Here is a 47560-nt window from a genome sequence, read left to right as displayed (position 1 = left end):
CAATCATTGCCCTGGCTCGGCGTCGTTCTGATGTCCTGTTCGCGATGCTCCGCGACGGGACTCTCTACGAGGACCCGGCACCAAAGAACCTGCCATCAGCCGCTTGACCAAAACCATAGAGGCACCCCCCCGGGCTCGGCTTCCCAGTTTCGCGGTCGTTCCCGGACATCTCCATCCTTCCGTCATCACAACGCCGTCGTCACAACGCGTTTCGTTACACATATTGACTCTAACGTAAATATGCCGCTACTGTTCCAATCACCATTGTTTCGTTACAAGTAATGATTGTAACTGACGCCATGATTCTGATGAAAAGTAGGACCAATGACAACAACTCTCATAACCGGCGGAAACCGTGGACTCGGCTACGAGGTCGCCCGTCGGCTGATCGAAGCGGGCCACACCGTGCGGATCGGCGCCCGCGACGCATCCGGTGGGCAACAGTCGTCCGACCGCCTCGGAGCCCATTTCGTACAGCTGGACGTGACAGACGATGCGTCCGTCGAGGCTGCCGTCGCCATCATCCAGGCCCGGGTCGGCCACCTGGATGTTCTCATCAACAACGCGGGCATCCTCGGCGAGGTGGCAGCACCCGAAGACATGACTGCCGACCAGCTGCGCGATGTGTACGAGACCAACGTGTTTGGACTCGTTCGCGTCACGCGTGCTTTCCTTCCTCTGCTCCGGAAGGGCACCGATCCCTCGGTGATCAACGTCACCAGCGGCATGGGCTCGTTCACGTTGACTCACGATCCTGCACGCGTGGAATCGCAGTACATCCTCGCGGCGTACGGCTCTTCCAAGAGCGCAGTCACCATGCTCACCACCCAGTACGCCAAGACGATCCCGGACGTTCGATTCAACGCGGTCGATCCCGGTCAGACGGCGACCGACTTCACCGGCCACGTCGGGCAGAGCATCGCTGAAGGTGCCGAGGCGGCGGTGCGCCTCGCCACTCTCGGGCCGGCGACGCCGACCGGCACCGTCATCGACCGGGACGGTGTTCTGCCGTGGTGACTCTGGTCATCAACGCCGAGGCTGACGTGCTCCGCGCCGGCGTCGAGTCACCCAGGTCCGCTACGCGGGGATCATCCACGACTTCGTAATGGTCAACAGCATGCACGACACTGACGCCGCGAAACCGCGGTCGCACAGGCCGTCGCTCACTTGAAGGTCGTCCTTACGGCGTAACCGACACCCGCAGGTGTGGCCCGCAACGCAGAGCGCGGACCACGCCTGCACCTCAACACCCTCGCCGAATGGAGAAATGCGTGACCGACCAGCTCAGCCCTGAGGAACCGTCCGAGCTGCCAACGGCAGACGACGCCACTCGACCCCCGGCGATCGGAACCTGGACCGACCCGATCAGCGCTTGTCCCCGGTAGGTGGTGGAACTTTTCCTGGACCTCTCCGCTGCTGCCCGAGCCGGCTCAGGCCCTCCGCGGCAAGCAGCTCAGAGTTTGCGGGCTTCGCGGACGTTCCGCCGGCCCATGATGTACAAGAAAAGCGGAAGGAGCAGGAGAACCCCGGTCACCACGAGGGCAATTTTTACTTCCAGCGGGACATCCCGGAAAAGATCCCGCTCCCGGCTTTCATCAAAAAGCACGAAGCGACTGCCGTTCTGCGGGTCAACGTAGAGCTGCAGGGCTTCTCCTGTGGTCCATTCCGGTTCGGGAAATGAGTTTTTCTGGGTCCGGCTTTCCGTGATGGTTCCCTTGGCTACACCGTCGTCGGCCTCATAACTGATCTGCGCTGAGGTCCTGGTGACGTAATCCCAGCCGGCACTGCTGTTGCGGTAGTGGTAGCGGTCGGTTTCATGTTCAACCGTCACCTCGTTCACGGTAGCCCTGGTCTCGATGCCGTTGGCCTCGAGCCAGGCATACTCGTCCCGGGTCTCGTAGGCGTGGTGGATCCAGAACCCGCCGCCGGCCACAATCAGCACAGCCAGTACCAAAGCAACCTGCCGGAAGAATCCGGTTTTGCGTGCCAGCCTTTCCGCGGACCATCCCGGGGCAAAATAGCCAATACCCGAACCGTCATTGGTGTAATACCGGGTGGTGTTGCTCATTTCAAAGGCAAACCGGCTGGTACTGCGGTTCTCCGAACGCGTCCAACCCTCAGGCGGAACAAATTCACCCGTGTTCTCTTTGTCCGGGTCCGAATGTCGCGTCGGATCCGGGGTGGTGCCAGAGGGTTTGTGCTGCACGGCAGGCCTTTCGTATTGTGCTGGATCGCCACTACTCTGCCACTTCTTTTTCTGCCCGGTGGCATTTGCCGCTCCGGAGTCATTCTCCGCTCAGGGATAATCACCGCTCAGGGGAACGGAAGCAGCACGGCAGCACGATGGGCGTCAGCCCTGACCCTGGCGAACCTCACACTCTCGATAACCGGCTTTGTCCTCTTAATCGATGCGATCGGCGGAGCGCCTCACCTTCGATACCCCCACCGTATGGGTCGCCGCCCTGGCGTGATCCTACTGATGACGACACTCGGACACCGAAGCGCCACCTCAAACCAAGAAGAGAATGATTCCGCGCCGGCAACACCCCAGCTGCATAGGCCGTTAAGGAATCCTCCCCAATGACGATCCCTTTGCAGGACGCCTAGCTGCCCCGCCCGTCCATGGGCTTTGGCCACCGGCCACTGACCACAATCGGCGCCGACCCGGTTATGTCCGCGATGGCACGTCGGCACTCTGCAGTGGAGGCGTGGGATGTTTGTATCCGGCGGACATCTACGGCAACGTGAATTCCACCCATGTGGCCGGCACGGTCATGATGAACGGGACCGGCGGCTCGGGCGACTTTGCCCGCAACGGGTTCCGCTCCGCCTTTATGTCTCCCAATACGGCCAAGGGCGGCAAGATCTCCGGCATCTTGCCGATGGCAGCCCACGTGGACCACACCGAGCACGACACGATGCTCGTCATCACCGAACGCGGCCTGGCGAACCTGCGCGGGCTTTCACCCAAGCAGCGCGCCCGCACCACCATTGAGAAGTGCGCGCACCCGGACTTCCAGCCCCTGCTGCAGGACTACCTCGACCGCGCCAGCCGGGAGAGCTTCGGCAAGCACACCCCGCACCTGCTCAATGAATCCCTGTCCTTCCACCAGCGGTTCGTGGAAACAGGAACCAACCTCCCGGCGTCCGCGGACCGTTAACCGCAGGTGTAGGTGACGCCGTCCACGAAGTGCTCACCGGGACCCAAGTCCCCGCAGACCTCTACGATGTGAGACAGGACGGTGCCCATGAGGATGCCGCCCACGATCATGCCGATGATGGTCAGGATGCTCACCACAATGCCGACGACGGCGGGAACGTTGGACATGCCGGCGCGGCGGGAGCGGCGCAGCCCCAGGATGCTGAGGATGAGGCCGGCGATGTTGGCTATGGGGAAGAAGGCCAGGATCAGGCCGACGATGCCCATGGTCCGCCCGGGATTCTGCTGCGGGGCGCCCTGCTGGTAGCCCTGCTGCGGGTAGCCCTGCGGATAACCCTGCTGGACGGGAGCACCGGGCTGCGACGGGGAATCCTGCTGGGCGGGACTGCCGAAGCCGTACTGATCCGCGGACGGAGGCGGGGTGGATCCTCCGCCGTAATGCTGACCGCCGGGGTAACCGCTGTCGTTCTGCGCGTTCTGACTCACTGTGGTCTTCCTTGTTGCGACGCGAAGGAGGCGGGGCGCTGCTCCGGGGCGGTGCCGCACGGTGCCATGCCACATCGCCCACAGACCTCCGCGGCCCCACCCGCATCTGTTCTGTTCTGTTCTGTTCTGTTCTGTTCTGTAATCAACCTATCAGGTGGCGCGGGAACGGCGGTGACGGCGGCCGGTATGGAGCGGGAACTGTACAGGCCTGGCCCAAAAACGCGGCGCCTACGGCGGACGCAAAAAAATCCCTATCCTCAGAAAAAGCAGCTGAATTGGTGCGCCGCGCGACCGCCGGCATCCCTAAGTCAACTCTGGCCAAGGACTACGGCATCAGCCACGTGCCCAGAACGGCCTAATACCTAAAGTCGTCAAAAGCCCGGGCATCCCCGTGAAGTGGAGCTTTCCGCTGTTGGGTCAAGACGCGCTCGTATTGAATTTGGCATTAGCTCCCGGACCGGGCGACGGCTAAAGCGAGGAATACAACCAGGGCATTATTGGCAGCGTGGAGGAGTATCGATGCCCACAAATTCTGGTGGAAACGACGCATGAGTGCCAGTGCGATACCGAGCATGAAGAGGTAGGCGAAGCTCACAGGAATGACATGCACGGCGGCGAAAAGACCCGCGGAGAGGATAATCGCCACGGCAGGACCAAAGCGCGCCGAGAAGCCGTCAAGAAACGCACCCCTGAACAGCACTTCCTCCCATAGCGGTGTGAGGACGGCAACGACGAGTACTGCAATGACAGCTAAATACGTAGGTAGCCGGGCGATGTCATCGAAGGCACCGTCAGTGCTTCCAGCCGTTGTCGCGTCAGCCTCGGTGAGGGTAAGCAGGCTCAGAAACAGAGCTTGCGTGAGGGCGCAGACAATGACAGTGACTGGTATCTGCCACAGCAGGTGCAACAGTCGGGGAGTGAGCCGTCGAAATCCCAGGTCGGCTGCCGTAAGGCGGTTCCGACGGATGAGGTGGATATAGAGAGCCAGGATCGCAGCAGCCGTAACACTGGCGAGTAGGACAATAAGAAGAGATTCAAGGGTGAATTCGATGATGCCTGGTAGGCCAAGCGCGAGGATCGTACCAACAGCTACCGCGACGTAGATGACGACGAACATCAGCGCCCAGGCCGCCTGCCCGAGTCCTATAGGGGCTGTTCGGCTTGTGGAAGGCTGGGTTGCCCTGGTTGGTGCGGCTAACAAAAGATCCCGATCGGTCGAGTCGGCATACGGGCAGAATTAGCGAACAGCTATTGCGGATTTGATCCGATGTATGCGGTTTCGCTGCTATTGAGTGCTTGGACTGCACTGATGAGTATGTCCCATTAACTGCCGGTGATCTTCCCACCGTGAGGAAACGACGCACAACGCCCGAACATACACCAAGGTGGGAGCCGGGTCGTCGAGCATGCCGCTGACTGCTTGCCGATTTCCCTCGACCTTAACCACTGGTAGTCCAAAAACTCCCCGAGGTGCTTGTCAACGACTGGCCTGTTCATAAGCCTATCCCTCAGCGCACAGGATGTGAGGCTCAGGGTTTCTGACTGTAATGCTGTGCAAGTGAATGATTTTAGTGGTGTGGGGGCAGTCGCGCTTTTACTCGGCGTGAGTGTGCGGACGTTGCATCATTGGCACCAGTCTGGGGTAGCTGCTCCCTCCTGTCGCAGCGTGGCAGGGTATCGGGTGTATTCGCCAGCTGATGTCGCCCGTCTACGGCGGGTGCTTCTTTTTCGTGATCTCGGCGTGCCGTTGCAGAGTATCCCGGGACTATTGGAGGCCGGGGCCACCGCACGTAGGAACGAGTTGGAAGGCCGGCGGGCAGAGCTCGCGGCAAAGATCGTTCACCTCCAGGAGGTTGACCGGCAAGTTCAGCGTCTGCTAGCAGCTGATGAGCAGGGAGTTTTGTTGTCGGCGGCTGAGGAGGTACTGGCTTTCGGGGAGGGTTGGGACAAATCCTTGGTTGTTGCTGCGCGTGAGCGGTGGGCGGACTCTCCGCAGTGGGGCGAGTACACGGAACGTTCCGCCAGCCGGACCACCGAGGACTGGCGCCTCGTTTCTTCAGCCATGCAGTCCGTTACGGAACGCTTGGCCGAAGCGAAACGTGGCAGCGTTCTCCCCGGCGATGAGCGGGCGAACGCTCTGGCGGAAGAACACCGTGAAGTGATGAGCGAGTACTTCCACTGCACCCACTCGATGCATGTCGTCATTGCGAGACGGTACGTAGCCGAAGCCGGATTTCGGGAGTTTTACGAGCAGGTCGAGCCTGGTTTAGCGGTTTGGTTGAAGCAGGTCATTGACGCCAATGTGCGCTCTGTAGGGATAGATCCGGACACCGCTGCCTGGGAGTAGCGGATCAGCGAACTGCGCCAACAGCGACTTTGATGATTTCTTGGCTCGGAACATGTAGCGCTTGAGCGGCTGTTAACCCGGTGGTTTCCAGGTACGCGTCGACTAAGCGGTTTCCTGCCGCGTATCCGGCCCCTGTTGGCAATCCAACAGGTTCCCCGCCGAACCGCTTGGCGGATTCGTCGCCGTGCACCCAGGCAGTGAAATTATGCATTCCCTGAACCTGCAGGCCGGTAGCGACTTTCTCGAAGACTCTGTCATCGTGGAGGTGCGGGATTCCGATGGGTGTGTACCCGGCATGGCCGTAAGACTGCCGTGCGAAGGCATCGGCCAAGCCTTCGGAAATGATTTGCTCACCGACCTTGACCTGGGCGGGATCCCAGACAACCCCTCCAGGCGCGTAACGGAGGTTGTGATTGAGCTCGTGGACCGCTGCCGCTTCAATCCTGTTGAGATTCTCCTGAGTCGGCCACAGGGTCAGTGAGATGTATCCGGTTGAACTGCCGTTTCCGCTGAACCCGCGGAGCGGGCCCATGAAGTACTCATCGCGCGGGTTTCCCAGAATAATGAGGACGTTAATGTCTGGGACGTGGATGCCCGGGGTCGCGGCGAGTTGCTGGTCCAGCGCATCGGCCATTGCCCTTCCAACTCGGACCCACACGCCATTCTTGCGAAGCAGCTCGAGCGCCTGATGGATTTCGGTTCCAGGCTGGTTAGGGGGAAATCCGAAACTCATTTCGTGCATCGTCAACAGGTCGACCTTGCCGGGAAAATGCCGGAACATTCCCTCCATAGGAGCCAGCACACCGCGGAGCACGTCACTGCGATCTGTTTCGGAAGCTCGTAGTACGGCTTCCATCCCAGCTTTCGTATTCAAGGTAGTAATAGTCATGAGACCGAACGTAAAGCCTGACGCTGCGTCAGGGTCAACTTCCCTGTCCCCGGCCCGTATACCGATCGTCCAACGGACTCCCTAGGGGATAGTTAGACCCTGCTCGTGATTACGTCTAGGGACGGTCCAGTAATGGCGGACCCATCGAAAGTATTTTGATGCCCTGGCCGAGCGGGTCAGGTACGAAGGTGGGAGGCTCCGTTCACGTCAAGAACCGCACCAGAGGACCAGGCAGCCTCGGGTGACGCGAGCCAGAATACGGCGGAGGCGATTTCCTCCGGAGTGCCGACCCGGCCAAAGGGGCTCTGCGCCCGCAGAGCATTCCCCTCGACCCCGTCAAGTTTGGAAAGCTGACGGGCAGTAGCGACGACACCAGGCGCGACCGAGGTGACCGAAATTGAATGGGGGGCCAGAGCCACTGCGAGGGATTGCCCCAGAGCATGGAGTCCGGCCTTGCTGGCAGCATACGCAGGGTACTCAGGCTCACCGCGAAACGCACCGCGCGACCCTATATTGACTATGGCTCCCGGCGCGCTCCTTTCAATAAGGTGCTTAGCGAAGGCCCAGGCGAGATTGGCTGCACCCAGGAGATTGACTCCAACCATGTGCTGGAAAACGGCAGTCCACTTCGTATAAGAGGTCTCTCCAATGACGTGGCGGTTCAAAGCAGAAGGTGCGGCCGCGGCATTGCACACGAGCACGTCAAGCGAGCCAAGCTTCGCAATTGCTGCAGAGACGATCTGCTGTGCCTGATCCGGATTGCTGATATCACCGGTAACGAGGACGTGCCCACTGCCGGTAAGGGAACGAAGTGTCTCCTCGCCGCCAACCTGGTTAGAGGCGTAATGCACAGCAACCCGGTCACCCGCTTCGGCAAATCTGCGTGCCGCGGCGGCACCGATTCCATCTGAGGCACCCGTAACAAGAACGGTCCTCATTTCACGTCGGCCCTGACGTATGAAGCTGCCAATGACCCCAAAAGTTGGAGTTTGTCGGCACTGGGCGTTCCGGCCGGCGCTTGGTAGATAATGAGTTGGAGTCCTGGCGAGCTGCGTACATCAAAGGCGTTGTACGTGAGCAGGAGATCCCCCACGGCAGGGTGCCGGAAGGCCTTTGATTCGTGCGTCTTGCCCCTCACATTGTGCCTGTCCCAGAGTGCGCGGAATTCTGGGCTGGCGTCGTGAACATCGGCAACGATTTCGCGGACCCGTTCCTGGGAGCCGGAATGGCCGAGGGCCAGCCTCAGGTTCGCGACGCAGGCTTCCGTCGCACGTTCCCAATCGGTGAAGAATTCGCGTCCGAAAGGGTCCAGAAACGTCATCCTTGCAAGGTTGTCAATGCTGCTAAACCCTCCATAGAGAGCAGCGGCGAGGTCGTTGAAAGCGAGTACGTCCAATGACTGGTTAATAATCACCGCTGGGGTGTGGGACCAGGAGCCCACAAGTTCCATAAGGGATTCCTCAACCGTTTCGCTTTCCTGCTTTCTCGACATGGGTGCCAGGCCGGCGAGCCGGAATACGTGGGCACGCAGATCAGTATCGAGATTGAGCGCACCCGCCAGGGCGTTCAGGACAGAAGGTGAAGGGTTTTTCTCCCTACCCTGCTCCAGACGTGAGTAATAGTCGACACTTACCCCTGCCAACATCGCGACCTCCTCCCGTCGAAGACCAGGAACGCGCCGCACATTGTGGCTTCGAATGCCCGCCTCGGCAGGTTGGACCTGCCCACGGCGGGCTTTGAGGAAGATTCCGAGATCGCTTGTACCCATACAATGACCATATTGCCCACGCCGGGGCTCAGCCACGCCGTGCTGCACCCTGGCTGTCCCTCCGGGTTGCGACGACCAGAACAGAACCTGCCGCAGCGACCAAAATAACGAGCAGGACGGCGTTTCCCAGGTCCGCTCCCCGCACTGAGGCCGCCAGTACCGGTCCGATGCTGCCGCCCAGGAACATAAAAGTTCCATACCATGCGGTGGCACCGGCTGTTTCCTCGGGCGGGGCTACTTCGATGATCCGCGCCACCAGCGCGGGAGCCGTCAAGGCTATGGCTCCGGCAAAGACCAGAACACCCGCACCCAAAACGGCTGCATTCCCTCCGGCTGCAAGAACGGCCGCTGCACCGCATGCGGCCAGAATGAATCCTCCCGCGGCACGTTGCCAGCTTGAAAGCCGATGCATAATGCCGGCTGCACCAGTCACTGCCACAAGGGCGGGAAGGGTGGCAAGACGCAGCCCCTGAAGGCCGCCGGGGAAGTTATGTACGGCGGTGGAACTGCTCAACTGCAGTGCAGTGAAGAAAGCTATATAGCCGGCCAGCACTCCGGCGGTAGCAACATATAGAGCCAAGAGTCGCCCGCTGCGCAGAACCCGGGGCAGGCCCAGAAGCGCCTGCACGACGGGTACCGGATTGACCTGCTGGTATTGCAGAAGCATCCACAGACACATTGTGCATATAAGTAACAAAGCACCGCACGCGGTAAAGACCCCTCTCCAGCCAAGCACGGCTGCGGCAGATGCAGCGAGCAGCGGCATCACCACCGCCGAAGCCAGGAACGCTGTGGTCAGCGCCGTGGTGGCCAACGTGCGTAGACGAAGAGGGAAGTGCTGGGAAACGTAGACCAAGGCGCACGGGGCAAACACTGCGGTGCACAGGCCCTGCAATGCCCTCAGAACTAACTCGGAGTCCAGAGTGGTGGGAAAACTTACGGGCACGGCAGCCGCGGAGGCACAGCTCAGACCGGCAAGGAGGACGCGGCGTGCCCCAAACCGGGTCGCCAGCGGTCCCGCGGCAAGGAAACCTGCGGCGTAGGCGACACCGAAGACGCTGGAGGTGGTGGCGGCGGCGGCCTGGGTTGTATGTAGATCTGCTGCGATCTGCTCGAGCATCCCGAGGACCACATAGGTCTGGCCAACTGCGAGAATCCCGGTCACGGCCAGCACGGCCACGGTCAGAGTGCTGCGCAGGAATGAAAGTTCATGGGTGGTGATGATGATCCCTTTCGGTACGGCATGTAGGCACGATCCACCCTTCCCTGCCTGCCGTCTTCGAAACAGGCCGCCGCGCACCCCGGCACGGCCCGGTCTGGCGGGATTTCCGCACTGCCGAAAGACTGAAACCGCCGTGAGGCCCTCTCACCGGCATCTATTCAGAATCTTTTAGGACTGACCATGCATCTGCCTTTTACTCCCGATCTGCTAGCCCTCATCCGCGGTACCCGCAGCCAGGGACACCGTCCATTACTGTTCAGCAATGCCCATGTCATCACCGCCGATCCCCTGATCGGTGACTTCGAATCCGGCGACGTGCTGTTGGGCCGCTCACGCGTGGTCGGCATCGGTCCCGGGCTGCTCAGCGCAGCAGAGGACGATAACGCGATCGTGATCGATTGCACCGGGTTCGTTATTGTCCCCGGAGTCATCGACACGGCGCAGCTAACCGGGCTGCGTCCAGCCAGCTTCCGGCCCGCCGGCGCCATCGCACCGGGACACTCTGCCAACTTCGCGGTTCTGCCCGCCGTCGCCGGCGAAGCTGCCACCGATACCCTGCGCCGGTTCCTCAGCACCCCGGAGTCCGCGCCTACCGTAGTCGCCGACGGCGAAGTCCTCCTCTGGGACGGGTCCCCCATCGATCCTGAACCCGGGCAGGGGGAGGAAACAGTCTCCCCCACAGCGCCGCCGGCCGAGCGTCTGGGGACCTGGATCGACGAGAACGGTTTCGTCCACCAGCACCTAACCGCGGACGGGCGGTACGACGAGACCCGCGGCGGGCGCGAGCACGCCTATCAGGGCAACTTCTGGATCAACGGTGACCGCATCGACTACCGCGATGACCTGGGCTTCTGGGCCTTCGGAGAATTCACCGGCAATACCCTTCAGCACGCCGGCTACACCTTCCACCGCGCCTGAGCCGGCACCGGCACACAAACACACACTCAACTGAAAGCCACGATGAATACCCCTTCCCTGACCGATTTCACCCGCGCCCGTTCCAGTGAACGTCCCATTCTTCTCACCGGCGGCGCTGTCATCACCGTGGACCGGGACGTCCCGGACCTCCCCACAGGCGACGTCCTGCTCACAGGTTCCCGGATCACCGCGGTTGGACCCGATTTGCGTTCCGATCCCGTGCATGCAGCGGCCGCCGCATCAGCGCTGGTCCTGGATACCCGCGGGGCCATCGTTAGCCCCGGATTTGTGGACAGCCACCGCCATGCCTGGGAAACCCAGCTGCGCCGCAGCATCCCGGACGTCACCGACCTCGGTGAATACGTCATGTCCACTCTGTCCGGCATTGCCCCCGTTTACACACCGCAGGACATGCACACCGGAACCCGTCTGGCCGCACTGACCGCCCTGGACTCCGGCATCACCACGATGCTCGACTTCTCACACAATTCCCGCTCCAGCGCCCATTCAGACGCAGCCCTCCAAGCACTCGTCGACTCGGGTATCCGTGGCGTGCACGCCTCAATGGCTCCTCACTTCGGCACCTGGGATCAGCAGTGGCCGGCAGACATGGGCAGGCTGATGGATTCCTTCCACGGCGCCAACGATGGCCTGGTCAGCCTACGGCTTGCCGCTCTGTCGACCGATGAGATCGCAGGGCCGGGGGTCGCCTACGGACCCCGGCTCGCTGCTATCGCACGTGATCTGGGGGTCTGGACGAGCATTGACGCGGTCTTCGGGCAACCCTCGTCCCAAGCCATCCTGCGCTGGGCGGAACAGGGAATCCTCGACCCGACCCTGACCCTGATCCACTGCACCGGGCTGAGCCCACTGGCCTGGGCAGCAATGGGTGATGCGGGAGTGACAGTTTCCCTGGCTCCGACCTCAGATGCACAGATCGGCTTGGAAACCGCCGTCCCCGCCGTTGATGAGGCCTTATTGGCCGGAATCCGTCCCGGGCTGAGCATCGATGTCGAGGTGGCCCTAGCCAGCGACATGTTCACCCAAATGCGCGCGCTCCACGCAATACAGCGAATGCGGGCCACCAATGCAGCCTACGGAACCGAAGAAACCGCCCCGAACCGGATCAGCACCCGTGATGTCCTGGATTTCGCCACCTTGCAGGGAGCCAGGGCCAACGCCCTCGGTGACGTGACCGGGTCCCTGACACCGGGCAAGGACGCGGATCTGCTCATCGTCCGGGCAGACGACATCAACAACATGCCGCTCAACGACGCTGTCGGAACCCTCGTCCTGGGCAGCGACGCCAGGAACATCGAAACCGTACTTGTTGCCGGGCATGCCCGTAAATGGGATGGGCAGCTGGTAGGAGTAGACATCGATACCCTGCGCGACGAGGTCACCGGCTCCCGTGACGCCATCATCTCCCGGGTGGCCGGCCGATGAGCGCACCGGAGACTGCCAAACACCCCTTGGGGTTATGGGTCACTGCCGACGGCGTCATCCGCCAGCGCCTGCTGCCCAGCGGACGGTATGTTGAGGCACGCGGAAACCGGGAAAGTGCCTATACGGGTGCCTATTGGACTGAGGGCACGATGATTTACTACCGCGATGACACGGGCTTCTCCGCAGACGGCGAGTTCCGTGACGGCATTCTCTATCACGCAGGGATGGTGATGTACCCGCAGCCCGGGTAAGGGTTCCCTGCCCTGGCGGAAGGGTCCTTAAACCGGATGCGCGTCCGATCTGGCGGAGCTGGGCTGTCCCTTCGATTGGCTCTGCCCTGGTCCGCGGCCCCCACAGGGGGGCCGCGGACTCTCAAGCTCGAGAATCCTCGTTAGGCGAGGAAGAGCGCCATCCACACATCGTCCGCCCAACTGCCGTCCGGCTGCTGGAATTCCCGACGAAGCTGTCCCTCAATGACAAAGCCGTGCTGGCGGTAGAGGTTGACGGCCACTGTGTTGGTCGAGAGGGCCCGAAGTCCTAACTTCTGCGCTCCCCGCTGTCTTACCTCGTCAATGGCAGCGTCCACCAGCTGATGGCTGATCCCACGGCCCCGCTGATGCGGCGCAACTACTAAAGCATTCAGGTGCAGGACGTGCTTATTCTTCGGGATAGGAATATGCCGGGCAAGGTGAGCATATCCGGCGATGGAATGGTCTTCACAGGCGACGATTACGTCATGTGGAGGGCGGAAATCCGTGAAAAATGGTGTCGTCGGACTATTCGGTGGGACGACTTCAACTTCGGGGGACCAAGCGGACGCGTCCAACCGCGCGAGTTCAGCGTCGTCTGACAATGTGGCGGTTCTGATCCGTAAGCCTGTCTGTTGCATGGGCTATACATTACAGTCGGCAGCTTATGACTATGCGGCCTTTGAGACGATACGGCTTCCATTGATGCGCTAGCACCAAACTGGCTGCCCTCACCCGGGAGGGCCTCTTACTGCTGGTGATGAGTGGGTGCGCGTCGGTAGGTTGTGACATCGTGCAACGAACTCCCCAAGAACGTCAGCCTGCTGAAGTCAGCCGCGCCTAAGATTGTCTAGCACTGTGTAGTTATTTTTTTATACTGTTTTGTACTTTTGCTACATGCAGGGTGAACTCAACCCCTACGCTCCCGGGTCGGATCTCCGCCCGCCCGCCATGACAGGCCGCGCAGCCGAACTCGACGCCTTCGACCTGATCGCCGCCCGCAGCAAGCGGCAGTTACACAGCCGCGGCATGGTCCTCACCGGTCTAAGAGGTGTAGGTAAAACAGTTCTGTTGAACTCGCTGCGTGCTCACGCAGATCGAATGGGGTAGTTCACCATCGGCCTCGAAAGGAATGTCCGGAGAGACAGGTGCCACGGTCCTCCGTGAAAAACTCGCCCGTGAGCTCTTGATGGCATCCCGCAAACTCATACGGCGGTCGGCAACGTCGCGCATCAAAGAAGCCGTGAAAACCATCAGCTCCTTCTCTGCCACGGTCGGGGTTGCGGGAGTGGAATTCGGCCTCGAAACCACTCAGGGACGGGCCGATTCGGGAACAATCGAAATCGATCTTGAAGAGATGGCCGAGGACCTCCCCCTCGCGCTGAAGGAGGAACGAAGCGCCTTCGGCCTGTTCATAGACGAGATGCAGGACCTGGACCCGGAGCTGCTCGCCGCCCTGATTGCGGTCCAGCAGCAGGCCGGCCAGCGGGAATGGCCGTTCTACATCATCGGAGCCGACCTGCCGAACCTGCCCGCGGTTCTCAGTGAGGCATGGTCCTATGCCGAGCGGCTCTTCGATTACCGACGGATAGGGCCGCTGGATGAATCCGCTGCCCGCCAGGCACTGGAGGAACCGGCCGTAAAGTTCGGAGCTCGGTTTGAACCGAAAGCCGTCGAAGAACTGGCTCTGGCCGCCGGCGGCTATCCCTACTTTATTCAGGAGTATGGAAAGGCCATTTGGGATCTGGCGCCCGCAACTCCCTTCACACAGACGGACGCGGTTCTTGCCATTGAGGCCGGGCGCAGTCAGCTGGATTCCGGCTTTTTCCCGGCACGGTGGGAACGGGCCACCAGAAGTGAACGCAATTATCTTCGTGCCATGGCGCAGGACGGGGAGCAGGACTGCAGTACAAGAACTGTTGCAGAGCGCCTCAATCGAGCCACCAAAGCCTGGGGCCAGCCCGCGCGGGCCTCATTGCCAAAGGCCTCATTTACGCCCCGGAACATGGACTGGTGGCCTTCACCGTCCCCGGGATGGCCGAGATCATTCTCCTCCAGCACGACACGAACGAATAGATGATGCCCTTACACGTTCCATATCAGTTGTGTCTTCCCACCGGCAATATAGGTCACCGGTGTAGCGACATATGATGCATGGTGGCAAGACACTTCGACTTTCCGTCGCAGCGGTGATTCCGTTGTCTGGTCGCCCCGTCGCGCACCCCATAGGTTGTAAGACTTGCGACTCCGATCGAGGTGCCCCCGAAACGGAGCAAGGAATAGTTGGCGGACCCGGGTTAGTCATCTCTTGACAATATTGTTTGGAGGTGACTTAAACGAAACGGTGCACCACATCCGCACCAGAATCACTTACCCCCCCGAATTATTCGGGGGGGGTAAGTGATTCTGGTGCATGTCCAGGAGGCTCTTACTCTATGAACGCAGCCGCAGTTGCCGCAGTGTCCTCATAAAGGCGCATGCGAACGATCTTGCCCCCCGTTACGGTCAAACGCATTGCAACATCGGTGTGGAAAGGGCGACCAGTAGGAGCGGCGACATGATCGAACACGGCAAAGATCACCACATCACCGCCGTCAGCGACGATGGTCTCCAGAGAGACCACGCTCTTGCCTGGTTCGAGCGCTGCCCACAGGGCGCGGAAGTAGTCCGGGACCTCGCTCTTTCGCGTACGCTTGCCCACCCAATGAGCCACTGCCGGTGAGCCGGGCACGAACCAGTCAATTTCCTCAGCGAACAGTTCCCCCAGTCCCTCGGCGTCCTGCGCGTCGAGCCGCTCCAGGAAGGCGTGCGTCGTTTCTATGGCGGTAGTCATGTGGTTCCTCATTTCCTGCGGCGATCCACCATCGCCGTTATGTAGTGGTCGATACAGAACAGTAGCACATATATATAACGGTCGCTATAGAATGGACTCATGGGACGACCACGCAGTTTCGATCGAGATGCCGCCCTGGATAAGGCCATGCGCCTGTTCTGGGAGCGCGGTTACGAGCAGACCTCCATCAATGACCTCACCCGGGAGCTCGGCATCTCGGCCCCTAGCCTGTACGCGGCATTTGGGGACAAACGGGCGCTGTTCGAGGAGTCCGTCGCCCGCTATGAGACCAGCCCGCAGTCGGTGACCACGGCCGGAAAAGCCGGGACGAGCCAGCACGAGGTGCTCCGGGCGATGTTCGATTGCGCAGCGCGGGAGTACGCGAGCACGGAGCATCCGCGGGGATGCCTCGTCAATAGCGAGCCGAAGCTGGCGGGCAACCGCACTCAAAATCGCGCGATCACCGCGGCCCTACTGCGGAAAGTGGCTGAAAGCGCCGAGACAGGCAGCGGTGCGGAGACTCTTGCCGCTTTCGCCCAGGTGATGCTGGTGGGCTTGTCATCCTACGCCCGCGACGGCGCCAATGAGGAGCAGCTGCAACGGGTGGCAGATCTCGCCCTCCGCGTCATGCCAACAGGGACGCAGGAGGGAACATGATGCAAATTATGTTGTTAGCCGGCCCTTTATCTGACACCTCGATCGGCTCGGGACGTCTCGCGTCCGGCGACGGCTTGCTGGTGACGGAAGAAAGTGGCACGACTCCACCCAACGGGTTTCGTGGTTCACCACATGCCGGTTGAAAGCCATGCCTGAGAGTAAACGGTGGTCTGACAACCTATGGGTTGTGAAACATGGCAGGTGACTAGATTTGGGTCCTTCCATCCCGTCACCAATCCGAAGTACTCCCGGCAAAACTTCTTGCGTGCGTCCGTCGGCGCAGCCTCTGCGACTGGCCATGGCCACCTCATCCATACCTCCGCCAGTCATTGCGAGACGACTCTGGAGCCCCTTACAACAAGAGAGACCAGAACGTTTCTCAGAAGCCTTCGAACAACGTTTCAGTTCTTTAGAGCGGAATTCCCCGATACAGTCTGCGTCACGTATGGGCATTAGCGTCCTGGATGAGCGCGACGACTCTTTCTACTTGCTTCTTTAGGTTTAAGGTCCATTCGTTCCCCCAGTTGCCTGTTACACATTTTGCAATCGCAACTTTGCTGGGCTGTCGGATATCGAGCCGATCGCTTGCCAAAGGATTCGACCACCTGCTTTGCGGGAGCATCTCGCGTTTACGAGTTGACCGGTGCGCATCGTGTATCGCAGCGGTTAGCACACGTTCTGGAACGTAATTCTCAATGGTGTATCCCGCAGTCACCCATGCAAAACCGGTGGATGGATCCTCATCCAAGCCGCTGATCACTCGTCGTTTGCTTTCGTTGAGGCGAGCAGATGCGCTCTTCTTGTCGGAGTCGATCAGGACAACCATGTACCGGTTGAGGTTGCGCAAGGAGATAAACTCGTCAACTTCTTCGGCATCGAGTGGCGACAACGCACTGAGCAGCGCACCGCCGTAAAACATCACGGAGTAATGGGTCCCTTCAATGAACTTATTTGGGGCAAGTTGTTCGATCCAATGTTTCAGATAAATGCGATCGGAAGGCCCTTCAACCCACAGGACTGCATTCGTCTGCACAAGATCAGAGGGGCGGTATCCAAGGTCTGCGCAAATAGCCGCACGATCACGGGCAGCACCAGCATACTTGACGCTGGAAACACCGTCCGCCCGCGAGACGTGGAAGATTGAACCGAGTGCGGAGTCCAGCATATGTGCCGAGTGTGTAGCAATAAAGTATTGATTCGTTGTACTCGATTCAAGGTACCGGAGCAGCTTGCGCTGGAGGATCGGATGCAGATGCACCTCCGGCTCCTCGATACAAAGGATTGCGTGCTGAGTAACCGTCGCTGCGGCCGCGATAATAACCACTTCATGTACACCCGTTCCGATGTTCTCTATCGGTAGGGTGCGCCCTGCTTGTGTTATATGAATTGTTGATAGATCATGCGGAACATCAATCGTGATGGAAGGATCGTCTAATACGGCACGAACAAAGTCCTGTACCTTGACGAAGAGCTCCTTATCCTTTAGACGATCCGTTGAAGGATTTTGCAGCTCCAACAACCGACGCTTTATGCTCATGCCGTTCAGGTCAGGTGTCTCACTGCTGTCCTCGGAAATTGTCCTGACGCCACCCACGGTGAACGCGTCAGGCGCAAAGGGTTTCGATCCTACGATCCAGCGCAACACCTTATGGGCATCTTCCCCGCCTCTACCGGTCCAGCCACTTGTTAGCTCCCTGGAGAGCCCTTCGGCGAGACGAAAGTTTTGAACCTTCTGGGCAATCTCGGAGAGTTTTTCATCATCTATTGCAGCTTTATTGGTCAAAGGTAGCCACAAGCCCTGGCTTTCGCCCCCGATGCCCGGGTCACTGAGAAATTTATGGATCTTCTCCCGGCGCTCAGGAGAGGAACTTTTAATTTTGGTCCACGTGAGAATGTCCTCGATCGTATGAAACTCCCGCCGTGCGAAGGTATGTTCCGAATCCTCCAGCGGGCGATCCCACTGTGTGGCAGCTGTTGCAGTTTCTGCATAGGTATTCGCGATTACCCGCAAAATATTTGACTTACCGGCATTGTTTTGCCCCGCAATGAGGTTTATTTTGCCTAGAGGTAGGAGCACAGCTGGGCGATCTGAGGGGAAGCTCCTGTAGCCCTGCAGGGAGAACCCACGAATTAAAGTCATGTCACAATTATCGTTCACCAGTTAGCGTCGAGGATCCTTTCTCCACTCTCCTCTTCGCACCCAGGTCGACGAGTGCCCTGAACGCAGCTCCTAGCTGTCTCTCGAGTTCCGCTAGGGCCTCAGCTGCTCCTTCCGCATTCTCACCCAGCCAGAAGACCAGGAGCCCGCTTCTGAATAACAGCCGCCACACACAGTCCTCCGTAGCAACGTCCACCCGCAGGATCCGCGCCCTTGGGAAATCCGCTTACGCCGATAGCAGCGCATACGTCAGCAAGCGATGGCCCATCATGCCGTGGCAGAGAGAATATTGGCCCAGCTAGCCGGTGTCACCCAAGAGTTTTGGTATGGGATCCAGGGTGGGATCAGTATTGGTATCGGCTTGCGAATGCGTTGGATCCGGGAGATGATCAGGCTATGAGCCAGACAGCATCTCCGGGCATCCGTGCATACCGCGACTCCATCAACCTCGAGGTTGCACCCTTGGTAGCTGAGCTCCGCGACATGCTCGGCGCCAAACTTGTTGCCTATCTGGCAGGGGTCGGAGAAACTCGGGCAGTCCGCCAGTGGGCTGAAGGTGCCCGCAGGATGCCTTCCGAAACCGAATCCCGGCTGCGGCTGGCGTACCACGTGGCAGGCATCATCCTGGAGTCCAATGGCACCAGGATCGCCCAGACCTGGTTTCAGGGGATGAACCCTCAGCTCGAGGACCGCTCCCCCGCGCGCCTGATCCGGGAAACCAACCCGGATCAAAGCGGGCCTGAAGTTCTTGCCGCGGCCCGCGCGTTCGCCCGTCTGGGATGAAATTCGCAGACCTGGATCAGCGTGTCTGGCGGGTGGGCTTCCTTCCCCAGCCCTGGGAATGGTCGGACTGGCGGTGGGCCGGTCCGGACGGACGGTTCAACGGCCGGTGGGATCCGCTGGATCATGGCCTTTTCCGGACGGTCTACGCCGCGGAGTCACTTCTGGCGTGTCTGGTGGAGCTCCTGGCACCGCACCGGCCCGACCCGTATCTTGCGGCAGAGATCGATGACATCGTTGAGGATGACGCTGATGCGGAGCAGTTCCCCAGCGCACGTCCCGGGGAACTGGACATTGACCAGTGGCTGGTGAACCGGGTCGCCGGCACCGCTCGTCTGACGGGCCGCTATATTGATATCACCGCCGCCGAGACGGTCGCGGCCCTGCATCCGCTGTTCAAAGGCAAGGCGTTGGCCTACAACCTGAAGGACTTCGATGCCGCTGCGCTGAAGAACGCGGAAAACCGGCTGCTCACCCAGGAGGTCTCACAGTTCCTGTAAACCCGAAAAAACCCTGACGGCTCGGACTTCTGCGACGGAATCCAGTTCCGCTCCCGGCATGGTGATGATCTGCTGCTCTGGGCCGTCTATGAGCGCGACACCGACGGGTAGACCAGCGCACACATTACCGGCATTTATCTTGAGGATCTCAGTTCCAACACACCCGAGCTCAGAGCCGCCCTATCTCTGCTGGGACTCTCCTCCCGCTAACCGGTCTGGCGTACCGGCGAGCGATAAATGACGGCGTATTGCCTGTGGACCGTATTCACCAGAAATATCGGGATACGCTCTGAAACGCGGGGTGGCGAATGCCCTTCCCCTGGGGTGTCCCCCGCAGCGGGTTGTGGAACAGCTGGAACTGCTCACAGTTCGCTGTGCGGGCCTGGTTGTCTGCTATTTATGCCCCGGCAGCGGCCGGCCCGCACATCATTCCGTACCTAAGCAGCTGCGCCTGTCACCCGTTTACTTGACCCGCCTTTCTGTTTAGGCGTGGGCCGCCTGGTAAGCCTCCATGATGCTCTTGCTGATTCGTCCCCGACTGCTGGGGCTGTAACCGTTCTTCTCAGCCCATTCCCGGATCCGGTGCGTTTCATCCCGCGCGGATGTTGTCTTAGATTGCCGCTGAACGCCTGACCGCCCGCGGACTTTTCGTCCCTTTTCCATATAGACGCCCAACGCGTCGCGCAGATGGTGGGCGTTCTGTGCTGTGAGGTCAATTTCATACAAGACACCATCCAGACCGAAGGTGATGGTCTCTGCGGCTTCTTCGCCGGTGATGTCATCTAGAAGCTGTACCTGTACACGCTGTGCCATTTTGATCGCCTAAGCATCTGAAGGAATAAACGTCGGACCTGAAACTTCGCTCCCCCAGCGAAACCAACCACCCATTCTAATCTGCCGCCGGCATTCTCCTATGCTCCTGGGAGGAACGGGGTGCGATACCGACCATTCGTCAAGCGATCGCCCTTGGTCAAGGGTGCACGAAACTCACCTTGAATGCACTATCCGTTCACACATGATTCGTTCCACCTTCCGTGCAGCTCTGCACGCACGGAAGGTCATCAGGAGAATCTCAACCTATGGCGCCTGACCCATCGTGCTGCAGGTCTTGATCTTCAAATCCTCGTCGCTCGGTCCAGAAGTTACTGCAACACAGCGCTTTGCCTACCTACGACACACAGGACAGCCGGGCTCATAGGCATGTTCGTGAACGAAAACGGTCCTTTTCGTGCAGCAGTATTTCCCGGCTCTGGCCGGCTAACAGGCCACCGAATTGTCTCTTAGCGCATGCGCTCGGCGAGCTGGTCGAAGAACTCCGCGACCATTTTGTCTGCACCATCCTTCATCAACTCGGCCCCGCCAAACCGGTAGACCTCGTAGCCGGCCAGCCTAAGTCGCCGGTCCTCCGAAACCATCTCGCTGTAGAGAGCTGGGCTCGCGGTATCGGCGTTTGCGTAGTGCTGTTTCCCGTCGACCTCGAGGACCACGCGATGTCTGCTGGAGAACAGGATGAGGAAGTCCATCCGCTGCCGTGCCAACGGGCTTCCGCTCTGGCCAGCAGACCGACGAGCCGACTGGGTCGCGGGGTCGAAGTGCAGGTAGACCTGTGGGATCAGAGCCGGGATATCGAACTGGCCACCCTTGTAGCGTGCCGTGTAGGCGTCAAAGACGCGGAGCTCAACCGTGTTGTTTCCCAGGGAAGCCCTCAGGCGGTGGTGCAGGTCCACGCCAACCTCCCGCGCTGGCATAGTCTCTTCGAAGCCCTCATGCTCTCGCCACCACTCGATCAGATTCCTGAATGTCAGACCATCAGCAGGGATCGGTCGGTCGTAGATGAGGCAGTACTCGCCGTTGCGGACGATCTCAATGTCGTTGTTGACGGCGTCGCGCAGCACTAGCTCAGGCTTGGGTCCGTTGGCTGCAAAAATCAGGTTCTTCGCCGGCGTGCCGACTCCTCCTCCACGGTCGTACTCTGCGATTAGAGCGGTCAGATCATCGCGGAGGCCGCCGGTTACCTCGAGCTCGGCGACGATGCGTCGCCCAAGGGCCACGAGGCGTGGAAGACCCCAGCCCGCAGTGTAGAACTTGATGACATCTCGTTTTGAGTAGTCGGCGTGGGTTGGCTTCTGCTCGGCGGTCTCCGGCCAGGGCAGTCGAAGCTCCTCGGCGAACACCGTCTCGAGGTCGTTCCGCGTGTAGGTATGGATGAGCGCTTCCTCGATGGCGCTGCGAAAGGTGCGCGACGACACCTTGGTTGGTGCCTTTTGGGAGTCGACGAAGATTGCGTCGAATAAGTTGAAATCGCTCACGGCACCATTGTCCCTGCTGCCGCCGAATAGTCAGACCACGACAAAAACTCAGCCAACAGTGCTTATTACCATCGGCCAGACTTCTCTGCGGGAATTCGCTGCACTTCTCCCTTGGAGCGCACCGTCAGCGGACTATTGGAAGGGTCTTATGTGGGATGCAGAGCCTTCATCGCTTGTATCGTGTATATGGATTACCAGAAGAATGAGAGATTATGACCAATGCCACCGCGGCGGGGGCCAGCAGTGCTGTCGGTCGAGGGACAACTTTGCTCAACAAAGGGCTGCAAAAAAACAGCCGCGTTCAAGACCCGGAGCAAGCCCGCCTGGTGCATAGAATGCATCGACGCAATCCTCCTTGAAGGCGGGCTCAGACCCGAGGAGCCCTTTATCAACCCCAAGGAGCACCGGCTGACTGCCTGTGTGGACTGCGGGGTGCAGGCACACTACAAACTGGTCTATACGGTCGTCAAGAACGCCGTCGGTGAGAAGACCTGCAGGGCCTGCTACTGGACCCAGTGGGCAAGGCAAACCAGGGCAGGGATAGGAAGGCAAGCGCCGGAAGCCAGATTTTCGCGCCATGACATAGAGGCCCATCTCGATCTGAACGGGTTCGACCTTATTGCCCTGATTACGGACATCAACGACGGTGCCGACCCGATCATTACCCTCTGCCGATCCTGCAAGAGGATCTCCGCCCAGCGTATGGGTGACATTGGATGGGGTTGCGCCTGTACCCGCAACACGCGCTCTGCCGCCCCAGCTCTGGCTCCCCCACGGAATATCCGCTCTTCAAACCCTGCAACTCCCCGCATTGCACAGCGGGCTCTTGCTGACTCCGATGATGCTGCTCGGGACTGGTGGGACCACGAACGCAACGATGAGAAGGCCTTCCACACCGTCACGCTCCGCGCGACACGGGCGTGCTGGTGGAAGTGCCCTGAATGTCGCTTGTCGTTCCAATCCAAGGTCCTGGATATGACGGCCGGACGCCACTCGTGCCCGCACTGCAGCGCTATTCGAAAAGCGGAATGGGACAGGAAGTACGCCCAATGGAAGATGACCCCGGTCTCTGAAGTCCCTGAACTCGCTGCCGCATGGGCGGACGACGCTGATCCACAGACCGTCATGGTTGCCGGTGGCGGAAAGCCTCGCCGCTTCCAATGCCCCGCCGGACATTACCCAAGAGTAAGCCCCTATAGATTCCTGAAGTCGGGTTGCCCAAGCTGCAGAGGAGCGCAGACACGGAAGACTCAAAAGAACTGGCTTGCTGACACACTTCCCGAGATCGCCTCACAGTGGCATCCGGCACGAAACGGCGTTCTGACCCCCAAGGATGTCGTCTGGGATTCCACCCGCACGGTGTGGTGGCTGGCAGACTGCTGCGGGTACGAATGGCAGGAAACCCCCAGATCCCGCGACAAATACGACCGACTGCGCTGCCCCCAGTGCCGAACCATCCTAGGCTCACTGGCATGGCATGATCCGGGCCTGGCCGCGGAATGGAGCCAGGCAAACACCCTGAGCTCATGGGAGGTCCGCCCCAACGCGACAACTTCCTTCGCTCCGGAATGGATCTGCGCCACCGACCCGACACACAGATGGCGCAGTTCTCTCAGCAGCCGCTCCAATGGATCCGACTGCCCCGAATGCAAAGTGGCAGGCAAATCCAAGGTCGAACTTGAACACTACGCGGCTGCCAAGGAAGTATTCACGCAAGTCCGCTCCGGCGCAGTCCTGCGTAGTAAGGCCTTCTCCACACGGCCCTCCTGGACAGCAGACATCTGCGCAGAGGTAGGCAGTGTAAAGCTCGTCATAGAGTACGACGGAGCCTATTGGCATCAGGCGCCGGCCAAATTCCTTGTGGACAAACGCAAAACCGCCGATCTGCTAGCCGCCGGCTACACCGTTGTCCGACTTCGCGAGGATGGCCTCGCTCACCTGTCCATCCAGCACCCCCAGTACAGGGAAATCCGAGTCTATTCTTCAGCTCCACGGCCGAGGGAGGTCATAGCGGAGGTTCAGGCTTGGCTATATAGCAGGCATGTGCCACCGCTGGCCAAGACGGAAGATGGGCAAAGAAATTTTTAAGTCGCCAAAGATGTCCGCGGAGCGATCAATAGATACAAGCACGCGGCGCGTCTCACCTCTCTAGGTATTTCGACGGTCTTTGGACTGGAACTTGCATCTGGAATTTGCATTGGCATTTGTTAATAGCACCCGCCCAGACGTCAACTGACTCGCCGTCCCACGCCCGCTGAGATCGGCTGTCAATGCTTAGATGTACCTATGAAACAGCAACTACAGGAAGAACAAGCGAAGACGATCGCAGCGCTCGTCACGCAGTCCAAACGCAAGTCGAGCGTCGCCATCCGCAACGATTTTACTCAGCGCCCTCTAGGGGACTCATCGGTTCCCGGTCGTCTGGGCGAAATGGTCAAGAGCGGAAACGGGAGGTCCCTGGATCTCTATCTTCTGCATCGCCTAGTCGCCTCCGCGCGGCCATGGGACACAATCCGTGGAGCCACTGTATGGGCGCGGGCTTTGGGACTGGGGGGCGAGAGATATGGAAAGGACGCCGTCTCAAAGTGCTGGAACAGGCTCGAAGGCTATGGACTCGTCCAACGAGAACGCGTTTCACGAAAAGCCAAGATCACTACACTCCATGAGAACGGCCAAGGGGAGCCATATGTGGCGCCTAAGGGACAGTACTTCAAACTTCCGCTCGAATATTGGACAGCCGGCTGGAGTACCAGCCTTTCCCTAGCAGGTAAGGCATCACTTCTGATCGCCAGCTCATTGCGACCAGGCTTCTACCTTCCTGAATCCCAAGCCAACCGATGGTATGGCATTTCTGCCGACACGCTCGGGAATGGATTTAGAGAGCTGCAGAGCCGAGAAATTTTAACCTTTGAAACCAAAATCATAGAGGACTGGGGAACCTCTGACGTCACCTTCCAGCGGCGTCACTACACGTTGCAGGCTCCATTTGGAAAGGGAGCGAAGGATCCCATACGCCTGCTCTTTGCGTCCTAAGACAACAGACTCACGGCATTTGAGAAAGGAGGTGATTTCAATGGCCTGTCCGATACAAGAACGAGGAGAACTGAGACAGTCAGCACGTGCTTCACACCACGTCGGTACTGACCTCGCATCCCGTCCTCCATAGCCCTGCCGACGTCGACGACTACATTCATAATGAGCGTCCTCTACACAAAGTGTCTTATGGGTTGCTATCACGGGCCCACAAAGGTCTTAAACAGAAAAGGCCCCTGTCGGGGCCTTAACAAAAAATTGCGATCAATTTGACAGCGTATGGTACGATCTATCTGGCGTTTATATAGCGCCGTTTGGATGTTCCCACATCCGAACGATACCTCAGTTCGCAGCTGGAGTATCTCAATTATTCATGATCCGCATGGGAAGGAGAGTGGTCATAAATACTCACGAGTTCAGAGTAAAACCTACATGGGGGTCCAGTTGGATGTCAACTAAGCTCCTGCGTGACCTTCGTCGCCACTGAGTGGCAGCTCTTCTTGCGGTGACCTTTCGAAGGAAACTGCATGAAAAACATAGCACCAACCCGCAAGACCCGTCTTGGCAAGGCCCTGCAAAGGACCGCTTCGATTGGGAAGATGGTTACTAAAAGTCTCGTTGCCCTAGGCTCGATTCTTCGCTCGATTGAGTTCGTAATTGAGTGGTGGCCTATGTAGCCCCTTGCGCTCTAGGTGTGGCTGGCCTCCTGGCCAGCCACACCTAGATGCACCCGCCCAGACGTCCCTATGTCCGCCAACCTGACGCTGCTGCGTTCAGCTGGATTTCCCTGAGCTGCCCTAGTTTGCCTGTGCGAAGGCAGTGTCGTTGGCGTTCCAGCCACACAGCCAGAACCTTCTCCGCAGAATCCGTGGCAGTTTTGTAGCGAGGATAGCGCCCGCGTGTCCGAAGGAACTCTTCAAGCTCTGCCACACGCTGCTGCCACAGGGCACGTTCACGTTCCGCTTTTGGTGGAGTCAGCCAACCAGGCAAGTTCGCGTCCAAGTGGGCCTTTCTCAATTCAAGGAGTTTGCCGGCCCGGTACCGGCCGCGCTGGCTTTGCAGGAAGCTGTACAGCGAGCTCTCCGCCTCGAGGTACCCACGGGGGAACCTCCCATACACCTGACGGAAGTCGACCAGGTCCGCGGCCCGTTCTTCCCAGGTGGGTTTCGGCTTCTTCAGCCCGCCCGGCGGCACAGCCGGCTGATCATGGACCATGAGCCGCTGCCCGAACAGCTCGGGGTGGTAAGTGATCCGGGTGCGGATATGGTCATAGACCTTCCGGTACGGCACCCGGCACAGCACGGCGATGTGCCACGGATCCAGGCCCTTGGTCCACATGTAGAACCACTCTTGGCGGGACCAGTGCTGCGGGGTCCAGGACTCCGGGTCGGCGGGATCCAAGGTTGAGGTGCTGGTCATAGCCGTAGCCAAGCAAATCTTGGCCGGTTCCGCCACGGTGGTGCGCGTGTCGTTCTCCCCCGGCCGGCGTCGTTGTGCCGTTAAAGGGTGGAAGCGGGAACCGCGCCAACGGTTCCCGCTTCCCTTACTGTCCTCCGCAACCAACGAAGGAAATCTATGGTGCCTGGCGTCCCTCTTCGGTGAGGGTGCGCCGGCCGGGGCGGAGGGCGCCGGCTTTGACCGGTTCCCATTTCCTGCCCTTGTTGTGTTTGCGCTGCAGCCGGCGCACCTCGCGGAGCACTGCTGCTTCGATCAAGTCTGACACGGACTCATACCCTTCGGCGCGGCCGGCGGCCAGGAACGCTGCCCGCACCTGCTCGGCATCCTCCACCCTAAAGTAGGGGGTGAAAGATGCCGGCTTCTGACGGCTCACAGTTCCCCCCTCAGCTGGTCGAGGTTCCGGGGAGGGTTTCCGCCGGCCACGGGTACAGGGAAGGCCGATGCGTGAAAGCTTTTGGCCGGCCGTCCTCGTGGAAACTCATCCCGGAGTGCTGGTGGCTTCCGGCGGCGTGCGAGACTGCGGCCAGGGCGAGAACAACGGTTTCGCGGTCCAGCCCGGAGAGAATATCTGAGAGGACAACGGGGACTCCTTCTCCGAAGGACGCGGCCAGGAGCAGGAATCGCCGTTCGCCTCCTGAGTATGCTCCGCTGTTTGCATGCTCCGGGCTGGCGGCGAAATCGATCCACGCCTCGGTCGTTTCTCCGTCAGCATTGGAACTGGTGCGGATCCAGGGTTTCCCTGGGGCTGCGAAGCGGCCGCCGAAGGCCCGCAGCAGCAATTCCGTTCCGGCTTCCAGCGTGTAGGAGCCTCGGGCCCATTCTCTGAGTTGTTCCTGATGTGACATGTCTGCCGTTCTCTCGCGTTCTTGGTGGGAAGGGGATGGGCCGGTGCCAGCGTATCCACCGGCGCTGAAGCTCTTGATTACTGTGCCCAGCTCGCCCAGGTTTCTCCCGCGGCCGGCTCGGCCCCGGTAGCGGCTCCTTTTTCCGGTGCTGGCTTGTTGGCGCGGCTGGCTTTCGCGGTCGCGTAGCGCAGCGACAGGCCGATTTCCTCAACCTCGAACTCCATGACGTTGCGCTTCTCCCCTTCCTTGGTTTCATAGCTGCGCGGCTTCAACTCGCCGCGGGCGATGACCCGGGTGCCCTTGGTGAGGGATTCAGCCACGTTCTCAGCTGCTTCCCGCCAAACGCTGCAGCGCAGGAACAAAGTGTCTGCGTCTTTCCATTCGTTGGCCTGCCGGTCGAAGGTTCTGGGGGTCGAGGCAATGGTGAAGTTTGCGACGGCGGACCCGCTGGGAGTGAAGCGCAGTTCCGGGTCAGCGGTGAGGTTTCCAGTAACGGTGAGGGTGGTTTCGCCTGCCATGATGATCAGCTTCCTTTGGGTAGGTGGGTGTGCTGCGTTTTATGGGTTAGTGGGCTTTCTCCAGCTCGATGACCTGGTTGATCTTGTCCGGGTTCAGTCCTGACCAGTGATCTTCGGAACCATCCTTGTCGTAAACGACGACGGGGACCTGGGCATATCCGAGTTCGTTGGAGATGTAGTCCACTGCTGTTTCAGCGGTGCTGATGTCCACTACCTGAGGTGTCAGTCCGGCCGCTTCGAACTTCCGGATGGTGAGCTTGCACGGTGAGCAGCCGGGCCTGGTGTAGACGGTGATAGTCATGGCACTCATTCCTCAGGTTTCGTCGTCGTTTAGTGTGAGTCCGTGCGGTGGTGCTGCTTCTATTTTCCCATTTATTCATCTGAATAAACAGCATTTTTCCGCTTATTCTAGGGGTTTTCTACCTGTTTTTTGGGGAAAGGTGAGTTGGGTTCGGGACCGGTGGCGCTGGTCGGGTTGTTGGCCCCTCCCCCGTTGTTTTTTGCCTGCTGGCGAGCTTGTCTCGCTGTTCCCGTCGGAGCAGTGCTCAACGCCGCAGGCGCAAGAGCAGAAACGTTTTGGGCGGAAATAAGCGAAGCGCCGATAAATACGTGGATGCTTGCAGCCGGCGTGAGCCGGTTGACGCTGTGGAGCGGGAACGCATAATCCGCAGGACAGCAGCAAAAAACGTCGTAGACAAATCCCGGATGCGACGAAGGAGCAGCCGGCTACAGTCCGGAGCGCAGCGCAGGGCCGCTGATTTTCAGCGCTGGTTGGTGGGCGGCCGGTGCTGGTTCCTAGCTGCAGCGGGTCGGCCGGTGGCCGCGACGAAGGAGCGGCCCGAAGTATTCAGGCCGGAGCGAAGCGCAGGACCGCTCATAGTGTCCTGGGACCTGGCCCGGCCCGAGTTCTGCGAGGGCCGGGCCGCGCCTCCTTGGGGGGAACGGGCGCGGCCCGGCTGGTCGGTTACTCTACGGTTTCCCGTCCGGGAATCCAACCAAAGTAGGGCTTGCGGTAGCGGCTGGGCAGTTCGGCGGCGGCCTCGGGCAGGTCCTCCGGTCCTTGGGACTGGCCCAGCTTCCAGAAGCCGAACACTGCTTCGGTGATCGCCACATGGCACGCGGTCTGTGTGCGGAACCAATGCGTTTCGGTGTCGCCTTCGATGTAGAGGCCGTACCCGTAGAGCGGGCCTGCAGCGTCGGTGTGCTTGGCGGCGGTGAAGATGATGTAGGGCCAGGCTCCGGCGTCCCATCCCTCACTGCCCCAGCTGGGCAGCACGGCCCACGGGGTATCGGCGAGGGTGTCGATCCAGTCGTAGCCGTCGCCGGTGCGGTCATCGGCGGGCAGCTGCGGGGCCTGCACGGTCTCACTGGTGTCCTTGGTGGTGAACTGGGTTTCAAGGTTTTTGCTCCTGTGGTTGCGGGTGGCTCGGGGCCTATGGTGGTCCAGCAGTTGGCCCCTCCCCCGTTGTTCTTTGCCTGCTGGCGAAGCTTGCGGAGCTGTGCCCGACGGAAGCCTGTCTACCCGCAGGGCAAGGGTCGGAAAATTTCCGGAGGATAGAAGCGACGCAGGAGCGCCGGAGGAAAATTTGCGGGCCGCAGGCCCCGACGAAGGAGGGGCTAGACGGGCTGGAGCGGGCACGTATGATCCGAAGGACAGCAGCAAAAAACGTCGTAGACACATCAGGTTCGGGGGGTCCGGAGCTCTGCGACGGTGCGGCCCGGGCCAAAGAGCCGGCCGCGGAGCGGACGCCCGTTTCCTGGTTGAAGCGCCAGCGGAAACCAGGACAGTGGCCGACCAGAATCTTCGGCGGCCTAGGGCCCTGGCATAGAGTGAACGCATGACTCAGGAACCAACGGCTAGGAGACAAAGCCGGACGTGGATTGTTTGGGCATGGGCGGCGGTTGTTACAGCCGGGGTGAGCATCAGTTTCTTTGTCCGAGCCGACGCTTGGGATGACACGGTCACAGGAGTGCTCTGGGTTTTGACGACGTCTGTCCTGGCTGCCCGGGCTGAGTATGGGCGTAAGCGCAGCATCTAGGTTCAAGACTGCAGCGGCCCCGGCAGGTGCCGGGACCGCAGCGGGTCTAGCTGTGGTGGTGCTTTCTCACTATTGCCCAAGCGGCGGTGACGGCGCCCAGCGCCAGGACTGAGAGCACCAGATTCAAGACGATCATTGCTGTTTCCTTTCTTCGATGAGCGGCTTAGAGTGAGAAGGAGCCCGGTGGCCGCAACCTTTGCGGTCACGACCACCGGGGGTTGTGTGACTACTTCCTTGCACGTCGCTTACGCTTCCGAGTTCGCCCTCGGGAGCGTTTGCTCATTAAGAGCACGCTTCGTGCGGTGAGTAGAGCCACGACTGCCGTTGCCAGCTGCACTACCGCGGTAGTGAGCTGCAACGCGTGGTCGATGCTCATTCGCCACACCTCCTTTCTGCCCCGCCATGCGAGGCCCCCACCGATTCAGCCGGTCGAGGACGGACTGCGTGACGGTGTTTGGGCGCGTGGATTGACTGGACGGGCCCCCGGAGGGCTACGATCGGTGGCCTTGTATGACGGAGATACCCAGCCACCCACAAGGCAAAAAGAGGCTTTCACTCCGGAGCGAAGCGCAGCAGGGCCTTTCGCTTTGTATTAGGCCGGCCGTGCGGGGCTTGGCCTGTACTGGGTGGTGTGGACGCGCAGCGTGTAATGGCGGCGGCCGGGGGAGCTGGCGGCGGAGGCCGCCGCCCGCGCACTCAGGGATTGCCAGGCACCCAAGGACGGGGCCAGAATCCGTTTTACTCAGACTCGGGTCCCGCTCCCCCGGTCAATCCGCCGTTCGGCTTTCTCTTCCTCGGCCATAGCACCGGAACGGTGTGCTCCGGGCGTGGCGAATCCGGCGACTTTCCAGTCGGTGTGCAGGTAAGTCACGTTCAGCGCGGGCTCTGGGCATCGGTCTGCTTGGTAGCCGCAGCATACCCGGCCAGCCCTTTAGCAACATGGGCAGGGCGAGGCGTTCGCCTTCGACGGTGTATTCGCGCAACACGAGGAAGTTGTGACTCACAGCGACACATGTCCCGATTTCCACTGCTAAACGGCCTTGCTGGGGGCTGGAGAGAAGGCGGCAGAGTTCCTATGGGCGAGCAACGCCCCCGGCTTCGTCCCGCAGAGAATTCAGCCGCTGCAAATAGGCTGTGACCGCGTCGCGGTTGCGCGTGAGGATACCGACCAGGCGATCGAGGCGATTCCGCTCTCGCTCGAGCTCAGCCGCCATCTCGGGAGTGACACCAACGAAATGGATGGAGTCCTGTGGGGAATCAAAGCACGGTAGGAGCTCCCCGACCATGCGTGTGGAGAGGCCCGCCTCGAGGAGGCCGCGGATCTGCTCTACGCGCCCCACGCTCGACTCCGCGTAGCTCCGGTAGTTATTCCCCTCCCGGGTTGCGCTGAGGAGCCCACAGGACTCATAAAACCGTAGCTGCCGCGGGGTAGCTCCCGTCCGTTCTGCAAGTTCTCCGATACGCACGGTTCGACCCTATTTGACCTTAACGCAAGTGTCAATGTTGCAAGGTACCGATAGTGCCTCTCGCTTCCGTCAAACGTCGGGAGCTCGGCGCTCTATGAAAGGACCCACCACTATGCCCCTTGAACCCAATCTGGCTCGGATGCTCGCCGGATGGCAGCACGCCGCTCGGTACCTCGGCCCCGCCCTTCTCGGGCAACCAGATGTTCCGTGGGTAAAGGCCCGCGAGGTCTATTCCCAGGAGCTCGCGGACCTACTGCCGCCTCCTGACGGCGTCAGCTTCGAAAGCACCACCCTAGGGGGAGTGCCGACGATGTTGGTGACCCCGGACAATGCTGATAAGAGTCGAGCGTTGCTGTACATCCACGGTGGCGGTTACGTGCACGGCGCCGTCGAACCATATCGAGTACTCACGGGTGAATACGCCAAGAGACTCGGCATCCCGGTCTATGTCCCTGACTATCGGCAGGCCCCCGAACATCCATTCCCTACCCCCATTCAGGACGTCTTCACCGTGTACGAGGAACTCGTCAACCGGGGACTCCACACGGGATCCCTCGCAGTCTCCGGAGACTCAGCGGGAGGTGCCATGGCGATCACGGTCATGAGATGGGCTAGGGACCGCGGGCTGGACCTACCCGTCGCAGCCGTGTCCATCTCGCCCTGGGCGGACCTGACAAACACCGGCGCATCCATGCGGACGCGAGACGGTCTTGACCCTTTAGTCAACGAAACGACCCTCAACCAGCTAGCGGCCACCTTCTTGCAGGGAGCACTCCCGACCGACCCCGACGCGTCTCCGGTTTTCGCCGATGTGCGTGCTCTGCCCGCCACGCTCATTCAGATCGGCGAGAACGAGGTCATGCTCGACAATGCCCTCGATCTCGGTCGGAACCTGGCCCACCAGCGTGTCCGAATAACCCTCGAGGTTTGGCCTGAGATGTTCCACGTCTGGCATATGTTTGCCGGTCATTCACCCCTAGCGACTGAGGCGCTCGAAAATGCCGTGGCGTTCATCACGCGCGAATTCTCGAGGTCGCGGCGAGCCTGAGGCAGTAGAGGTGCCGCATGCCGGACACCGTCCGGATCCCGCATGCGGCAGTTAGTTACCGTGTGCAACACCCCAAATGGCCCCCAAGCGATCGCCGGGATACTCCAGCCTGTCGTCAGCTTACCTGCGTGCCGTTGCGTGACCCGCTGAAGCAGTTCCCCCGGTGGTCGTGACCGGAAAGGTTGCGGCCACCGGACTCCTTCTCACTCTAAGCCGCTCAACCGGCCGCCTGAGTACGGATGACCCAAGGATCAACAAAATTGCATCTGGAACATGAAAGCAATACGTTTTCCTTGACCTGGACGTCGGCAAAACCGGCCACCACTCGGTAACCCTGAATCGGGCCGGAAGAAGCTCTATAACAAGGCCCAATGGATGGTTCTAGGCTGCAATCCGCTTAGGAGTTGGCTGCATGGTATGCCTCGATGATACTTTTACTGACCCGACCCCGGCTGCTGGGGCTGTAACCGTTCTTTTCAGCCTACTCGCGGATACCGTGGGGTTCATTTCGGGAAGGTGGAGTGGAGCGCTGTTGGGACCGCGACCGTCCGCGCGTACCTTGCGACCCTTTTCAAGATAGACGCTCAGTTCTTCGCGCAGCCAACTGGCGTTCTCCGCCGTTAGATCAATTTCGTACGCGACACCGTCCAGGTCGAAGGTGGCGGTTTCTGCAGCTTCTTCACCGGTGATATCGTCGAGGAGCTGTACCTGTACACGTTGTGCCATTCTTGTCGCCTTCGTCTTTGCCTCCGAGGCTGCCGTGCGGGCGTTGGTGGTTGTAGAAGTCTAACCACGGCTGGAGGGCATCGGTACGGGCCTGGTTCGAGGTAAAGACGTGCCGGTAGGCCCAGCCTTCCTGCAGGGTCCGGTTAAAGCGTTCAGCTTTGCCGTTCTGCCACGGATGCCTTGGCTTGATCAGGATGTGCTTGGCCTCCAGGCCGGCCAGCACGGACTGGAAGTCTTTGGAGAGCCGGTAAGCGAACGCGTTATCCGTCATTACCCGTTTCACCGGTGCCCCGTTCGCGGCCATGAACGCTGCGGCCCGAGTAAGGAACCCGGCGCAGGTGACGCCCTTCTCATCCGGGTGAACCTCGACGAACGCGAGCCGGGAGTGATCATCGACAGCCACGTGAACGTAGTCGAAACCAACCCGGGTATGCCCTTTGGCATGGTTACGGACGGACTGGTTCGGGTCCGCCCGCCAGCCGCCTCCGTCCGGGATCCGGCCGAGTTTCTTCACATCGATGTGGATCATGTCCCCGGGTGCGTCGCGTTCGTAGCGGCGTTCCGTGGCACGTGAGGCACGGATCCGGATCCCGGTCAGCGGGTCCAAGTCCCCAGAGCTTGGGAACGTGCGCGCGGGCCAGGATCCGGGAGACCGTGCGGGCACCGACACCGGTCCGGGCAGCGAGGTCCGAGGGCCCGGAGCGGTGCTCGGTGCGAGCAGCCAGGACCTCGGCCGTTTTTTCTGCGCTGGTGGCGTGCGGGCAGGACTTCGGTCGGGAGGATCGGTCTTCCAGACCGGGCAGTCCTTGATCCCGGTAGCGGGTCACCCAGCGGTAGGCGGTGGGCCTGGATATGCCCATTTCTTTCGCTACGTGCGCGACGGGCCGGCCCTCGGTGACGCGCTGGATCAGGATCATTCTTCCGGCAGGAGCCAGACGGGCATTACGGTGGGACATGAAGACCTCTTAGGTTCGGACCGGTGTGGTAACCACCAACCTAAGAGGTCTTCACCTATATCGCCGTGTAATTAACGTGGTGTCTCAGTACACCTAGCGGCCCGCCGCCCGGCTCCCCGCCGATGCCACCTTCCGGCCTGCCGACAGCTAAAATCGACAAGGCCCGTTTGTCCTGTTCCCGGTCCGGAAAGCGCAGAATGTCCTTTATCGAAAACGCGGTGGCCCACTGGGCGGAACTGCAGCGGCTCCAAGCCACACCGGGCTGGAAACTCACCACCGCAAATCCGTGGGTGCTGGCCCTGTTCCGGGAAGCCTTCAGCCGCACCCGGCCGCGGATTCCGCTCGAGGAATTCCACAACATGACCGACGGATTCCTGCGCCAGCTGCGCATCTCCGGAGTGAGCCTGCGCGAGGACTGGACCGGAAAGAACTACGCCGATGACTGGGTGGCCCGCCGCTTCCTGGCCCGCCCCCGCGTCGACGGCCGGTTCGTCTACGAACTTACTGAGTCCTCGGTCCGCTACCTCTCCTACTTGGACGGCTTCACCTCGGACAAAACCAGCCTGAACTCCTCCCGGCTGGCCACCCTGCTGGACAGGGTGGAAAACCTGGCCCACGAAACCAACCCGGACCCCGCAGCACGCATCGCGGTGCTGAAAGAGGAAGTTGCCCGCCGCGAGGAGATGATCCGCGCCCTGGAATCCGGCGAGGCTCCGGCCCCGGTCGACGGTGAGACCGCCGTCGAAGCAGCGCAGGACATCCTGGACCTCGCAGCCGCACTGCCGGCGGACTTCAAGCGGATGCGCGACGGACTGGAGAAGATGCTGCACGCCCTGCGCCAGGAAATGGTGGAATCCAACGCCGCCAAGGGCCTGACCATGGGCGAAATCCTCGAGGCGGACCGCAAGCTGCGCAACACCAGCGAAGGCCGCACCTACGAGGGCTTCACAGCCTTCCTGAACGACGCCGAACAGCAGGACCGCTTCCGCGCCGCCATCGCCGAGGTGCTCGAGCGGGACTTCGCCGAGGACATGAGCCCCGAAGACCGGCAAAGCCTGCACCGGCTGATCAGCGATATGCGCGGCCAGGCCACCGAAATCCACCGCATCTACGGCCGGCTCTCCGAATCCATGCACACCTACGTGCAGAGCGACGAGTACCGCGAATCGGTCCAGCTGCGCCAGCTGATCCGCACCGCCGAGACCGCGATCCACAAGGCACCGCGCAGCAAGCGCCGGACCGCCGTCGTTCCGGCACCCCAGCTGTACGGCGCGGCCTTCGAATCCCTGGGCATGGTGCACCTCTTTAACCCCGAAGACCACGCCCCGCCGCCCAAGCTGCCGGCACCGCCGTCGTTCAGCGAAGCGGACATCCACCGCTCCGCACGCACACCCAAGGCCAACCGCCGGGCACTGCGCGACGCCGTCACCCGGGCCGCCGGAAAACGCGGCACCGCCACGGTGGGTGAGATCTTCGCCGAACTCGCCCCCGAGGACCGGCACCTGAACAGCATCCGCGCCCTGCTCTCGGCGGCGCTGGAAGCCGGCTCCGCGGACTTCTCCCTCGCCTCCCGCGGCGGCAGCACCCCCGCCGGGCTGGCCGCACAACCCGAATCCGTCACCTTTACCCAGATCGACGGCAGCGAGCGCACCGCGCTGCTGCCCGCCGTCGCCGTCGCGAAAGCCCCCACCCATGAGTGAAACCAGCCTCGATCCGACCAGCACCGCCGGCACCACCAACCAGGTCGACGACGATCCCTACGCGGACGACTACACCGACAAAGCTGCCGCGGAACGGGACGTCCTGGTCGACGGACCCGAACTGTTCCCCGGCGACACCGGAACCCTGCCGCTGAAGCTGCGCCAGGCCCTGATCCGGCTGCTGCGCGGCCCGTACCTGGACGCCACCAGCTCGGACAACGTCTACAACACGGTGGTGGACAACCAGGCCGAACTGCGCACCCGGCTGAGTGAACTGTTCCTGACCCTGGTCATCGACGAGGACCGCAAGGTAGCCCTGCTGCGCCCGGTGGACATGCCCGAACCGCACACCGCAGTGCTGCAGCGCCAGCGCGAAATGACCCGCGAGGAAACCCTGCTGCTGCTGCGCATGCGCCTGCTGCTGGACCGGCACGCCGGCACCGGCAACGACGCCGTGATTGCCCGCAGCGACATCCTGGAAATCATCGAGGGCTACGTCGATCCGGGCCAGCGCGACGCCAAGTCGGTCGAGGACGTGGCCGACGCCGCCATCCGCAAGCTGGTGCAGGAACGCCGGCTGCTGCTGCCCACCGAGGTGGAGAACATCTGGGTCATTTCCGGTGCCCTGCCGCTGGCGCTGCCCTATGAACACATCGGTGACATTGTCACCTTCATGCAGGCCCTGACGGACGCCTCCGGTGAGCTGCCCGACCCGGCGCTTCCCGAGCCCGCTCCGGCCGAACCCACACTGGCCGAACAGGCCACAGCCAACGACGGCGAGGACATCGCGTGAGCATCGAAACCACCCTTCCCATGGGCGACCTGATCAACCCCGGCCAGAACCGGCTCTCCTCCGTGCAGATCGTGAACTGGGGAACGTTCGACGGCGCGCACACCATTTACGTGGACCGCGCCGGAACCCTGCTCACCGGTGACTCCGGCGTGGGCAAGTCCACCATCTTCGACGCGATGCTCCAGGTCATGGACGCCCGGCCGAAAATGAACGAGGCCGCCCAGAACAACGGCGGCAGCCTGGCCGAGGAAAAGCGCACCGCGTTCTCCTACATGCGCGGCCGCCTGGGAACCCAGGGCTCGGGCAACGGAAACGGGCCCGACGGCGGCGGCACGGCCGGCGCGGACGGCACCGCCTACCAGCGCCCCGGCGCCACCTGGTCCGCCGTCTGCCTGACCTTCGATAACGGACTGGGCCAGATCACCTCGCTCTCCGTTCTCATGGACCTGCCCGCCAACGGCACCGAGCATCACGTGGGCCGGTTCTACGCCGTGCACAACCGGCCGCTGGACATCCGCACTCTGGAAACCGAAATGCGCGGCCGCTTCACCAAGGGCAGTCTCGAAGCGCTGCTGCCCGGCGCCGCCATCTTCGATTCGCACAAGATGTTCGCTGAACGCTTCCGCACCGCCCTGGGTGTGGAGGATGAGAAGGCCTTCGGGCTGCTGCGCATCCTGCAGACCGGCAAGGGCCTGGGCGGAACGGTCAACGACTTCTTCCGCACCAATGTCCTGGACACCCCCAAAACACTGGCCGCAGCCGATGAAGCGGTGGAGGACTTCAGCCACCTGCGCAGCATCCGCCGGCAGCTCGAACGCGCCCGCCAGCAGCGCGACCACCTCGCCGACGTCCCGGACCTGCACCGGCTCTACACCGCCACGGACACCGAACTGCGGCACAACCGCGCCCTCACCAAGGACGGGCTGCCCGCCTATCGGCAGCGCCTGACCCTGGCCAGCCACGAGCGTGACGTCGCCCGGCTCACCGCGCAGGAGGAAACCGGCGCCCGCGAGCTGTCCGCCGCGGAAACCCGCCGGAACGAGCTGAAGAAGAAGCTGAACGCCCTCACCGCCCGGTACAGCGAAGAAGGCGGCGGCACCATCGCCACGCTCGAACGCGAACTGGCGGCCGCCGTCGTGCAGCTGAACTCCCGCGTCGCGCTGGAGGAAACCGCCCGCGGTGAACTGGCCGCCGCCGGCATCGAGGTGGACTTCTCCCCTGCCGGCCTCGCCACCGCCCGCAGCCGCGCCGCCGAACTGGTGAAGTCCCTGACCCTGGAGGTGGAGGCAGCCCGCGAGCGCAGTTCCGACGCGCACGGGCAGGCCTGGCAGCTCAAGGGGCAGATCGCCAAGCTGGAAAACGACATCGGCTCCTTCCGCCGCCGCACCTCCAACATCCGGCAGGAATCCCTGGACCAGCGCGCAAAGATCTGCGCCGCCACCGGACTGGACGAGGCGGACCTGCCGTTCGCCGCCGAACTGATCGACCTGGAGCCGGAGCAGCAGCAGTGGCGTCCGGCCGCCGAACGCACGCTGCGCTCCCTCGCCACCGCGCTGCTGGTGTCCGGCGAGCACATGCGCGCCGTCACCCGCTACCTCTCCGAAACCAACCTCAACGGATTCCTGCGCTGCATTGACGTCAGTGTTCCCGTCGAGGGACCCTCCGAGCCCGGGCCGCGGGACCTGATCACCAAGCTGGTCACGCAGGACTCCGAGATGGGCCGCTGGGTCGCCCGCAAGATCACCGCCCACTACGACTTTGTCTGCGTGGAGGATCCGGATGAGCTCGCCGGGCTCTCCCGCGGCGTGAGCCTGGGCGGCGCGGTCAAGCGCAACTCCTCCACCACCGAGAAGGATGACCGGCACGCCAAGGCCTCGGACAACGTCCTGGGCTTTGACAACAAGGACACCGTCGCCGCCCTCGGCAATGAGCTGCTGACCCTGCGGGACCGCTACAGGGAGGCCGACACCCGCTCCCAGGCGCAGGCCCAGACCCAGGCCGAGCTGGTCAGCCGGCTCGCCGCGGTCCGCCGCGTCGCCGCCGACACCCGCACCTGGGAGGAGCTCTCCGCCTCCTCGCAGCGCGACGCCGTTGCTGCCGCCACCGATGCCCTCGATTCCGCCCGGGATGCGAACACGGACTTGGAGCAGATCCGCTTCGAGCTGGACACCGCCGAGCTGGACCATACGGCGGCGATCGAGAAGATCGGCGTGCTCAAGGGCGATCTGGCCCGCACCCGGGAACAGCTCGCCGCCGCAACCGCCCGCCGGGACACCCTGGCCGCCAAGGCGCTGGGCGCCCTGGATGCGTCTCTGCAGGAGGCGCTGGAGGAACTGTTTGCCCCCTTCGGCGAGATCACCGACGTCGTGCGCCTGCAGGAGGCCGCCTCCGAGGTGGAGCGGACCCTGATTACCGAGGGTGCCCGGCTGGAAAAGACGCTGCTGGAAACGAAGAACCGGCTTGAGCGGACCTTTGAGACGTTCACGGACAAGTGGGGCTCGGACTTCGGCACCTCGGTGGATGCCGCCGGCGCCTATGCGGAGCGGTTCGAGAGCATCGTGTCCGAGGGCCTGCCGCAGCACGAAACCGAGTTCCGCGAATACTTCAACAACCGCACCTACGAGCGCTTCAGCGATCTGCTCGCCCTGCTGGACGAGGAACGGCGCAGCATTTCCTCGCGCCTGCTGCCGCTGAACTCGGTGCTGCAGCGGGTGGAATACCATGTGGACAGCCACTTGGAGATCGAGGTCAAAACCACGGTGCCCGACGCCGCCCACAAGTTCCGCACGGAACTGAAGAACGCGCTGCCGATGATGGGCCTGCGGCAGAACAAAGCGGACATGGACGCCCGCTACACCGCACTGGAGAACCTGGTGGACCGGCTGAAGGATCCGGAGGAACGCCGCTGGCGGGCGGAGGTCCTGGATGTGCGCTCCCACGTGACCATCACCTGCACGCACCGCCTCGCCAACGGCCAGGCGTACACCAACCTGCAGGCGTCGCTGATGTCCGGCGGCGAGGGCCAGCGGTTCACCGCGTTCATCATGGCCTCCGCGCTGGCCTACCAGCTGGGCATTGTCTCGCAGGGCTTCAGCACCTACGGGACCGTGATGATGGATGAGGCATTCGTGAAGTCATCACTGTCCTTTGCCGAGGCGTCCATCAACGCGCTGCACGAGTTCGGCTTCCAGCTGCTGCTCGCCGCGCCCGAGGACAAGGTGGACTTGTCCCGGTTCCTGGGCTCGGTCACCGAGATCCTGCGCGACGACGCCGCCAACCGCTCCGGCGTGCTGGAACGCGAGATGCGGCGCGGCTCCGGCTCGGTGCCGGTGAACATCCTCCTGCGGTAGGCGGTTCTGCCGGGGTCTGGTGCCTGCGGTGCCGGACCGGAGGCGCAGAGTGCCGTCGGTTCCGCTGGCAGGCGAGCATGAAAACACCATACGAATGCGGAGACCTAAGCACGCGAACATGGGTTCGGCGCCTAGACGAATCCCTGCCCTGAAAGCCGTCTCCACCAGTCCAGCATGCGTTGCCGCAACCTCGCCTGTGAACGTGGTTGGGGGCCGTCAGAGGTGGGGGCAGGCACGTCGGCCGGCGAGGTCTCGAAAACCACGGCAAGGGGCACCCATCCGGAGGGCATGGGGCCTTGGCTTGTCGTGAATAAGGCCCGGTCGCCGTAGACAAGCACGAGCCCCGAGACAGCGCGAATGTGCTGGCAGAACACTGTTTCGAGGCCGTCGGCGAGGACCCGGGAGATGCCGTCGCCATCGTTGATGGTGAGTGCGTTTCCCCGCAGAATGGCCGACCATCCGTGAGCACACTGCATTCCGTCCCCCTGGCCTGACCGCGGCAGACCAGCAGCCATGAATTCTTCACGCAGGGGGTCGGTCTTCCCTCCGGAGCCGTAACGGACCCGGCTCGCCGTGCACACCCACAGCAGTGGCATACCATCCGAGGGGTCAATCTCCTGCCAGTAATTGATATCGTCGCCACCGTCTACGGCTATCTCGACAGTGACGAATTCAGGCAGGTTGGCGAATGCCTCACGACGGCGGAAACGATCCAGTTGATCCGCAACCACGCTGGCTAGCTCGCACCAGGCTTGGAGCATGGGAGTACGCTCTTCCGGCCTGGGTAGGCTCGCGATGGCTGTCCGAAGGTCTGACGACTTACCGGTCGCCAGGCCTTGCAACAGATGGAGTCGTTGCTTTTCTGGTTGCTCCAGTTCAGCTGGGTTCTCGTGGAACCAAGCAATCACCCGCTGGAGGCAACCAACCAGGCTCTCCGGCAGCTCATGCTGGCGGCGGGCGACAGCCAGCATGAGCACAAAGCCGATGTCCAACAAGCGATCGAGTATCCAATCAACGAGCAGACTCTCCTCGAGAGCGTAGTTCGCTGCGCCCAGTGCCCGGTCTAGTGCCAGATGCCACTGGTCTGCCTCAACGAGCATGACGGCCTGCTCTAACTCGTTCTGCAGCTCCCTCACCTTGACGCTTCCCATAGGAATACCTGAAGCGTCCTTGTCCTCGGAGATCAACTGGCTCAAAGCACTGAACTGGTCAAGGGACGCTGGCAAGCGAAGGGCAACATTCTCATGAATACTCCGGACCGCTGCTCGCGTTTGCGCATCGTAAGAGGTCGGATCCATCCGTTTCACGAGATCGCGGGCCTGCTCAGCGGTGCTCTGCAGGCCTGCGAGATCGTGTTGACGCGCCATGACTGTGGCCGCACCAGCCAGCGTCTGCAACTGCGCTTGGATTCCTTCGGGTGTCCCCTCAAAGTGTTCTGGATCGGCCAGACGCACATTAAAGGCCGCAACGTACCAAACTCGAGCCACAGGCACATTCGAAGTGAGGACCGCTACCTGCGCAAGGTTATGCATTAACACGCTCAATTGAATTAGCACCATGGGTTCTTCGCGCAGGGTCTCTACCAATTCACGGAGAAGATGGTCGAGCGGATGAATAAGCGTAGCGCCCTCGCGGAATCGGTCGGCCTCGGTCAAAGAGGCTAAAGACTGGTCAGCTGTCCTGACCAGGGAGAGAACAGTGGCACCGTCCAGTTCCACACCGCGGGTCTGCGCGATGAGCTTCAGGAAGTCATGAACCTCAATGGTCTCGTCGTAGTCGTGTGGAGCTCCACTCGTGGCGACGACCCGTTGAATGACCGACGCAGCGAAGAGTTCTTCCAGCGCTTCACCCACAGGTAGGTCGATAGATAGTCCCCAGTCAGCAATCAGACGTTCGGGCACGCGGTTGCCACCCAGCAGCAGAAGGACAGACATCACCCGCTGCGCTGTCGGTGACAGCTCAGTCCACAGATCGACGATCACTTGAGCAGCTGTTCTTGGGTAGCCATGTGGCAGCAGGTGTGCGTCGTCCAGATCAAGGCGTTCGACACGCTCTGCGAATTGGCCCATGGCGTCTAAGGATGACCCGCGACGTTGAATCCAGCTAATCGAAAGTTCAAGAGCCAGCGGCCAGTTCGAGAGCCGCCCTGCGATCTCATCACAAGCCGCCAGCTGCTCGGATGACCACGTTGACTCTGGTTGTTTGAGGCGTTCCGCGACAAATTCCCGAGCCTCTACCCGGCTGAATTCGCCCAAGCGCAGGGCTGGCGCGAAGTCCTGCGGCCAGTCAGCCCGGGTGGTGGTGATGAGCGTTGATCCATACCCGCTCCGGGGCACCCACGCATCGATCTCCTCTATCGTTCGCACACCGTCTAGGACCAGCAGCCATGGAACGGGCAGCTCACCCAGCAATGCCATGAGGCCCTCAGCGGTCGGTTCCACCATCGGAACTCGTACGCCCAGTTCGTCCAAAGCCGCGGGCAGCTGAGTTTTTAATACCTCGGGGGATGAGGCATCAAGCCACAGTATGAACGCAACGTACTCCAGACGGGAACGGGCGAACTGGCTAGCCGCAGAGGTTTTACCTGTCCCTGACATCCCATGAATGACAGCGACCGGTGGCGATCCGTTGAAACTTGCCGTGCCGGGGAGGACGTCTCGCAAGAACTGGGTCACAGCTGGACGTTCGATGTAATTGCCCCTGGGGACTTGGATGCTTATGCCCCAACGGCGGGCTCCCAGAGCATCGGACAGCACTGGTGCTGGCCCCTCAAGAACGCTGCGGACATCTTCCCGAGTAATGCTCTGGTCCACGGGACGGGAGCCTGCTTCGTGAACCATGTCCACCAGCTGTCGCAGTATCAGGTAATGCAGATCAATGCCCAATCCGCCCGCCCCGGAGCTACGCAGACGACTGATCCGGAGCAGCAAAGCACTTGTCAGGTCGCTGAGTTTCTCTGCACGTCGTTCAAACCTCTCACCGGCAGACGGCAGCCACACGTTTTCAGCGGCGAGTTTTCGCTTCAGCTGCGCCGTCACAGTTCGGTTTGTTACTACCTCGCGCGACGCGGCCGTCGGGTGCTCGTTAGCCAGAGCCGCCAGAACCTCACGGACTTTCGTCACGCCGATTGTCGTAGACGACTCAGCCAATGATGCCTTCACTTGGATCGCTCGCTCGGCAGGCCCAGTGACGGAGCCCCGTACGATGATGTCAGCGGAGTCCTGTGCTGCGCGGTCTACGTCCACAACCCAGTCACTTGCAGCGGAACTCGCGAAAAGGTCGAGCAGGATCTCGACAGTGATCAGGTACTGGTACCTGAACCCGAAAGCTGAAGCAACTCCGCCGCCCTGACCCGCCATGAACGAAGCCTAAGCCAGAAGCCGGGCCGCGTCCCTGCGTGACTCGCGGTGCCTTCAACGGATCAACCAAAACTGCTCTGCGGCGCGGGGAGTCCCCCAGCCAATAGCTCCAGGTGAGTTCCCCCGTCGTCGTGGTCTTACCGGCGCAGTGTTGATACAGCTCTCAGAGACCGGGACCATACTGGGAGGATGGTCAACCTACTTTCCACCTGGCGCCGGCAGCTGATCGGCACCTTCAGCAACAATGCCGCCGAAATCCCGCAGTGGGAACTGGACCTGGCGAAGGGCGACGACACGGGATATTTCGGCACCGAATCGGCAGTGTGGGCGGTTCACGGGTCCATGACGCCGATCATTGCCGGCATCCGTGCCCTGCTGCTGCAGGCCCTGCACCCCGGCGCCATGGCCGGCGTGCACGATTTCTCCGACTACAAGGAGGATCCGCTGGGCCGGCTCGCCGGCACCATCCGCTGGATCTTCACCGTCACCTACGGGGACACCAAGGCGGCCCGCTCCGGATCCGAGTGGGTTCTGCGGCTGCATGAACGCGTGCACGGCACGTACGAGGACGCCGCCGGCCTCGAACGCCCCTACTCGGCGAACGATCCGGAGATCGCCCGCTGGGTACATCTGGCGTTCACCGACGCGTTCCTGAGCTCCCACCAGCGCTTCGGCGGGCCGATTCCCGGCGGACCGGATGCCTACGTCTCCGAATGGGCGGTGGCCGGGGAGCTGATGCGCATCGACAATCCGCCGCGGTCCGAGGCCGAGCTGCGCGCGCAGATGGCAGCATACGACGGCGAACTGCGGGACAGCGCCTACGTCCGGGAGGCGTTGGGGTTCCTGCGCCGGCCGCCGCTGCCGCGCTCCCAGCTGTTCGGCTACCGGGTCCTGTTTGCCGGCGCCGTCGCCTCGCTGGAGCCGCGGCACCGGCAGATGCTGGGGCTGAAGGAACCGCGGCTGGGTCCGTTCCGGATTCCGATGCGGCTGCCGGTAAAGGCCGTGCTTGGCGTCATCCGGCTGGGCCTCGGCCCGCAGGGGCCCAGCGAGCGCTCCGCCCGGGAGCGGATCGAGCGGCTGGCCGCCCGCTGACGGTGGTGATTACCCTCCGCTGGACGCGGCATGGCGACGGCCGTTGCGCCGGACACAGGACCGCCGGATGAAAATCACGCCGCACCCCGCTTCCAGTCCCCCGGAACCGGGTGAAACCATTAAAGGAAAGCCAACTGCACCCGGTGCCCGCTGCGTGCCTCTGCGCACGCTTCGCCACTTCAGGAAAGGGGACTATGCGCAGGGTTCTACCCTCACTACTCATCGCCGGCCTGCTTGTTAGCGGCGGCGTGGTTTCCTGCGGGACGTCGTCGGACTCCCCTGCACCGGAAACCTCGGCCAGTGTTCCGGCAGCAACCGCCGTCCCGACGGACCGCGTGGATCAGGTGGCTCCCGCGGATGCCAGGGCCATTACCGATCCCGCCGATCCCCAGGCGACGCTGGTGCTCTTCACCGATTACCAGTGCCCGTACTGCGCCATGATGGACACCCTGATCCAGCAGGCCAAGAACGATTACGGAGACCAGGTCCGCATCCTCGTCCGCAACTACCCGCTGCCCAAGCACCAGAACGCCGAAACCTCGGCAAGGGCGGTGGAGGCAGCCGCAGAACAGGGTGCGCTGGAAGAGATGGCCGCCGTCGTCTTCGAGCATCAGCAGGACTGGAAGAACCAGGAAGACGTGGAAGACCTCTTTGTCTCCTACGCCGGGGACCTGGGCCTGGATACGGAGCAGTTCCGCGCCGACTACAACTCCGACGCGCTCAAGGAACGGGTGGCCAGGGATCTGCAGGACTCCCAGGACTCCCAGGACCTCGAATTGCCGGGCACTCCATCACTGGTGCTCGACAACGAGGTGCTGATGCTGGATTCCATGGACTACAGCGCCATCCAGGAACAGTTGGACGCTGCCCTGAACAACTAGAACTCCTCCAGCGGGCAGGGCCGCGCTGGCCGGCGGATTCACGGCCTGAAGGTGTGATTGAAAGCATACTGATAATCAGGGTTCCTTGATAAAGGTTTGCCCCTTTCTTGGGATAAACATGTCTAATGACTATCCGCGCCGCGGCCGACCGGCCCGCCTGGCAGCGCCTTTTCGGCGTTCCCCTGCTTAATTCCCTCGCCTTCAGCGTGGTGATGCTTTTGACCGCCCTGTGGGCGGACCTGCCCATCCGGGATCCGGAAGGTTTCCTGGGGCCCAGCTATGTTCGGCTGCCGCTGATGGTGCTGCTGATGATCGCTGCCGACGTCGTACCGCGCGTCCTGGCCCGGCGACGCAAGCTCGGAGGCCTGAGAGCAGCCGCCTCCGATGTGCTGCGGACACGGTGGTCGGGGCCCCGGCTGGCCGTGGCAGTGGCGGGACTGATCACCTTCTACCTCGCCTACATGTCCTACCGGAATCTCAAGAGCTTCCTGCCTTTCCTGCAGGAGCATCTGACCGACGCCTTGCTGGAGGACTCCGACAAGTGGCTGGCCGGCGGCAGCTACCCCGCCGACGTCCTGCAGGGCCTGCTCGGCACCGGTTTCAGTGCGGAGCTGCTCTCGGGCGTCTACATGATCTTTATGGTCTTTGTTCCCGTGTCCCTCGCCGCAGCTCTGGTCTGGTCCGATAACCTGCAGCGCGGCGCCTGGTACGCCACAGCGCTGTCGTTCAACTGGATCCTCGGCACCGTCAGCTACTACGCCTTGCCGTCCCTGGGCCCGATCTACCACGACGCCGCACCCTTCAGCGACCTTCCCGAGACCGCCGTCTCCGGCCTGCAGGACACCCTGTACGAGAACCGGATCGAGGTGCTGGCGGATCCGTTCGCCACCGACGCCGTCCACGGCATTGCAGCCTTTGCTTCCCTGCACACCTCCATCGTCTTCACGGCCGCACTGGTGGCACACCTGACGCGCCTGCCCAGGGCGGCCCGCTGGATCATGTGGGTCTACGTGGCCCTCACAACCCTGGCCACGGTCTACTTCGGCTGGCACTACGTCCTGGACGTGTTCGCAGGCCTGGCCCTCGGCGCCGTGTCGGTGTGGCTGGCCGCCAAGGCCGTGGGCGGCGTCGGGAAATCCCGGGACAGCGGGGCCGCAGGGCGAGTGGAGAAGGAGGCGGCGCCCGACGTCGAACCGGAACTCGCCCCGGCCGCGCGGTAGCTCTCCCGGCGGGAACAGCCCCGCTGCCGCGACCTGCCGCAGACAAAGAAAAACACCCCGGTCCGAAGACCGGGGTGTTTCTCTTTTGCGGAGGATGGGGGATTTGAACCCCCGAGGGCGTTAACCCAACACGCGTTCCAGGCGTGCGCCATAGGCCGCTAGGCGAATCCTCCAGGCATTGCTCCGTAAGAAGCAGATATAAGACTACCCGATGCAGGGCTATTACAACGAATCGGGAGATTAGGGGACCGTTTCCGCCGGCGCAGCAGCCCTGCTCCCCAACAGCCTAAACAGCAGATTGACGACGACGATGGCGGCCCAGGAGAAGGTGGCGGCCGCCGGGCTGAGAAAGGCGATCGGAATGGAGAGCAGGAATACCGCAGGGGTAACAGCCACACGGGTCCGCGCATATGCCAGAAGCTGGGGATGGACGTCATCCTGGAACAACCCCCGATAGCCGGCATAGATCCACATGGCCGTGTTCGCTACCCCAATGAGCCCCAAGATCACGGCATAGACGACGACGCCGAGCACCTGGTCGCTGTAGAAGGCAATCATGTCTGCGGCGTAGCCGATCAGCGCAACCAAGAGCAGCAGCGTCAGGTTCAACCGCTGCAGCACTACGGTGAAGCCGGACAGCAGCCGGAACAGGCGGTGATGGCTGAGCCAGTAGGCAGCGGTGACCACAAAGGACAGCAGGTAGGCTGCGAATTCCGGGAGCTGCTCGCCGACGGCGCGGCCCAGTTCATCGGCGGGTACCTGCGGCACCTTGATGTCCACGGCCAGCAGGGTCAGGGCAATGGCGAACACTGCATCGCTGAAGAAGGCCGTGCGCTCAACGTCCGGCCCGGAATTGAACCGCTGGTTGAAGGCCTGGTTCATGCTCATGCGGGACACAGGGTCCAGTCTGGTGGACTGCACCTGCCCACGTCACCCCTCCCACCCCGCGAGATGGCAGTAAGTGCTCTTCTGGGCGCTCAGACGTGCAGTTGCTGCCATCTCGAGTGAGAGGAACCCCTCGCGTGTGAGGGGAACCCAACACGTGTGAGAGGAACCCCTTGCGCGTGAGAGGAACCCAACACATGTGAGGGGAAAGCAGGGGGTTAAACACGTAAGGCCCCGCCCACCAGGACAGGACCCCCACACACTCGCAGCTGAACACCCGCTGCTAAAGAACCCGGGGTAAACAACCGGGGGTTAAACAAACGGGTGCTTAAACAGCTGAGGTCCGCACCACACGGTGCGGACCTCAACCTCTCTGCCAGAATTTGTCCGGCGGTGACCTACTCTCCCACATCCTCCCGGATGCAGTACCATCGGCGCTGTGGGTCTTAGCTTCCGGGTTCGGAATGGGA

The 47560-nt window shown here is 61.7% G+C and carries 39 protein-coding genes, 1 tRNA gene, 1 rRNA gene and 5 pseudogenes; 20 read left to right on the top strand and 26 right to left on the bottom strand.

Going from position 1 to position 47560, the window contains the following annotated elements; genetic code table 11:
* Positions 1 to 324: 324 nt before the first annotated feature.
* Entirely contained in the window at positions 325 to 1017 is a 693-nt protein-coding gene (locus WKB88_RS17960; protein ID WP_341395932.1) for an SDR family NAD(P)-dependent oxidoreductase, read from the top strand.
* 436 nt (positions 1018 to 1453) lie between these two features.
* Here WKB88_RS17960 and WKB88_RS17955 read toward each other — a convergent pair whose 3' ends face one another.
* Positions 1454 to 2068: a DUF3592 domain-containing protein gene (locus WKB88_RS17955; protein ID WP_341395931.1), complete on the bottom strand. Its 615-nt coding sequence runs from the start codon at positions 2066 to 2068 to the stop codon at positions 1454 to 1456.
* Between the two features lie 658 nt (positions 2069 to 2726).
* On the opposite strand from WKB88_RS17955, the pseudogene WKB88_RS17950 reads away from it, so the two are divergent.
* Positions 2727 to 3161: pseudogene (locus tag WKB88_RS17950) on the top strand (acetyl-CoA hydrolase/transferase C-terminal domain-containing protein); the annotation flags it as partial.
* On the opposite strand, the gene WKB88_RS17945 reads toward WKB88_RS17950, so the two are convergent.
* Positions 3158 to 3646: a hypothetical protein gene (locus WKB88_RS17945; RefSeq protein ID WP_341395930.1), complete on the bottom strand. Its 489-nt coding sequence runs from the start codon at positions 3644 to 3646 to the stop codon at positions 3158 to 3160. The pseudogene WKB88_RS17950 and the gene WKB88_RS17945 overlap by 4 nt on opposite strands.
* A gap of 208 nt (positions 3647 to 3854) precedes the next feature.
* Between WKB88_RS17945 and WKB88_RS17940 the strand changes: the two are divergent.
* A pseudogene (locus WKB88_RS17940) lies at positions 3855 to 4005 on the top strand (helix-turn-helix domain-containing protein); the annotation flags it as partial.
* A gap of 86 nt (positions 4006 to 4091) precedes the next feature.
* On the opposite strand, the gene WKB88_RS17935 reads toward WKB88_RS17940, so the two are convergent.
* A complete protein-coding gene (locus WKB88_RS17935; protein ID WP_341395929.1) occupies positions 4092 to 4763 on the bottom strand; it encodes a CPBP family intramembrane glutamic endopeptidase in 672 nt (223 codons plus the stop codon).
* A 441-nt stretch (positions 4764 to 5204) separates the two neighbouring features.
* Between WKB88_RS17935 and WKB88_RS17930 the strand changes: the two genes are divergently transcribed.
* Complete coding sequence (locus WKB88_RS17930) at positions 5205 to 5993, top strand: MerR family transcriptional regulator (RefSeq protein WP_341395928.1); 789 nt, start codon at positions 5205 to 5207, stop codon at positions 5991 to 5993.
* Between the two features lie 4 nt (positions 5994 to 5997).
* On the opposite strand, the gene WKB88_RS17925 is transcribed toward WKB88_RS17930, so the two are convergent.
* From WKB88_RS17925 to WKB88_RS17910, 4 genes are all read right to left on the bottom strand, one after another.
* Complete coding sequence (locus WKB88_RS17925) at positions 5998 to 6882, bottom strand: DUF2268 domain-containing protein (RefSeq protein WP_341395927.1); 885 nt, start codon at positions 6880 to 6882, stop codon at positions 5998 to 6000.
* 176 nt (positions 6883 to 7058) lie between these two features.
* A complete protein-coding gene (locus tag WKB88_RS17920; RefSeq protein ID WP_341395926.1) occupies positions 7059 to 7820 on the bottom strand; it encodes an SDR family NAD(P)-dependent oxidoreductase in 762 nt (253 codons plus the stop codon).
* Positions 7817 to 8650 carry a helix-turn-helix domain-containing protein gene (locus tag WKB88_RS17915; protein WP_341395925.1) on the bottom strand — a complete coding sequence of 278 codons (834 nt, stop codon included), beginning with the start codon at positions 8648 to 8650 and terminating at the stop codon, positions 7817 to 7819. The genes WKB88_RS17920 and WKB88_RS17915 overlap by 4 nt, the downstream gene beginning before the upstream one ends.
* Positions 8651 to 8678: 28 nt before the next feature.
* Positions 8679 to 9830, bottom strand: a complete 1152-nt coding sequence (locus tag WKB88_RS17910) for an MFS transporter (protein WP_341395924.1) — start codon at positions 9828 to 9830, stop codon at positions 8679 to 8681.
* A 222-nt stretch (positions 9831 to 10052) separates the two neighbouring features.
* On the opposite strand from WKB88_RS17910, the gene WKB88_RS17905 reads away from it, so the two are divergent.
* From WKB88_RS17905 to WKB88_RS17895, 3 genes are read left to right on the top strand one after another with little or no spacing between them, the layout of a single operon-like run.
* The gene (locus WKB88_RS17905) at positions 10053 to 10790 is read left to right on the top strand and encodes an Atu4866 domain-containing protein (protein WP_341395923.1); all 738 of its coding nucleotides are present in this window, start codon (positions 10053 to 10055) and stop codon (positions 10788 to 10790) included.
* A 42-nt stretch (positions 10791 to 10832) separates the two neighbouring features.
* A complete protein-coding gene (locus WKB88_RS17900) occupies positions 10833 to 12236 on the top strand; it encodes an amidohydrolase family protein (RefSeq protein ID WP_341395922.1) in 1404 nt (467 codons plus the stop codon).
* A complete protein-coding gene (locus WKB88_RS17895; RefSeq protein ID WP_341395921.1) occupies positions 12233 to 12487 on the top strand; it encodes an Atu4866 domain-containing protein in 255 nt (84 codons plus the stop codon). The genes WKB88_RS17900 and WKB88_RS17895 overlap by 4 nt, the downstream gene beginning before the upstream one ends.
* Positions 12488 to 12627: 140 nt before the next feature.
* Here WKB88_RS17895 and WKB88_RS17890 read toward each other — a convergent pair whose 3' ends face one another.
* On the bottom strand, positions 12628 to 13125 hold the full coding sequence (locus WKB88_RS17890) for a GNAT family N-acetyltransferase (RefSeq protein ID WP_341395920.1): 498 nt from the start codon (positions 13123 to 13125) through the stop codon (positions 12628 to 12630).
* Between the two features lie 491 nt (positions 13126 to 13616).
* Between WKB88_RS17890 and WKB88_RS17885 the strand changes: the two genes are divergently transcribed.
* Positions 13617 to 14564, top strand: coding sequence for an ATP-binding protein (locus WKB88_RS17885; protein ID WP_341395919.1), 948 nt, complete (start codon positions 13617 to 13619; stop codon positions 14562 to 14564).
* Between the two features lie 348 nt (positions 14565 to 14912).
* Here the strand turns inward: WKB88_RS17885 and WKB88_RS17880 are convergent, their stop codons facing one another.
* Entirely contained in the window at positions 14913 to 15317 is a 405-nt protein-coding gene (locus WKB88_RS17880) for a nuclear transport factor 2 family protein (protein WP_341395918.1), read from the bottom strand.
* A 99-nt stretch (positions 15318 to 15416) separates the two neighbouring features.
* On the opposite strand from WKB88_RS17880, the gene WKB88_RS17875 reads away from it, so the two are divergent.
* Entirely contained in the window at positions 15417 to 15974 is a 558-nt protein-coding gene (locus tag WKB88_RS17875) for a TetR/AcrR family transcriptional regulator (RefSeq protein ID WP_341395917.1), read from the top strand.
* A gap of 439 nt (positions 15975 to 16413) precedes the next feature.
* On the opposite strand, the gene WKB88_RS17870 is transcribed toward WKB88_RS17875, so the two are convergent.
* On the bottom strand, positions 16414 to 18114 hold the full coding sequence (locus WKB88_RS17870) for an AAA family ATPase (protein WP_341395916.1): 1701 nt from the start codon (positions 18112 to 18114) through the stop codon (positions 16414 to 16416).
* Positions 18115 to 18528: 414 nt separating this feature from the next.
* Between WKB88_RS17870 and WKB88_RS17865 the strand changes: the two genes are divergently transcribed.
* Entirely contained in the window at positions 18529 to 18915 is a 387-nt protein-coding gene (locus WKB88_RS17865; RefSeq protein WP_341395915.1) for a hypothetical protein, read from the top strand.
* Entirely contained in the window at positions 18912 to 19412 is a 501-nt protein-coding gene (locus WKB88_RS17860; protein WP_341395914.1) for an RES domain-containing protein, read from the top strand. The genes WKB88_RS17865 and WKB88_RS17860 overlap by 4 nt, the downstream gene beginning before the upstream one ends.
* A gap of 483 nt (positions 19413 to 19895) precedes the next feature.
* Here the strand turns inward: WKB88_RS17860 and WKB88_RS17855 are convergent, their stop codons facing one another.
* Positions 19896 to 20225: a histone-like nucleoid-structuring protein Lsr2 gene (locus tag WKB88_RS17855; RefSeq protein ID WP_341395913.1), complete on the bottom strand. Its 330-nt coding sequence runs from the start codon at positions 20223 to 20225 to the stop codon at positions 19896 to 19898.
* Between the two features lie 467 nt (positions 20226 to 20692).
* Positions 20693 to 21721 carry a hypothetical protein gene (locus WKB88_RS17850; protein WP_341395912.1) on the bottom strand — a complete coding sequence of 343 codons (1029 nt, stop codon included), beginning with the start codon at positions 21719 to 21721 and terminating at the stop codon, positions 20693 to 20695.
* 219 nt (positions 21722 to 21940) lie between these two features.
* Between WKB88_RS17850 and WKB88_RS18280 the strand changes: the two genes are divergently transcribed.
* Both WKB88_RS18280 and WKB88_RS17845 read left to right on the top strand, forming a co-directional pair.
* Positions 21941 to 23809, top strand: a complete 1869-nt coding sequence (locus tag WKB88_RS18280) for a zinc-ribbon domain-containing protein (RefSeq protein ID WP_445818957.1) — start codon at positions 21941 to 21943, stop codon at positions 23807 to 23809.
* A gap of 198 nt (positions 23810 to 24007) precedes the next feature.
* The gene (locus WKB88_RS17845) at positions 24008 to 24754 is read left to right on the top strand and encodes a hypothetical protein (protein ID WP_341395911.1); all 747 of its coding nucleotides are present in this window, start codon (positions 24008 to 24010) and stop codon (positions 24752 to 24754) included.
* Between the two features lie 744 nt (positions 24755 to 25498).
* Here WKB88_RS17845 and WKB88_RS17840 read toward each other — a convergent pair.
* The 7 genes from WKB88_RS17840 to WKB88_RS17810 form a co-directional block, all read right to left on the bottom strand.
* On the bottom strand, positions 25499 to 26173 hold the full coding sequence (locus tag WKB88_RS17840) for a helicase associated domain-containing protein (protein WP_341395910.1): 675 nt from the start codon (positions 26171 to 26173) through the stop codon (positions 25499 to 25501).
* A gap of 154 nt (positions 26174 to 26327) precedes the next feature.
* Positions 26328 to 26585 carry a ParB family protein gene (locus WKB88_RS17835; RefSeq protein ID WP_341395909.1) on the bottom strand — a complete coding sequence of 86 codons (258 nt, stop codon included), beginning with the start codon at positions 26583 to 26585 and terminating at the stop codon, positions 26328 to 26330.
* Between the two features lie 10 nt (positions 26586 to 26595).
* Positions 26596 to 27057: a hypothetical protein gene (locus WKB88_RS17830; protein ID WP_341395908.1), complete on the bottom strand. Its 462-nt coding sequence runs from the start codon at positions 27055 to 27057 to the stop codon at positions 26596 to 26598.
* 77 nt (positions 27058 to 27134) lie between these two features.
* Positions 27135 to 27575, bottom strand: coding sequence for a single-stranded DNA-binding protein (locus WKB88_RS17825; protein WP_341395907.1), 441 nt, complete (start codon positions 27573 to 27575; stop codon positions 27135 to 27137).
* Between the two features lie 46 nt (positions 27576 to 27621).
* Positions 27622 to 27876, bottom strand: a complete 255-nt coding sequence (locus WKB88_RS17820) for a glutaredoxin family protein (RefSeq protein WP_341395906.1) — start codon at positions 27874 to 27876, stop codon at positions 27622 to 27624.
* Between the two features lie 663 nt (positions 27877 to 28539).
* Positions 28540 to 28935 (bottom strand): hypothetical protein, encoded by a 396-nt coding sequence (locus tag WKB88_RS17815; RefSeq protein ID WP_341395905.1) that lies wholly within the window; start codon positions 28933 to 28935, stop codon positions 28540 to 28542.
* Between the two features lie 1752 nt (positions 28936 to 30687).
* Positions 30688 to 31080 carry a MerR family transcriptional regulator gene (locus WKB88_RS17810; protein ID WP_341395904.1) on the bottom strand — a complete coding sequence of 131 codons (393 nt, stop codon included), beginning with the start codon at positions 31078 to 31080 and terminating at the stop codon, positions 30688 to 30690.
* Positions 31081 to 31192: 112 nt separating this feature from the next.
* Here WKB88_RS17810 and WKB88_RS17805 point away from each other — a divergent pair, with 112 nt between their 5' ends.
* On the top strand, positions 31193 to 32128 hold the full coding sequence (locus WKB88_RS17805) for an alpha/beta hydrolase (protein WP_341395903.1): 936 nt from the start codon (positions 31193 to 31195) through the stop codon (positions 32126 to 32128).
* A gap of 397 nt (positions 32129 to 32525) precedes the next feature.
* On the opposite strand, the pseudogene WKB88_RS18275 reads toward WKB88_RS17805, so the two are convergent.
* From WKB88_RS18275 to WKB88_RS17795, 3 pseudogenes are all read right to left on the bottom strand, one after another.
* A pseudogene (locus tag WKB88_RS18275) lies at positions 32526 to 32576 on the bottom strand (hypothetical protein); the annotation flags it as partial.
* 167 nt (positions 32577 to 32743) lie between these two features.
* Positions 32744 to 32854, bottom strand: a pseudogene (locus WKB88_RS18270) (Lsr2 dimerization domain-containing protein); the annotation flags it as partial.
* Positions 32808 to 33810, bottom strand: a pseudogene (locus tag WKB88_RS17795) (IS481 family transposase). The pseudogenes WKB88_RS17795 and WKB88_RS18270, both read right to left, overlap by 47 nt.
* 197 nt (positions 33811 to 34007) lie before the next feature.
* On the opposite strand from WKB88_RS17795, the gene WKB88_RS17790 reads away from it, so the two are divergent.
* From WKB88_RS17790 to WKB88_RS17780, 3 genes are read left to right on the top strand one after another with little or no spacing between them, the layout of a single operon-like run.
* Positions 34008 to 35510, top strand: coding sequence for a DUF3375 domain-containing protein (locus tag WKB88_RS17790; protein WP_341395901.1), 1503 nt, complete (start codon positions 34008 to 34010; stop codon positions 35508 to 35510).
* A complete protein-coding gene (locus WKB88_RS17785; protein WP_341395900.1) occupies positions 35503 to 36303 on the top strand; it encodes a DUF4194 domain-containing protein in 801 nt (266 codons plus the stop codon). The genes WKB88_RS17790 and WKB88_RS17785 overlap by 8 nt, the downstream gene beginning before the upstream one ends.
* Positions 36300 to 39653 carry an ATP-binding protein gene (locus WKB88_RS17780; RefSeq protein ID WP_341395899.1) on the top strand — a complete coding sequence of 1118 codons (3354 nt, stop codon included), beginning with the start codon at positions 36300 to 36302 and terminating at the stop codon, positions 39651 to 39653. Before WKB88_RS17785 ends, WKB88_RS17780 begins: the two co-directional genes overlap by 4 nt.
* A 131-nt stretch (positions 39654 to 39784) precedes the next feature.
* On the opposite strand, the gene WKB88_RS17775 is transcribed toward WKB88_RS17780, so the two are convergent.
* Positions 39785 to 43012: a hypothetical protein gene (locus WKB88_RS17775; protein WP_341395898.1), complete on the bottom strand. Its 3228-nt coding sequence runs from the start codon at positions 43010 to 43012 to the stop codon at positions 39785 to 39787.
* 189 nt (positions 43013 to 43201) lie between these two features.
* Here WKB88_RS17775 and WKB88_RS17770 point away from each other — a divergent pair, with 189 nt between their 5' ends.
* The 3 genes from WKB88_RS17770 (at position 43202) to WKB88_RS17760 (ending at position 46205) form a co-directional block, all read left to right on the top strand.
* On the top strand, positions 43202 to 44104 hold the full coding sequence (locus tag WKB88_RS17770) for an oxygenase MpaB family protein (RefSeq protein ID WP_341395897.1): 903 nt from the start codon (positions 43202 to 43204) through the stop codon (positions 44102 to 44104).
* Positions 44105 to 44298: 194 nt separating this feature from the next.
* Positions 44299 to 44985: a DsbA family protein gene (locus tag WKB88_RS17765; RefSeq protein ID WP_341395896.1), complete on the top strand. Its 687-nt coding sequence runs from the start codon at positions 44299 to 44301 to the stop codon at positions 44983 to 44985.
* A gap of 125 nt (positions 44986 to 45110) precedes the next feature.
* Positions 45111 to 46205, top strand: a complete 1095-nt coding sequence (locus WKB88_RS17760; RefSeq protein ID WP_341395895.1) for a phosphatase PAP2 family protein — start codon at positions 45111 to 45113, stop codon at positions 46203 to 46205.
* 88 nt (positions 46206 to 46293) lie between these two features.
* Here the strand turns inward: WKB88_RS17760 and WKB88_RS17755 are convergent.
* From WKB88_RS17755 to rrf, 3 genes are all read right to left on the bottom strand, one after another.
* Positions 46294 to 46378: transfer RNA gene (locus WKB88_RS17755), tRNA-Ser, on the bottom strand.
* Positions 46379 to 46445: 67 nt separating this feature from the next.
* Positions 46446 to 47093 carry a TMEM175 family protein gene (locus WKB88_RS17750; RefSeq protein ID WP_341395894.1) on the bottom strand — a complete coding sequence of 216 codons (648 nt, stop codon included), beginning with the start codon at positions 47091 to 47093 and terminating at the stop codon, positions 46446 to 46448.
* Between the two features lie 382 nt (positions 47094 to 47475).
* Positions 47476 to 47560: ribosomal RNA gene (gene rrf, locus WKB88_RS17745) — 5S ribosomal RNA — on the bottom strand; the annotation flags it as partial.

It is taken from the genome of Arthrobacter sp. G119Y2 (assembly GCF_038069765.1).
Taxonomy (GTDB): Bacteria; Actinomycetota; Actinomycetes; order Actinomycetales; family Micrococcaceae; genus Arthrobacter_B.
Note: the sequence above shows the minus strand (reverse complement) of the source record. Positions and strands in the feature narration are given on the sequence as shown.

Excerpts from the sequence above, each read along its gene's own strand:
- WKB88_RS17960 (WP_341395932.1), top strand. The coding sequence starts at position 325 with ATGACAACAACTCTCATAACCGGCGGAAACCGTGGACTCGGCTACGAG.
- WKB88_RS17955 (WP_341395931.1), bottom strand. The coding sequence starts at position 2,068 with ATGAGCAACACCACCCGGTATTACACCAATGACGGTTCGGGTATTGGC.
- WKB88_RS17935 (WP_341395929.1), bottom strand. The coding sequence starts at position 4,763 with ATGTTCGTCGTCATCTACGTCGCGGTAGCTGTTGGTACGATCCTCGCG.
- WKB88_RS17925 (WP_341395927.1), bottom strand. The coding sequence starts at position 6,882 with ATGACTATTACTACCTTGAATACGAAAGCTGGGATGGAAGCCGTACTA.
- WKB88_RS17920 (WP_341395926.1), bottom strand. The coding sequence starts at position 7,820 with ATGAGGACCGTTCTTGTTACGGGTGCCTCAGATGGAATCGGTGCCGCC.
- WKB88_RS17915 (WP_341395925.1), bottom strand. The coding sequence starts at position 8,650 with ATGGGTACAAGCGATCTCGGAATCTTCCTCAAAGCCCGCCGTGGGCAG.
- WKB88_RS17905 (WP_341395923.1), top strand. The coding sequence starts at position 10,053 with ATGCATCTGCCTTTTACTCCCGATCTGCTAGCCCTCATCCGCGGTACC.
- WKB88_RS17900 (WP_341395922.1), top strand. The coding sequence starts at position 10,833 with ATGAATACCCCTTCCCTGACCGATTTCACCCGCGCCCGTTCCAGTGAA.
- WKB88_RS17895 (WP_341395921.1), top strand. The coding sequence starts at position 12,233 with ATGAGCGCACCGGAGACTGCCAAACACCCCTTGGGGTTATGGGTCACT.
- WKB88_RS17890 (WP_341395920.1), bottom strand. The coding sequence starts at position 13,125 with ATGCAACAGACAGGCTTACGGATCAGAACCGCCACATTGTCAGACGAC.
- WKB88_RS17885 (WP_341395919.1), top strand. The coding sequence starts at position 13,617 with ATGTCCGGAGAGACAGGTGCCACGGTCCTCCGTGAAAAACTCGCCCGT.
- WKB88_RS17880 (WP_341395918.1), bottom strand. The coding sequence starts at position 15,317 with ATGACTACCGCCATAGAAACGACGCACGCCTTCCTGGAGCGGCTCGAC.
- WKB88_RS17875 (WP_341395917.1), top strand. The coding sequence starts at position 15,417 with ATGGGACGACCACGCAGTTTCGATCGAGATGCCGCCCTGGATAAGGCC.
- WKB88_RS17870 (WP_341395916.1), bottom strand. The coding sequence starts at position 18,114 with ATGACTTTAATTCGTGGGTTCTCCCTGCAGGGCTACAGGAGCTTCCCC.
- WKB88_RS17865 (WP_341395915.1), top strand. The coding sequence starts at position 18,529 with ATGAGCCAGACAGCATCTCCGGGCATCCGTGCATACCGCGACTCCATC.
- WKB88_RS17860 (WP_341395914.1), top strand. The coding sequence starts at position 18,912 with ATGAAATTCGCAGACCTGGATCAGCGTGTCTGGCGGGTGGGCTTCCTT.
- WKB88_RS17855 (WP_341395913.1), bottom strand. The coding sequence starts at position 20,225 with ATGGCACAGCGTGTACAGGTACAGCTTCTAGATGACATCACCGGCGAA.
- WKB88_RS18280 (WP_445818957.1), top strand. The coding sequence starts at position 21,941 with ATGCCACCGCGGCGGGGGCCAGCAGTGCTGTCGGTCGAGGGACAACTT.
- WKB88_RS17845 (WP_341395911.1), top strand. The coding sequence starts at position 24,008 with ATGAAACAGCAACTACAGGAAGAACAAGCGAAGACGATCGCAGCGCTC.
- WKB88_RS17840 (WP_341395910.1), bottom strand. The coding sequence starts at position 26,173 with ATGACCAGCACCTCAACCTTGGATCCCGCCGACCCGGAGTCCTGGACC.
- WKB88_RS17830 (WP_341395908.1), bottom strand. The coding sequence starts at position 27,057 with ATGTCACATCAGGAACAACTCAGAGAATGGGCCCGAGGCTCCTACACG.
- WKB88_RS17825 (WP_341395907.1), bottom strand. The coding sequence starts at position 27,575 with ATGGCAGGCGAAACCACCCTCACCGTTACTGGAAACCTCACCGCTGAC.
- WKB88_RS17820 (WP_341395906.1), bottom strand. The coding sequence starts at position 27,876 with ATGACTATCACCGTCTACACCAGGCCCGGCTGCTCACCGTGCAAGCTC.
- WKB88_RS17805 (WP_341395903.1), top strand. The coding sequence starts at position 31,193 with ATGCCCCTTGAACCCAATCTGGCTCGGATGCTCGCCGGATGGCAGCAC.
- WKB88_RS17790 (WP_341395901.1), top strand. The coding sequence starts at position 34,008 with ATGTCCTTTATCGAAAACGCGGTGGCCCACTGGGCGGAACTGCAGCGG.
- WKB88_RS17785 (WP_341395900.1), top strand. The coding sequence starts at position 35,503 with ATGAGTGAAACCAGCCTCGATCCGACCAGCACCGCCGGCACCACCAAC.
- WKB88_RS17775 (WP_341395898.1), bottom strand. The coding sequence starts at position 43,012 with ATGGCGGGTCAGGGCGGCGGAGTTGCTTCAGCTTTCGGGTTCAGGTAC.
- WKB88_RS17770 (WP_341395897.1), top strand. The coding sequence starts at position 43,202 with ATGGTCAACCTACTTTCCACCTGGCGCCGGCAGCTGATCGGCACCTTC.
- WKB88_RS17765 (WP_341395896.1), top strand. The coding sequence starts at position 44,299 with ATGCGCAGGGTTCTACCCTCACTACTCATCGCCGGCCTGCTTGTTAGC.
- WKB88_RS17760 (WP_341395895.1), top strand. The coding sequence starts at position 45,111 with ATGACTATCCGCGCCGCGGCCGACCGGCCCGCCTGGCAGCGCCTTTTC.
- WKB88_RS17750 (WP_341395894.1), bottom strand. The coding sequence starts at position 47,093 with ATGAGCATGAACCAGGCCTTCAACCAGCGGTTCAATTCCGGGCCGGAC.